This is a genomic window from Aliikangiella maris (genome assembly GCF_040719265.1).
Taxonomy (GTDB): Bacteria; Pseudomonadota; Gammaproteobacteria; order Enterobacterales; family Kangiellaceae; genus Aliikangiella; species Aliikangiella maris.
This window is the reverse complement of record NZ_JBFDAH010000004.1, coordinates 230,686-288,356: the sequence shown is the minus strand read 5'-3', so window position 1 is coordinate 288,356 and position 57,671 is coordinate 230,686. Positions and strand designations below refer to the sequence as shown.

General features: G+C 38.1%; 48 protein-coding genes (2 of these 48 only partly in view). 21 read left to right on the top strand and 27 right to left on the bottom strand.

Annotated features, from left to right (window positions below):
• Window positions 1-1,113 carry the 5' portion of a catalase/peroxidase HPI gene (gene katG / locus ABVT42_RS05570; protein ID WP_353873728.1) on the bottom strand. 993 nt of this gene lie to the left of the window's left edge, so the window shows 1,113 of its 2,106 coding nt (coding positions 1-1,113); the start codon lies at window positions 1,111-1,113; the stop codon falls past the left edge of the window.
• A 542-nt stretch (window positions 1,114-1,655) separates the two neighbouring features.
• Here katG and ABVT42_RS05565 point away from each other — a divergent pair.
• Complete coding sequence (locus ABVT42_RS05565; RefSeq protein WP_353873729.1) at window positions 1,656-2,504, top strand: 2OG-Fe(II) oxygenase; 849 nt, start codon at window positions 1,656-1,658, stop codon at window positions 2,502-2,504.
• Window positions 2,505-2,651: 147 nt separating this feature from the next.
• On the opposite strand, the gene ABVT42_RS05560 is transcribed toward ABVT42_RS05565, so the two are convergent.
• From ABVT42_RS05560 to ABVT42_RS05535, 6 genes are all read right to left on the bottom strand, one after another.
• Entirely contained in the window at window positions 2,652-4,031 is a 1,380-nt protein-coding gene (locus ABVT42_RS05560; RefSeq protein ID WP_353873730.1) for a flavohemoglobin expression-modulating QEGLA motif protein, read from the bottom strand.
• Window positions 4,032-4,125: 94 nt separating this feature from the next.
• Window positions 4,126-6,078 (bottom strand): acyltransferase family protein, encoded by a 1,953-nt coding sequence (locus tag ABVT42_RS05555; protein WP_353873731.1) that lies wholly within the window; start codon window positions 6,076-6,078, stop codon window positions 4,126-4,128.
• A 233-nt stretch (window positions 6,079-6,311) separates the two neighbouring features.
• A complete protein-coding gene (gene mtaB, locus ABVT42_RS05550) occupies window positions 6,312-7,661 on the bottom strand; it encodes a tRNA (N(6)-L-threonylcarbamoyladenosine(37)-C(2))-methylthiotransferase MtaB (RefSeq protein ID WP_353873732.1) in 1,350 nt (449 codons plus the stop codon).
• A 76-nt stretch (window positions 7,662-7,737) separates the two neighbouring features.
• A complete protein-coding gene (locus tag ABVT42_RS05545) occupies window positions 7,738-8,220 on the bottom strand; it encodes a DUF4442 domain-containing protein (RefSeq protein ID WP_353873733.1) in 483 nt (160 codons plus the stop codon).
• A 65-nt stretch (window positions 8,221-8,285) separates the two neighbouring features.
• Window positions 8,286-9,275 (bottom strand): YhdH/YhfP family quinone oxidoreductase, encoded by a 990-nt coding sequence (locus tag ABVT42_RS05540; RefSeq protein ID WP_353873734.1) that lies wholly within the window; start codon window positions 9,273-9,275, stop codon window positions 8,286-8,288.
• Between the two features lie 131 nt (window positions 9,276-9,406).
• Entirely contained in the window at window positions 9,407-11,443 is a 2,037-nt protein-coding gene (locus tag ABVT42_RS05535; protein ID WP_353873735.1) for a methyl-accepting chemotaxis protein, read from the bottom strand.
• 658 nt (window positions 11,444-12,101) lie between these two features.
• On the opposite strand from ABVT42_RS05535, the gene ABVT42_RS05530 reads away from it, so the two are divergent.
• Window positions 12,102-13,502 (top strand): peptide MFS transporter, encoded by a 1,401-nt coding sequence (locus ABVT42_RS05530; RefSeq protein WP_353873736.1) that lies wholly within the window; start codon window positions 12,102-12,104, stop codon window positions 13,500-13,502.
• Between the two features lie 94 nt (window positions 13,503-13,596).
• Entirely contained in the window at window positions 13,597-14,010 is a 414-nt protein-coding gene (locus ABVT42_RS05525) for a CBS domain-containing protein (protein WP_353873737.1), read from the top strand.
• Window positions 14,011-14,158: 148 nt separating this feature from the next.
• On the opposite strand, the gene queF is transcribed toward ABVT42_RS05525, so the two are convergent.
• Both queF and ABVT42_RS05515 read right to left on the bottom strand, forming a co-directional pair.
• Window positions 14,159-15,001 carry an NADPH-dependent 7-cyano-7-deazaguanine reductase QueF gene (gene queF / locus ABVT42_RS05520; RefSeq protein ID WP_353873738.1) on the bottom strand — a complete coding sequence of 281 codons (843 nt, stop codon included), beginning with the start codon at window positions 14,999-15,001 and terminating at the stop codon, window positions 14,159-14,161.
• 78 nt (window positions 15,002-15,079) lie between these two features.
• Window positions 15,080-15,406, bottom strand: coding sequence for a DUF1820 family protein (locus ABVT42_RS05515; protein WP_353873739.1), 327 nt, complete (start codon window positions 15,404-15,406; stop codon window positions 15,080-15,082).
• Between the two features lie 142 nt (window positions 15,407-15,548).
• Here ABVT42_RS05515 and ABVT42_RS05510 point away from each other — a divergent pair, with 142 nt between their 5' ends.
• On the top strand, window positions 15,549-16,145 hold the full coding sequence (locus ABVT42_RS05510; protein ID WP_353873741.1) for a class I SAM-dependent methyltransferase: 597 nt from the start codon (window positions 15,549-15,551) through the stop codon (window positions 16,143-16,145).
• 466 nt (window positions 16,146-16,611) lie between these two features.
• Here ABVT42_RS05510 and ABVT42_RS05505 read toward each other — a convergent pair whose 3' ends face one another.
• Window positions 16,612-17,727, bottom strand: a complete 1,116-nt coding sequence (locus tag ABVT42_RS05505) for a nucleoside recognition domain-containing protein (RefSeq protein WP_353873742.1) — start codon at window positions 17,725-17,727, stop codon at window positions 16,612-16,614.
• A 647-nt stretch (window positions 17,728-18,374) separates the two neighbouring features.
• Between ABVT42_RS05505 and ttcA the strand changes: the two genes are divergently transcribed.
• The gene (ttcA, locus tag ABVT42_RS05500; protein WP_353873743.1) at window positions 18,375-19,298 is read left to right on the top strand and encodes a tRNA 2-thiocytidine(32) synthetase TtcA; all 924 of its coding nucleotides are present in this window, start codon (window positions 18,375-18,377) and stop codon (window positions 19,296-19,298) included.
• A 41-nt stretch (window positions 19,299-19,339) separates the two neighbouring features.
• Here the strand turns inward: ttcA and ABVT42_RS05495 are convergent, their stop codons facing one another.
• Window positions 19,340-24,073 (bottom strand): PAS domain S-box protein, encoded by a 4,734-nt coding sequence (locus ABVT42_RS05495; protein ID WP_353873744.1) that lies wholly within the window; start codon window positions 24,071-24,073, stop codon window positions 19,340-19,342.
• A 278-nt stretch (window positions 24,074-24,351) separates the two neighbouring features.
• Here ABVT42_RS05495 and ABVT42_RS05490 point away from each other — a divergent pair, with 278 nt between their 5' ends.
• On the top strand, window positions 24,352-26,829 hold the full coding sequence (locus ABVT42_RS05490) for an EAL domain-containing protein (RefSeq protein ID WP_353873745.1): 2,478 nt from the start codon (window positions 24,352-24,354) through the stop codon (window positions 26,827-26,829).
• A 364-nt stretch (window positions 26,830-27,193) separates the two neighbouring features.
• Here the strand turns inward: ABVT42_RS05490 and ABVT42_RS05485 are convergent, their stop codons facing one another.
• The 11 genes from ABVT42_RS05485 to ABVT42_RS05435 all read right to left on the bottom strand — a co-directional run bounded on the left by ABVT42_RS05485 (window position 27,194) and on the right by ABVT42_RS05435 (window position 35,172).
• A complete protein-coding gene (locus tag ABVT42_RS05485) occupies window positions 27,194-27,397 on the bottom strand; it encodes a hypothetical protein (protein ID WP_353873746.1) in 204 nt (67 codons plus the stop codon).
• Between the two features lie 50 nt (window positions 27,398-27,447).
• Complete coding sequence (locus tag ABVT42_RS05480; RefSeq protein WP_353873747.1) at window positions 27,448-27,663, bottom strand: hypothetical protein; 216 nt, start codon at window positions 27,661-27,663, stop codon at window positions 27,448-27,450.
• A 120-nt stretch (window positions 27,664-27,783) separates the two neighbouring features.
• The gene (locus ABVT42_RS05475) at window positions 27,784-28,212 is read right to left on the bottom strand and encodes a response regulator (RefSeq protein ID WP_353873748.1); all 429 of its coding nucleotides are present in this window, start codon (window positions 28,210-28,212) and stop codon (window positions 27,784-27,786) included.
• The gene (locus tag ABVT42_RS05470; protein WP_353873749.1) at window positions 28,209-30,317 is read right to left on the bottom strand and encodes a CHASE domain-containing protein; all 2,109 of its coding nucleotides are present in this window, start codon (window positions 30,315-30,317) and stop codon (window positions 28,209-28,211) included. The genes ABVT42_RS05475 and ABVT42_RS05470 overlap by 4 nt, the downstream gene beginning before the upstream one ends.
• 33 nt (window positions 30,318-30,350) lie before the next feature.
• Window positions 30,351-32,042, bottom strand: coding sequence for a two-component system response regulator (locus ABVT42_RS05465; RefSeq protein WP_353873750.1), 1,692 nt, complete (start codon window positions 32,040-32,042; stop codon window positions 30,351-30,353).
• A gap of 285 nt (window positions 32,043-32,327) precedes the next feature.
• Window positions 32,328-32,819: a hypothetical protein gene (locus tag ABVT42_RS05460; protein ID WP_353873752.1), complete on the bottom strand. Its 492-nt coding sequence runs from the start codon at window positions 32,817-32,819 to the stop codon at window positions 32,328-32,330.
• Between the two features lie 4 nt (window positions 32,820-32,823).
• The gene (locus ABVT42_RS05455) at window positions 32,824-33,549 is read right to left on the bottom strand and encodes a hypothetical protein (RefSeq protein ID WP_353873753.1); all 726 of its coding nucleotides are present in this window, start codon (window positions 33,547-33,549) and stop codon (window positions 32,824-32,826) included.
• Between the two features lie 95 nt (window positions 33,550-33,644).
• Complete coding sequence (locus ABVT42_RS05450) at window positions 33,645-33,926, bottom strand: hypothetical protein (protein WP_353873754.1); 282 nt, start codon at window positions 33,924-33,926, stop codon at window positions 33,645-33,647.
• A gap of 19 nt (window positions 33,927-33,945) precedes the next feature.
• On the bottom strand, window positions 33,946-34,392 hold the full coding sequence (locus tag ABVT42_RS05445) for a phage protein GemA/Gp16 family protein (protein WP_353873755.1): 447 nt from the start codon (window positions 34,390-34,392) through the stop codon (window positions 33,946-33,948).
• Between the two features lie 60 nt (window positions 34,393-34,452).
• Complete coding sequence (locus ABVT42_RS05440) at window positions 34,453-34,731, bottom strand: hypothetical protein (RefSeq protein ID WP_353873756.1); 279 nt, start codon at window positions 34,729-34,731, stop codon at window positions 34,453-34,455.
• A gap of 24 nt (window positions 34,732-34,755) precedes the next feature.
• On the bottom strand, window positions 34,756-35,172 hold the full coding sequence (locus ABVT42_RS05435) for a hypothetical protein (RefSeq protein ID WP_353873757.1): 417 nt from the start codon (window positions 35,170-35,172) through the stop codon (window positions 34,756-34,758).
• A gap of 460 nt (window positions 35,173-35,632) precedes the next feature.
• On the opposite strand from ABVT42_RS05435, the gene ABVT42_RS05430 reads away from it, so the two are divergent.
• The 6 genes from ABVT42_RS05430 (at window position 35,633) to ABVT42_RS05405 (ending at window position 40,947) form a co-directional block, all read left to right on the top strand.
• Entirely contained in the window at window positions 35,633-36,085 is a 453-nt protein-coding gene (locus tag ABVT42_RS05430) for a helix-turn-helix domain-containing protein (RefSeq protein WP_353873758.1), read from the top strand.
• Window positions 36,086-36,099: 14 nt separating this feature from the next.
• Window positions 36,100-36,609 carry a hypothetical protein gene (locus ABVT42_RS05425; protein ID WP_353873759.1) on the top strand — a complete coding sequence of 170 codons (510 nt, stop codon included), beginning with the start codon at window positions 36,100-36,102 and terminating at the stop codon, window positions 36,607-36,609.
• 88 nt (window positions 36,610-36,697) lie between these two features.
• Complete coding sequence (locus ABVT42_RS05420; RefSeq protein WP_353873760.1) at window positions 36,698-39,400, top strand: ATP-binding protein; 2,703 nt, start codon at window positions 36,698-36,700, stop codon at window positions 39,398-39,400.
• 218 nt (window positions 39,401-39,618) lie between these two features.
• Window positions 39,619-40,008 carry a Rap1a/Tai family immunity protein gene (locus ABVT42_RS05415; RefSeq protein ID WP_353873761.1) on the top strand — a complete coding sequence of 130 codons (390 nt, stop codon included), beginning with the start codon at window positions 39,619-39,621 and terminating at the stop codon, window positions 40,006-40,008.
• A complete protein-coding gene (locus tag ABVT42_RS05410) occupies window positions 40,005-40,493 on the top strand; it encodes a T6SS effector amidase Tae4 family protein (protein ID WP_353873762.1) in 489 nt (162 codons plus the stop codon). The genes ABVT42_RS05415 and ABVT42_RS05410 overlap by 4 nt, the downstream gene beginning before the upstream one ends.
• A gap of 1 nt (window position 40,494) precedes the next feature.
• A complete protein-coding gene (locus tag ABVT42_RS05405; RefSeq protein ID WP_353873763.1) occupies window positions 40,495-40,947 on the top strand; it encodes an IS66 family transposase in 453 nt (150 codons plus the stop codon).
• A gap of 516 nt (window positions 40,948-41,463) precedes the next feature.
• Here the strand turns inward: ABVT42_RS05405 and ABVT42_RS05400 are convergent.
• The 4 genes from ABVT42_RS05400 to ABVT42_RS05385 all read right to left on the bottom strand — a co-directional run bounded on the left by ABVT42_RS05400 (window position 41,464) and on the right by ABVT42_RS05385 (window position 45,813).
• Window positions 41,464-43,815, bottom strand: coding sequence for a TonB-dependent receptor (locus tag ABVT42_RS05400; protein ID WP_353873765.1), 2,352 nt, complete (start codon window positions 43,813-43,815; stop codon window positions 41,464-41,466).
• 98 nt (window positions 43,816-43,913) lie between these two features.
• Window positions 43,914-44,201: a hypothetical protein gene (locus ABVT42_RS05395; RefSeq protein WP_353873766.1), complete on the bottom strand. Its 288-nt coding sequence runs from the start codon at window positions 44,199-44,201 to the stop codon at window positions 43,914-43,916.
• A gap of 569 nt (window positions 44,202-44,770) precedes the next feature.
• Window positions 44,771-45,031: a DUF5062 family protein gene (locus tag ABVT42_RS05390; RefSeq protein ID WP_353873767.1), complete on the bottom strand. Its 261-nt coding sequence runs from the start codon at window positions 45,029-45,031 to the stop codon at window positions 44,771-44,773.
• 470 nt (window positions 45,032-45,501) lie between these two features.
• A complete protein-coding gene (locus tag ABVT42_RS05385; protein ID WP_353873768.1) occupies window positions 45,502-45,813 on the bottom strand; it encodes a hexameric tyrosine-coordinated heme protein in 312 nt (103 codons plus the stop codon).
• Window positions 45,814-46,061: 248 nt separating this feature from the next.
• On the opposite strand from ABVT42_RS05385, the gene ABVT42_RS05380 reads away from it, so the two are divergent.
• The 9 genes from ABVT42_RS05380 (at window position 46,062) to ABVT42_RS05340 (ending at window position 57,090) form a co-directional block, all read left to right on the top strand.
• Complete coding sequence (locus ABVT42_RS05380; RefSeq protein ID WP_353873769.1) at window positions 46,062-46,490, top strand: MarR family winged helix-turn-helix transcriptional regulator; 429 nt, start codon at window positions 46,062-46,064, stop codon at window positions 46,488-46,490.
• A gap of 282 nt (window positions 46,491-46,772) precedes the next feature.
• Window positions 46,773-47,735: an AAA family ATPase gene (locus ABVT42_RS05375; RefSeq protein WP_353873770.1), complete on the top strand. Its 963-nt coding sequence runs from the start codon at window positions 46,773-46,775 to the stop codon at window positions 47,733-47,735.
• A gap of 81 nt (window positions 47,736-47,816) precedes the next feature.
• A complete protein-coding gene (locus ABVT42_RS05370; protein WP_353873771.1) occupies window positions 47,817-48,854 on the top strand; it encodes a DUF58 domain-containing protein in 1,038 nt (345 codons plus the stop codon).
• Window positions 48,851-49,366 (top strand): DUF4381 domain-containing protein, encoded by a 516-nt coding sequence (locus tag ABVT42_RS05365; protein ID WP_353873772.1) that lies wholly within the window; start codon window positions 48,851-48,853, stop codon window positions 49,364-49,366. Before ABVT42_RS05370 ends, ABVT42_RS05365 begins: the two co-directional genes overlap by 4 nt.
• Window positions 49,359-50,435 (top strand): vWA domain-containing protein, encoded by a 1,077-nt coding sequence (locus ABVT42_RS05360; protein ID WP_353873773.1) that lies wholly within the window; start codon window positions 49,359-49,361, stop codon window positions 50,433-50,435. Before ABVT42_RS05365 ends, ABVT42_RS05360 begins: the two co-directional genes overlap by 8 nt.
• Window positions 50,425-52,188, top strand: coding sequence for a VWA domain-containing protein (locus tag ABVT42_RS05355; RefSeq protein ID WP_353873774.1), 1,764 nt, complete (start codon window positions 50,425-50,427; stop codon window positions 52,186-52,188). Before ABVT42_RS05360 ends, ABVT42_RS05355 begins: the two co-directional genes overlap by 11 nt.
• A complete protein-coding gene (locus ABVT42_RS05350; protein WP_353873775.1) occupies window positions 52,188-53,891 on the top strand; it encodes a BatD family protein in 1,704 nt (567 codons plus the stop codon). The genes ABVT42_RS05355 and ABVT42_RS05350 overlap by 1 nt, the downstream gene beginning before the upstream one ends.
• 326 nt (window positions 53,892-54,217) lie before the next feature.
• Window positions 54,218-56,368 carry an adenosylcobalamin-dependent ribonucleoside-diphosphate reductase gene (locus ABVT42_RS05345; RefSeq protein ID WP_353873776.1) on the top strand — a complete coding sequence of 717 codons (2,151 nt, stop codon included), beginning with the start codon at window positions 54,218-54,220 and terminating at the stop codon, window positions 56,366-56,368.
• Between the two features lie 35 nt (window positions 56,369-56,403).
• Window positions 56,404-57,090, top strand: a complete 687-nt coding sequence (locus tag ABVT42_RS05340; protein WP_353873777.1) for a TSCPD domain-containing protein — start codon at window positions 56,404-56,406, stop codon at window positions 57,088-57,090.
• Between the two features lie 334 nt (window positions 57,091-57,424).
• On the opposite strand, the gene ABVT42_RS05335 is transcribed toward ABVT42_RS05340, so the two are convergent.
• Window positions 57,425-57,671: the 3' portion of a pyrimidine dimer DNA glycosylase/endonuclease V gene (locus tag ABVT42_RS05335; protein ID WP_353873778.1), read on the bottom strand. It continues 233 nt past the right edge of the window; 247 of the gene's 480 nt are visible here — the last part of the coding sequence; its start codon lies off the right edge, out of view; its stop codon occupies window positions 57,425-57,427.

Genomic DNA, 57,671 nt, shown 5'->3' with positions numbered 1-57,671 from the left:
TTTGGCAAATGCTAAGCGATAGGCTTCTGGATCATCTTTAAAGCGCTGAGCAATTTTTTGATAATCAGGATCCAAGCGCAATGCTAAATCGGTGGTAAACATAATCGGTGCATGACGTTTACATTTGTCATGTGCATCGGGTACTAAATCTTTCGCCTCACCATTTGCTGGAATCCATTGAGTCGCTCCCGATGGCGTTTTGGTTTGTTCCCATTCGTAGGTAAATAAATTATCTAGATATTGAGTGCTCCATTCGGTTGGTTTGGCAGACCACGCACCTTCCAATCCACTCGTAATAGTATCCCCTGCACGCCCACATCCATGACTGTTTTGCCAGCCAAATCCTTGTTGTTCAAGCGGTGCTTTAGCAGGCTCCATCGCTAAACATTTACCGGCATTCCCAGCACCATGCGCTTTACCAAAAGTATGTCCTCCGGCAATTAGTGCGACAGTTTCTTCATCATTCATTGCCATACGCGCAAAGGTTTCACGAATATCTTTTGCTGCCGCCAACGGATCTGGCTTTCCATTGGGTCCTTCAGGATTTACGTAAATTAACCCCATTTGAACAGCGGCCAATGGCTTTTCGAGCTCTCTATCGCCGGAATATCTCTCATCTGCCAAATATTCATTCTCGGGTCCCCAATAAACCAGATCAGCTTCCCAGTCATCAATACGTCCGCCTGCAAATCCGAAGGTTTCAAACCCCATTGATTCCAGTGCAACATTACCGGTCAGTACCAATAAGTCGGCCCAAGAAATTTTTCGTCCATACTTTTGTTTAATCGGCCAAAGTAAACGTCTGGCTTTGTCAAGGTTTACGTTATCGGGCCAACTATTGAGAGGTTCAAAGCGCTGTTGTCCACCACCAGCACCACCTCGCCCATCAGCAACACGGTAAGTCCCAGCGCTATGCCATGCCATCCGAATGAAAAAAGGACCATAATGCCCGTAGTCTGCTGGCCACCAGTCCTGAGATTGAGTCATCAAGTCACGAATATCTTGTTTAAGCGTTTGCAAATTTAACGAGTTGAAGGCTTCAGCATAATTAAAACCAGCCTCCATTGGGTTGGATTCTTTGCCGTGTTGACGCAATGCTTTTAGATCTAACATGTAGGATCACCATAGTTAATTATTAGTTCGACTTAATTTTTTTAAGCAGAATTTTGGGTTGCTCAATCGGGCAGAAAACCCGTTTATTACTTTATCCCGATCACCGAAATATTAATCTAATATATTAAAAGAGTTTATTCAAAAGTTTTTATCTATGATAAGAATTGAAAACTATTATAGATATAATTTATAGCTAGAAGATATTCAATAGTTAAACTTTGATAAAGTAGCAATTAGATGATAACTAACCTCAACTCTGGATAAGGGAAGTCAATTTAGCCATTTGATAACCTCTTGTTACAACTTGTTAAACCAATCATTTCGTTAACGGATTCATCTCAACAGGGTCAGTCCCAGTATTTTGGTGGCAATCAAGGCAAGGCTGTGAAGCAATAGCAAGCTATTGAGAACGGACTTAACGCCGAGAGTCGCCAAGATAATGCGGCTGATGATTTTCTTTATCCAGAATTGAGGTTAACTAAGTTTAGCTAAAAAAATTTATCTTTAAGAACAAAATAATTTGTTTTCTATTTGCGGAATGATTGCGTAACTTAGCGGGCTGTTTATTCGATACTAATCTGTTGTTGATGATTGCTGATTCAATTACTAATTCTGCTCATATATTACAAAAACCTTTTGCGGCTGACTGTATTCAAGCATCCGCGATCCAGTTAGATAATCTGCAAACCAATATGATTCAAAACAATTCAATTGAAAACAATATAATTCAAACTCATATTGAACCAATCGCAGCGGTGCAACCAGACATTCCCAGAACAACAAACGTTCAAATAGAAAATAATTTCGAGCTAATTGCAAGTGCTATTCAAACAAGTGGCTTTATCATACTTCCTGGCGCAATTCAGGGTAAATTATACCGCTCACTATTAAGACTCAAACAAATTATTCCAGCCCATGAATTTCATGCCGCTGGAATTGGTCAAGGTGAACAACAAAATATTAATCAGCAGATCCGTGGTGACGAAATATATTGGTTAAACGACAATCATATTCATTCACGGCGCTGGTTTATATGGTGTGAATCATTACGTGTTTATTTAAGCCGTCGCTTACTTTTGGGGTTAACCCGATTTGAAAGTCAGCTAGCTTTTTATTCAGCAGGCGCATTTTATAAAAAACACAGGGACTCTTTTCGAGGTAATAACAATCGCTTGTTAACAGTGGTGACTTATTTAAACGAAGACTGGCAAGCCGACGATGGCGGCGAATTGGTGCTTTATCCCAAAACACAGCCGCCCATTTATGTTCCCCCCCAAAGTGGCACGATAGCAATTTTTTTGAGTGAAGAAATGTTGCACGAAGTACGACCAACCTATCAGTCTCGATATTCAGTAACTTGCTGGTTTAGAACAGACTCGGCGGTGTTATAACAATTTGTGGCTACCGAGATTAATGTTACTGGCAAGCGTAATATTTTTCTTTTTTAATAATTCTTTCTGATTGAGCTAGTTAATTGTTGATGCGCCGCAATCACAAACGACGCGTTCAGTGCCTACCGACTAGATTACCGATTTGCGCTAAAGCTTAGTCAGCATATCTGAGTAATGTTGATTAACTTGTTGCATATTGACCGTGTTTAAAAAAGTAGAAAAAGACAGATAGCTAAAAAGAAAGCGTCTATCTTTGACCCAATCGGGTAAGTATTTTGCATTTTGACATAAGTCAATTGATTTTAATGCTACAACATCTGGTAAATCATCGATATCCATGCGACCAGCAAACAGTAGAGGAATCAAATAACTTTTCTCAGCCATGACCGTTGCTCTTAAAAAACTGTGCACTCTAAGCAATCCATCTAAATAGACAATATCTTTGGTAAACGCATGTCCGCCGGTTAAAGGTGCCCCTCTAAATACTCGACGCGTATTTTCGAAAGATTGATCAGCGCTTTGTGTAAGCTCATAAAAATATCGATAAACTTCGATAAAGTCAGCGCCATCTAATGCCATTTGAATCGCGCTCACCCGATAGGCTAAACGACTAAAGCGATCCAAATCCATACTGCCCGTAATTAATTCAGCAAAAATTGCGAGCCCTTCTTGAGTTTTTGTTGATCCAGCATGAGATAGTCCGAGCAACTTCGCATTCCCCGGCTGTTTTCCATTTAGCAAAGTCGCAACGTGAATATTAATCTCATGCTCAATTAACTGATGAACATCTCTATCGGTAAAACAAGCGTTACGCCGAATACTCACTTTTTCAGAGCCGGCTAGTGCGTTAGCCGATAAAGAATCGACAATTTGAATTCTAGGTGCCAGTTCACCAAACTGTGCGGTTGCCTTATGCATTTCTTCTGCCACTGTTGAAGCTAGTATGCAAGCTGGCGGCGGTTCACCAAGATCCATCTTTTTCATAGGCGTAATTAATTTAATCAACTGATTGGCTAAGGCAAGAGAGGTCGATTTTTCATCTTTTAAATACGCTTTTGGATAACCATACAACGCCTTTGAGTAATCGATAAACTGTGGCGTATTAATCGAACACAATAAATGCAGGGTATTTTCTATCGTGTCCATATGTCGTTTAAGCCAGCCATCAAACTGGCTGCCCGCCAACTGTTTTCGACAAGATTGTAGCTTATCAAATAAAGCGTCAGCCTTAAATTCAGGGTAAGTAACAACAGGCAATTTTTGACATTGATGTTTGAAAAAATTTTCTTTAACCGCGGGCTCCCAGGCAATTTGCGATAATATCGAATATTGGCTACCAATTTGGTAGAGCTGTTCGCTCATTGCTTTAATATATTGGATTTCTTGAGCATCAACCTTTGAAGTATCGATCGGCTCCTGGTCAAGAGTAGCAGGAGCATTCGGCTCGGTTGTAACTGATTTAGAATGGCTCTGCTGAATGTCATCTGGTTTGGCAGATGAATAAACCCCAGATGGAGATTTGGACATGTGTCTATGTTCCTATTATTTCAAACTTAACAAGTCTGGATGAAAGATTACGATATTAACTTATTGAACCATAGTCAATATAAATTAACGGCAATCATTCAATTAGTGCAACCAACTTGCGTGCCCCAATTACCGAAGGATGATCGTCATCGAAATAAAGCGCTTCACCATTTTTAACCGCATAACAAGTGGCTTTATCGCAAAAGGTATCTTGTGTATTAATCAGGTGAACATTCGTCGGAAAGTCTGCGTTTTTAAAATAGTCAATCATGAAGTGATTGCGTTTATGATACCAGTCTAAAGATGTTCCTGTGACATTATTGAGCGGGGCTCCTTGCAGCAGTTTATGTCCTATCAAATTTTGAATACTACGTGGTAGCTCTGGAATTGGGTAGTAAACATAGACATTTTGTTTAACGGCTGCAATCGTTTGAATTAGCTCAGTCAGCTGCGCCAGCATAAATTGAGTTTGCGCGTTTTGTGTTAATTCACCCACAACCGGATATCGATATGCACTGCCACCGAATAATGCCCGGGTAAACCGGTGGTTTAATACCACATGTTGGATATCTTTTTGTTGGATAATGTATTCAATTGCTTCGTTATACCACCGAGCGCATTTATCAAAATCATAACTCACGCCATACGAGGGTTTGCACTGGGTAAAGGTAAGGTGCTTAATTCCAATATTATCAGTCTTTAACTTTTCAGCTAGTGCATAAGCAATTTCAGTAGAATGGCTATCACCTAATACGGCCCATTGGATATTCCTACCAAAATATTCACAGGACTTGGCAGGCTCCTGATAATGAGTAAGATGACACTTTTCTCGATACGGGCTGGGTTTGGCATTATCTATTAATCGTTGATATTCGATAGGCGCCAGATTGATAAATCCGTTATTAATTATTACCGCCCCACTGATCAACAAGGTGACACTCAATAATAAGACCGTATTATAAAATGGATTCCATTTTACAAAGTTAAATTTATTCAATGTAGGTGAATGATTACAATCCGGCGAAGTTCTCTCCATGAATATTTTTTTGTTTGCGCGTTGATGAAATAATTGATTCTGTTCGATCAGATGATAGCTGATAAAGCCGAGTAATACCGAGAGTAAAATACCTGAAATGATAAACGATTTATCAAGAGAATAATAAAATCCCGCAACAACTAAAGGCCAGTGCCAAAGATAAATCGAATATGACCAGTTCCCCAGTTTTTGTAAAACGACATGCCCCATAACGCGACTATTTGGTCGATCTGATTGTATGACCATCCATGTTCCCAATACGGGTAATAAAGCCCAATACCCAGGCCAAAAACTATTTTCAGACACCAGAAAACAGGCCACTAGAATCAATATAAGTCCACTCCTCTGGCATAAAACTTTTTGTTTATTCGATAATTTTAAGGGATATAAATAGGCCAACGCACCAAATAGCATTTCCCATGCTCTGGCGGGTAATAAGTAGTAAGCGGCATCGGGCCAGAGGAAAGTCATAACAAGATTGATAACAAAGCCAATGATCAGGGTATATACAACTAGCTTTTTCAATTGTTCTATAGAAAATATTCGAGAAAATGCGGCCAATACTAAAGGATAGAGTAAATAAAACTGCCATTCGACAGATAGTGACCAACTGTGTAAAAGCCATTTATTTTGGGCCGCATCGGCAAAATAACCAGACTCATACCAATAGGTAAAGTTTGACCAAAAAGTAAGACTACTGACAATATGCAAACCTAGCTTCTTGTAATCCAGAGGCGAAATAAAAAACCAGCCGACAATCAGAACAGTAATACATAATATTGCTAGTGCAGGTATAATTCGATTGGCTCTAGCTCGATAAAATTGTAAAACGCTCAAGTGTCCAGTAGCTAAACCTCGAAAGACTATACCCGTCATCAAGAAACCCGAAATCACAAAAAAAACATCAACGCCGGCAAAACCACCCGGCATCCAAGCAGGGTTAAAATGAAATAGCACCACAGCAATTACTGCAACGGCTCTTAATGCGTTAATGTCTTTTCTAAATTGCAAAATTTCACTCCACTTCTCCCAAATAAGCGGCTAAGCATTCTAACGGAAAGACAAAATAAAACAATTAACAGTCTATGAATTGAACGGGAATTGAAAGAAATCACTCAAAATGTGAACTTGTTATTATTTTTACGCCGGATGAAAAAATTTTAGAATGAAGATTCATTAAATGAAAATTCATTCTTGCTATCTTATAAAATTTTTAGTTGCTTTATTATTTAATTACCCTGATATCAAACAATTTGCTTAATATTTAATTGTAAATTCGAGTCAGCATTCGCTTGCAGCGTTTCAATTGGTTTTGCGACTAGTGTTGCACCGCTCTCATCAACAGCAATAATTTCACACAAGGTGACTTGATTAGAAATATTCATGCTTTCGCCTAGCTCAATGTAAGCCTTATGATAATTCTCGGTATATCCAAAATACCGAAATTGTCCATCAGTGGTTTGTAGCGCATGACCTTCCCACAAAATACGTTGTTGTTTACCTAGCATTGTCGATAAAGTTTCTCTTTTATACTTTTCTGCAACCTGATGTAATTCACGACTTCTTTGCTTTTTCATTTCAGCAGCGACTTGTTCAGGTAGTCCGGCAGCTTTGGTACCTTCACGATTTGAATAAGAAAAAATATGTACATGTCCAAACTTTGCTTGCGCAATAATATCGATAGAAAGCTGAAAATCTTCATCATTTTCACCCGGAAATCCAACAATAATATCGGTTGTGATGTTAAAATCTGGAATGACACTTCGAGCTTTGTCAATTAGTGCCAAAAAGGTTTCGGTTTTACAACGGCGCGACATTTTTCGCAGTATTTTATTACTACCACTTTGAATTGGTAGATGCATATGCGGCATCAACCGGGGATCCTTAAACAGGTCGAAAAAATTGTCGTGCAAATCCCAAGGCTCTACTGATGCAAAACGAATTCGCGGTATACTCGTGCGCTGCAATATACTCACCACCAGATCATATAAAGACACGTCTAAATCTGAACCATATCCACCAACATGTACGCCGGTTAACACGATTTCCTTAATACCTTCTGCTTGTAGTTCTAAAATTTCATGAATTAACTCATCGATGGTTCGGCTGACCTCCTCACCTCGCGCAACAGTAACGATACAATAAGTACAACGATAACGACAACCATCCTGAATTTTTATAAATGCCCGCTCACGATTGCGTGTAAATAACGGCGCTTCTTCTGGCTCTGTAGCCGCATATGGCATTGATTGCCATTCGGTAACTTCTTTAGCTAATTGTGGCAACTGAGATTTTTGGGCATTACTGACGACTAAATCAACTCCCAGCAAAGTTTCTGCCTCTTCTTTTTCTAAAGATGCATAACATCCCGTTACAACCAGCTTTGCTGTTGGATTTTTTCGATGCAGTTTACGAATGGTTTGGCGTGATTTTCGGGCCGCCTCTTGCGTCACCGCACACGTATTGATCACCATTAAGCTGGCATTTTCTATTCGCTGAGTTAATAGCATTCCTTCACGCTGAAACTCGCCGGCCCACATTTGTAATTCAGCTTCGTTTAATCGACAACCTAAAGATGTTAAATATACTTGCATTAAAAGTCTCGATACTTCTATTTGTTCATTTATTATTTGTTCATTTCAACATACGTTTTACAGGCATAAAAAATCATTAATTTCTGGTTTTCCAGGCCCACGTTATCCAGCAGTTAGCAGGCATTTGTTCCTTTTCATCAATCAGTTCAACGCAAATTTCAATCACCCCTTGCTCATCACAAACAAGTTGCTCTGCTTGCGCTGCGGAAATCTTCGCTCGAGCAGTAACTTGATTTTTGGTTAACATTTCAAATGCCATTTTTACTTGTTTTAGCTGCGGCGTTTTATCGTCGGGGATATTCATCCCTATCAATAATTCACTCGCTGTCTGCGCTAGTAATGTAAGCGCTGCAGGATGAATCATACCTGCATGATTTCTGATTTTTTTATGATTTTTTAAATAGAAAATTGCGTGTTGTTGAGTTAAAGCTTCGCACTTTATTCTTGCGGTTCCCATAAAACGGATGGTCGAACCAAGTGCGATATTTAGTAATCGATGTCTTAACCATTTAGGTTTTGACTGTAGTTTTTCAACAATTTTGACTAATTGATTTTTCAAAATTTTATTTAATAACCTATTAAAAATGAATACTCAGTGTCTCTGTTTAACAGCATAAGATAACATCAGGCGCGGCAATCAATTAAAATGCGACCAAACCTTTTGCGGTTTAACAAGTCATCAAATAAAATCGATACATCTTTTAGTTTTGCTTCATGAGATAAAATAAGACTAAATCGATTTGGCTTTAGCTCTTTACCCATTTGTTGCCATATTTTAGTACGCAACGGCATTGGACAATTGGTTGAACTGACGCCCAGCAAACTGACACCACGTAAAATCAATGGGAAAACAGTTGTCGATAGTTGATGATTATCGGCTAACCCTATGCAGGCTACATTTCCCCAAAGCTGAGTATGCGCCATTAATTTTGCCAGAGTTTCACCACCAATATTATCAACTACGCCACCAAAACGTGCCCGCTCGAGTGGTTTTGTACCTAACTCAAGATCGTCAACCGAACTAACGTGTGTCGCACCCAGTTCTTTTAAATAATCATAATGCGCTTCTCGACCACTAATAGCGACAACCTCAAAACCAAGATTCGATAGCATGTTTACTGCAAAACTGCCAACCCCGCCAGATGCACCCGTAACGGCAACGGGACCTTTGTCGGGCGTTTGTCCATTATGTAACATACGGTGAAGCGCGAGCGCTGCGGTAAAACCGGCGGTGCCTAATATCATCGATTCACGCATGGTCATACCCTCAGGTAAAGGCATAACCCAATCGGCTGGCACTCTGGCTTTTTGTGCCAGTCCGCCATCATGAATTTCCCCTAATCCGCATCCATTAACTATAATTTTGTCACCGGGTTTAAAACGAGGGTCGCTCGACTCTTCAACCTCACCGGCTAAGTCAATTCCAGCATTTAATGGAAACTTTTTGAGAATTTGGCCACGACCTGTAGCCGCCAACGCATCTTTGTAGTTAATTCCTGAATAACAGACATTAACAATAACTTCACCTGGACTAAGATCTGTTACTGAAATCATTTCCAGTCGATGACTAACCTCATGGCCATCCCGATAAACGCGACACGCTAAAAAACTCATGATTCAAAGTTTCCTGACAGAAAAAATAGCGCGTATTGTAACTTATTTAAGTGTTTCGATATAAGCCATTTATCTGGCTAAAATACGAGGGATAAAATTATTGAATTGATTATTGAGAATATTAATTAAAGCTAGACTTTGATAGATTTTATATTTTCATAAAGTTTTTGAGAGATTCCCTTTAATTCTCGGCTATCTTTATCCAATATCGCACTATTGTTTGCTGTTCGATTCAGCAACTCAGTGACTAATAAAATATTTTGATTAATATCATCAGCCACCTGAATCTGCCTCGAAGTCATGCTGGCAATCAGGTTGCTCATATCCTGTACTTGAGAAATAGAATCGGTAATACCGTGAAACGAATCTCTGACTGAACGAGTTGTATTAACACTTTCCTCGGTTCGCTCCAACGCTTTGTTCATTTCTTCTTCCATTGATTTAGAACGCTTTTGCAATTTTTCAATCATTGCCTGAATATCATCGGTTGACTCTTGAGTACGGCTGGCAAGTGTTCGGACTTCATCTGCGACAACCGCAAACCCGCGCCCTTGATCACCAGCACGTGCGGCTTCAATCGCGGCATTTAATGCTAATAGATTGGTTTGGTCAGCAATGCTTTTAATGACATCGACAACAGCGCCAATATTATCGGCTTCTTCACCCAGTTCATTAACAGCTTCCGCAGTAACATTGACATTATCAGACAGATTATTAATTACGCTCATTGCAGCATCTACTAAACGACGCCCTTCTCTAGCCTGACTGTCTGCATTTTCAGCAACGGCTTTAGTTTGTTCGGCATTTTTTGAAATTTCATTCACGGCATCCATCATTGAAATAACAGATGATGAAATAGTGTCGATATTATGCTTTTCCTGGTCAACTTCTGAACTGGTCTCTTGAGACACCCTTTGTACCCGCTCTGCCGCATTAACTACTGCCAAGGTTGTATCGGATGTTCGCACAATTATACGTTGAAAATCACCGATAAACTGATTGAGTCCTGCGACCAGTTTACCAATTTCATTTTTGTCATTGGTTTCAAGACGAATTGTTAAATCGCCATCACCTTTTGACACTTTAGATAAGTCAGCTACTATCCGGTGCATGGGCGATACAATACTGTTTACACTAAAATAAGCGAATCCTGAGATGATCAAAATGATTACAGCAGTTTGTATCGCCGTGGTGATAGTCACGTTTTGAATAGGTTCTTCAATAAAAGCTAAAGGCACTAAGATGCCAAGTCGCCAATCCATTTGAATATCGTCTGACTGAATGGGCACATAGGTTAATTTATAATCTTTACCTCTCAATGTGACATCAACCAGCCCCGAATCACCGGACTGAAACAGTCGTGTTAAATGAGTAAACCCAGTCGTGTTTGCTACTTTGTCTAATTCGGTTATGTTTTGGTTAGTTGCCACTTCCTTAGCCAGGTGCTGCGGAAAATAAATAATGTTGCCATTGGCATTGGTTAAAAATGCATGTCCCTCATTTTTAAACTTCATTTTCTCAACCTTTTGAGCAATAGAAGTGACTAGAATATCAACACCACCAACACCGATAAGTTCACCATCACCCGCATACACGGTTGTTTGCAACGTTGTTGCGTAGCTACCATCAATTAAATCCATCTCAACATCAGTTATAAACAAGTGATCGTTTTTAATTGCGGTATGCCACCAATCCCTTTTATTGGCATAGTAGTCTTTTTCGAGTACACCAATATCTCTATCATCTTCTGGTGCACCATGAATTTTTCCTGGCTCAAAATATTCGAACGTTTTGTTAACCGCAAAAAACACCGATTTTACATTGGGATCAGCTGCGGTAGTTCGCTTGAATAAGGTATCAATTTGTTGGTAAGTCTCATCATTTGACAAGTCGAGCCCACGCTGTCCCCGGTTAGCATGTGCCTTAAACCAGCTTTGCAGCATGGGATTAGAAAAAACATGAACCGGAATTTGCGCTCGTTGGTTAAAAAATGTAAAGATATCTTTTGCCTGCAAAGCGACTATCGCTTGCATTTCTTCTTCGACTTTTTCACGTGTTAATCGACTATTACTATCAACATGAAAAAACGCTGCAATTGAAAGCAAAACAGATATTGAACCACAAACCCAAACAAGTACTTTTTGACGTAATGACAAATTTAAATACACAGCCTTCTCTTTTAATGGTGTTTGATCGAACAACTGAAAATAAACACTGACACTTTTTAATTAAGGTAGTACAGAATAATCTTTAACGCCAAATACATAATTTTACGCATATTTCAATAAGCAAATTAATTTTATAAGAGATTTTTTTATTATTCGGAATTTATATAAAGCACGTTTATATCATTGAAATGGCTTTCGATTAAATGGAGATCAGTTGGCAAGTCGATACGGAAATGGGCAGCAAACCCTGTTATTAACGATAAAAATTCAACCACCAAACGACTGAGGAAAAACACTGCTTGATACTCATTTATTCCACTTTTAAACTAACCAAGACAGCGAAATCCGTAAGGGGTATTACTGTTTAAAATAAAAGCTCACTGCTCATCTTATCGACACCTCATATAACCCAAACTTATTACAATCTGTTCAGTCTTCATATTGTTATAACATATTTCTCTAACTAAGGCGGGATTTATTTTCCTTATTATTCAATAAGTTATACTTGTAAAGAGTAATTCTTCACTAAATCTTAACTTGTCATACATATAGAATTCAGGGTATAACAGCTGCTTTAAGGGCAATCACAATGCTGCTTAACAGTGATAAATACAACAATACAAGCAGTACATCATAAAAATTAGATAGGAGTTTTTTAATGTCAATCAATGTTCCAAAGGGAGAATTCCTCGGTCACCCGAAAGGTCTTTTCCTGTTATTTACCACCGAAATGTGGGAACGTTTCAGCTACTATGGTATGCGTGCGATCCTCGTTTTAACCATGGTCGCAGGTACTGAAGCGAATAATCCCGGTTTTGGATGGACAAACGCAGAAGCACTCAAACTTTATGGTTGGTATACGGGACTGGTTTATTTAACTCCACTTTTTGGTGGCTGGTTAGCCGATAATTATTTGGGGCAGCGTAAATCGATTATTATCGGTGGTATATTAATGGCGCTAGCACAGTTTACGCTGGCCGCGGCTGTTCCAGGTAACATCGATCTATTTTATGTTGGATTAGCCATCCTGATTGTCGGTAATGGCTTCTTTAAACCGAACATTTCAACCATGGTGGGTGACCTCTATAAAGAAGGCGATAATCGTCGTGATGGCGCATTTACAATCTTTTATATGGGAATCAACGTTGGCGCAATGATTGCACCATTAGTTTGTTCTACTTTAGGTGAAAGTCCTTCTTTCGGCTGGAAATTTGGTTACATTGCTGCCGGTGTTGGTATGGCGTTATCAGTGGTCATCCAAGTTTTCCTCGCACCTCGTTATTTAGGTAATCTGGGTATTGAGCCTGCGGCCAAAATATCTCTCCAACAATCTGCTGGTGAAAAGAAACCATTAAGCAAAGAAGAGCGCGACAGACTACGCGTAATCTGGGTACTGTTTGTTTTTGTAGTATTATTCTGGGCCTCATTTGAGCAAGCTGGCGGTTTGATGACAATTTACGCCAACGACAAAACTGATCGAATGATCGACTTTTTATCTTTTGAAGTCCCTACAGGTTGGTTCCAAGTACTTAATCCGCTTTACATTGTATTACTCGCCCCTATTTTTGCAGCCATGTGGGTAAAATTGGGCGCCAGAAATCCTAACACCCCCATCAAGATGATGTTTGGTCTTATTCTCACCTCAATTGGTTTTATGTTCATGGTTGCTGCGGTTTATGACCAACAAGCAAATGGCTTAGCTTCAATGTGGTGGTTAGTATTAGCTTATATGTTCCACACTATGGGTGAATTGTGTATTTCTCCTGTCGGCTTGTCATTGGTTACCAAACTTGCCCCGCTGCGTTTAGCCAGTTTAATGATGGGTGTTTGGTTCTTGATTAACTTCTTTGCTAACCTTATTGCCGGTTACATTGGTGCTTACGCATCGACTCTAGGTGAGTTGGCAATCTTCGGTGGTATCGCAGCAACTAACCTGGGCTTTGCCTTACTACTATGGCCACTTTCTGGTATTTTGGTTGACTGGATGCATGGTGCTGAGAGTTATAAAGAAAAACCTACAGTAAAAGAAGAGTTGGAAACCGCGTCTAACGTCGCTTAAAAAAGACTTTTCAGAAATTATAAAAAACCGGCACTTGCCGGTTTTTTTGTTGATATTGACTATACTTAAGTAAAATAATCAAGGCCGTATTGAAATGCCAGAAATTCGTGAAATAATGACAAAAGCTCCATTCTTTTTGTCACAACAAGCCAATGTCAATCGCGCCAGAATGCTCATGGCCGAAAAGAAAATACGCCACATTCCAATAAAAGATGCCGAAACCGGTAAACTCATTGGAATTTTAGGACAGAAGGCAGTACTGGCTAATGCCATCAGTATTGTCAGTCAACATGGTTTTGAGCAATTAGTACACCGAGAAAAATCAATCGATATTGCCTCAATTATGAATACCCAACCTGATATCGCCCAAGCTGACACGCCGGTATATCAGGTTGCAGATCTGCTGTTACACCAAAGAAATGGCTGTGTTGCAATTTTAGAAAATGAAAAACTGGTTGGTATTGTGACTTCACGAGATTTTGTCAAACTGGCGGCAAATAATATATAAACCTCCAATATAACAATCTAATAGGCAACAAGTCTTTTATTAACTTGGTGGCTTAAAAGACAGTCTGTCACTCAGTAACTGTTTGCCTGACAATTTATACTCATGTCGATTTCAACTATTACCGGATGGCTGTCATTTAGCTGCTTATCTACTGGCGTATCAATCGAATATTTGGCATTTGGTTTTCAAAGTTACTGCGCCAGGGATTAATATCTAAACCACCACGTCGTGTATAGCGCGCATACACCGTTAATTTTTGTGGCCTACAAAATTGCATAATGTCACTAAATATTCGCTCAACGCACTGCTCATGAAACTCATTGTGGTGACGAAAAGAAACCAAATAAGCCAACAAAGCTTGATGACAAATTGGCTGACCTGTGTATGAGATTTGAATTGATGCCCAGTCAGGCTGGTTAGTGATCAAACAGTTACTTCGCAGCAAATGACTAACTAACGTTTCTTTAATCAGAGAGAGGGGGTCATCTTTGTCGGCAGACGATAATTGTAAAAGTTGTGGTGAATATTGGTAACTATCAATCGAAACTTGTTGATCATCTAATAGCACACCTTCCATTTGGTTCACCTGAAGATCGGATGTATTCAGTGATTTAATAATAACCTTAACTTTCACTTGCGTGACACTCTGTAAATCCTGCTCGATCAGTTGTGCCAACGCTTCGACAGTCGGAAAGTGCATTTGATTCAGCGAATTTAAGTACAACTTTAAGGACTTTGACTCAACAATAATCGGGCTATTAGCTGCAAATCTGAACTCTGCAACTGCCACTTGCGGTAAACCTTGCGGATTGAGCCAGCTTATTTCATAAGCATTCCAAATATCTTCACCCCAGATTTCACCTTTAATATAAGGCATTTCACCGTGTGGTAACTCCATTCTTTTGGGAGATCGCTCAATTGCATAGAGTAACTCTTTCGAATAGGGTGATTGATAATCGGTGAATTTACCCAGTGGAATTTCTGAACTCATAATTAGACTCGTTTAACAAGATTTGCTAATTTTTAGACGATTATTTTACCAACACTTTTATGTCGTTCATTGAATAACTCAACTTTTTGAATTATCCGGCTTAGGTAGCGGAAACGGTGTAACAACATTGCCTTTAGCATCCCCTATTTTCGCCACGCCTCGCTTTTCAACCTGATCAATCCTGATAATTGCATGTACTGGCACATGAGTTGCCATAACGCCTTCAAATTCCGCTTTGAGCTTTTCTTCTCCGGGATCAACTACCAGACTGGTTCGCTCATCAAACAACATGCCGCGAATCTCAACAAAACCATAAAGTGCACCTTGACTGACATTTGATGCATATATCTCATAGGTTTTACCATTATTTATAAATACAACCCTATAAACAGGTGCTTTGCTCATTCATACCTCAGCAACAATTCGGCTTTAATTCATTACTTAAACACGATTGACATAATGTTTAAGCAAAATGTGACTTTGAATCGGCGCATTTTATCATATAATAGCGGGCTAATTTAAAGCATCATTAAACAAGCTAACAAATATGTGTCCTTCTCAACATCCAGAAGCAGTAAAAATACGCCAACCCTTAACCGTTCAAGCCGAGTTAGATGGTCAAAATCTAAAGTTTGAAACCAGTTTTGGCGTTTTTTCTCCTAAAGAAATTGATGAAGGGACACGTTTATTAATTCATCATTTATCATTAGAACCTCACTTTGATTGCCTTGATCTGGGGTGCGGATATGGACCAATCGGCATTTGGATGGCTAAAAATGCACCGCAAGGTCGAACGATACTACTCGACAAAGATTTCGTTGCTGTTGAACATGCACAACGCAATATTACACTGAATCAACTCACCAATGCAGAAGCCAAATTAAGCAATGGTCTGTCAACGTTAAAGGATGAAAAATTCGATTTAATTGTCTCTAATATCCCAGCTAAAGTTGGTAATGAGATGTTATATCTCTTTTTATATGACAGTTTGCATCACCTTAAGCCAGGCGGAAAATTTGTTGTAGTCACCATTAATGGACTCCGTCAATTTTGTAAAAGAACCTTCAATGAAATTTTTGGTAACTATGAAAAGATCAAGCAAGGTAAGTCATATACCATTTCGGCTGCAACAAAATTGTCATAATCCATTTAATGGACCATAAATTTGCTTTTTTATACGAGATTTTTGTCATTTTATAATCAATCGAGATTGCTTTTTCACCAATTTGAGTATTCCACAATTTCTGTGGATAACTTTGGGGAAAAGAATTTCAAAAGTCCTTCCAAGCCGCATTATTACTAACGGTTTAACAAATTGGTCACATTTTGCACACGACCTATATATTCTATATAAATCAATAGGTTACACATATTTTTAAGTAGATTGCTGAGATATCGACGGTCAAATCTTTTGTGCAGGGCGAAACTAAAAGCAAAATTTTTTTTCTGTGGATTTTTATTGACAAAACACCGTTACATAGATACGCATGACAACTATATGACAGGAAATATGTCACAATCTTTATTTTTAAGGGATGCAATGTCTAGTGCCTACTTACATTAGCAATTACTGCTAAATCAAACCTTAAAAATGATAATTTATCGGCCCTTTAAAAATTAAAAAACCAATAGCTAACAACTATTGCTGCAACGACACCAGTTAAATCAGCTATCAATCCACAACCAATTGCGTGTCGAACTCGGCTCACACCGACAGCACCAAAATAGACAGTCAATACATAAAATGTCGTCTCAGTACTACCTTGCATAACTGCCGCAACCTTTGCAGCAAATGAGTCGACACCATGTGTTGTCATCGTCTCTACCATCATGGCTCTGGCCCCGCTTCCGCTAAACGGTTTAATCATTGCAGTCGGCAATGCGGCAACAAAAGCGACATCAAATCCTAACCAACTTATTACCCACTCAATTAAAGATACAATTTGGTTTAAAACACCAGAAGCGCGCATCACACCAATAGCAACGAGCATGGCCACCAAATACGGAATAATTTTAACCGCCAACTCAAACCCTTCTTTCGCTCCCGCAACAAACTGTTCGTAAATCGCAATTTTTTTATAAAAAGCGATACTCAAAATCGTAAAAATAGTGGTGAATAAAAGTCCATTACCCAAGGTTGAAGAAGCTATTGCCATTTGTTCATCGGGAATACTCAACATCCACAAAACTAATGCACCAACCAACCCTCCTATACCCAGTAAATAAGCCATTACAGTACGATGAAACAGATTGATTTTCTGGATTAAAGCAACACTGATAAGCCCCGCTAAGGTTGACCCCAAAGTAGCCAACAAAATTGGTAAGAACACTTCACCAGGATGCAGTGCACCTTGTTGTAAACGATACATAATGATTGTTATAGGAAATATAGTGACGGATGAAGTATTTAATACCAAAAAGAGAATTTGTGGATTCGTCGCGGTTTCTTTAACTGGATTGAGCAACTGGAGACTCTGCATGGCTTTAATACCCATAGGCGTTGCCGCATTATCGAGCCCCAACATATTTGACGCCATATTCATACTGACATAGCCCAGAGCGGGATGGCCGCGCGGCACATCTGGCATCAAATGCGTAAATAAAGGCGCAAGCCCTCTTGCCAGCCAGTTGGCTATGCCTGACTGCTCAGCCAGCTTTAAAATACCACACCAAAATGCCAAAACACCGATTAAACCGATAGCGATTTCGGCACTTAGCTTAGCCATGTTAAAGATGCTTTCAATTATCCTGTCAAATACCGAATAATCAGCTAATACAAGAAAAGAAAACAACGCGGAGATAAACGCTATAAAGAAAAATCCAAACCAGAGCTTGTTGAGCATATTGTATTTTTATCTTATTATTCAATCGATTAGTTTTATCATGTTGCTTTGTCAGAGACAAGCGATACGCCAGCAATTACCCGTTGTCATTTATTCTCAATCGACACTAAAGCCAACAAACCAATTTGTCAGAGAGTTCAATTGATCATTGGCTGATCATTTACTGTTCACTTACTGATCATAGGGCAATATTAATAAACCTAGTGGTAAACCGCCCCTAACGCTGTGAAATTAACTTTTTATCGTTATTTTGTATTCATGCAAAAATCTTATTTTCTGGCAACCTCGCGCTCCCTGCACTTTCATTTTGAGCCAAATCCCTTTGCTTTAATCACGGTTTTTTCTGATTATTTTACTTTATGGCTAAACTCTGAAAAGCCTGGTCAAGCACCTACAATCTACCTTGAGTTAAATCACTCGGTAACTTACTGGGTAATGTCTGATACAAATTGAACAAAGGGTTTACCCCATTGATTTGTGTTCTGTATAATTGCCCGCCAATAAACAAATGTGAACTTTAACCAGCCGCCATGCATACAGACCAGTCATTAGCCAACGAGCAACTCGACCCAAAACTAAAGATCGAACTAAACAAGCTGCAAAAACGTTTACGCCGTAATGTCGGCAAAGCCATTGATGATTTCAAAATGATCGAAGACGGCGATAAAATAATGGTTTGTTTATCTGGTGGTAAAGACAGCTACACCATGTTAGAGATATTGCGTAACTTGCAACAAAGTGCGCCAATTCAATTTGAGCTAATCGCAGTCAATCTGGATCAAAAACAACCAGGATTTCCCGAAGAAGTTTTGCCCACTTATTTATCAGGCATCGATATTCCCTTTCATATTATCGAAGAAGATACCTATAGCATTGTTAAAGAAAAAATCCCTGAGGGTAAAACCACCTGCTCACTATGCTCCAGATTGCGTAGAGGTATTATTTATTCATGGGCACACAATAATGGCATTACTAAAATAGCATTAGGGCATCACCGCGATGATATTATCGAAACATTATTTTTAAATATGTTTTTTGGCGGCAAAATGAAATCCATGCCCCCAAAACTACTTAGTGATGATGGCCGAAATGTTGTCATTCGACCATTGGCTTATTGTAAAGAAGCCGATATTGCCAAATTTTCTAAGTTAAAGCAGTTTCCAATCATTCCTTGTAATCTCTGTGGTTCACAAGAAAATCTGCAACGTAAACAAATCAAACAGATGTTACAAGCCTGGGGAAACCAATTTCCGGGACGTCTTGAAAATATATTCAGAGCAATTAACCATGTCACCCCATCTCACTTACTTGATAGTAGTTTATTTCCATTTAAAGAGCTGGATAAAAACTCCACAATTAAGCACGAAGCCGATACCTTGTTTGACGAGCCCAACTTCAATGTTCAAAAAAAACTGGAAATCAATACGGATATTTTGATCAAAGAAGTAAAATAATTTTACCGAGTTTAATTACAGTACAGGATCACAATCCCAGTTTAATTATCTCGCGCTAACAAAGGCTCCAATTCTTTTGCCGCTAATTCAAAGTCCAGAGCGCTGACTTTTAGCTCAATATCTTCTAATACCTGGCGAATATTTGCATTATGACAATGCTTAATTCGCCGATAGACATTAATCGCTTCCATATTGGAAGCTTTTAACAGTTCGTACAAATGCTGAATATCTTTTTGCAAAGCTTGCGGATCAATGTGGATGGTATCATCTTCCGCTTCCCTTTGCTCTAACTGTCGACGCTCTTTATGCAACATACTCAGTGAATCTGCATAAATCAGTTTCATATTTTGTACTTTATCAACATAATCTGCTTTAAGTTTTTCATCAGGAACCATTTGACCCATTAAAGGTACAGCCGAAGCATCAGATTGCACATTGTGCTGCGGTTGATTGGTAGAAGCAGAGTATTGCACTTCACTATTATTCATATTCAATAATTGCTCTATTTCAAAGCAATGTGACGATAACTTATAAGCCCCTAATGTGGCAGATAATCCTTTTAATGAATGAACAGCGATTGTCGCATCTTCAAGATCTGCTGGCCACTTATCAGTCACCTTTTGAATCAGTTCAGGTGAGTCAACAAAAAACATATCCAGCGCACTCAAGTATACTTTTTTATTATTATCTATTCTTTCCAAAGCAGAATGCACATCAACCAGTACATCATTGAGCTTATCGTTATTCAAGGTTTTTTCGGATTGTTTGAGCGTATGATCATCATTAGGTATTTCGGTTAATTCACTTATATTTTTATCATCAGCTTCGAGCTTATGTTCGCCTTCACTATTGCCTTCACCGTTGCCTTCATCTAATTCATCATTAACCACGTGACGATTAAAAGTTTGACGACAAATACTACCAACTAGCTCATCCAAATGAAAAGGTTTCGAAATATGCGCGTTCATTCCCGATTCAATTGCAGCCAATTTATCTGAAGGTAATACATTTGCAGTCATTGCCAGAATGGGTAGCTCAGTTAAATTTAATTCGTCACGGATTCGCTTAGTTGTTTGATAGCCATCGATACCCGGCATTTGAATATCCATCAATACCACGTCAAAATCTATGGGGGGATGACGCAATATTGATATCGCTTTGTAGCCATCTTCAGCTTCAAAAATATTAGCACCCTCATCTTTCAAAATCTCGCGCGCAACCAATCGGTTGGTCGCGTTATCTTCGACCAATAAAATATTAATGCCATTTAAACGCTTAATCGTCGATTTAACCGGCGCTTTTGGCATTTTTTCACTATCATTCGAACCATCACGCGAGAATATTTCAGAAGCCCTGTTCAACAATACCGAGGGTGTAATCGGTTTTTCAATGATTCCTTCAATAACTTTTGCGCCATTATGATAATCAGGCAAGTCTAAATCTTTACCATAAGCAGTAACGATCAAAATGCGATTGGGCGCATTAACATCTTCAATATCTTTTATTTTAAGACTGGTATCCCAACCATTTAGCACCGGCATATCCCAATCCATTAAAATTAAATCAAACGGCTTGGTTGTGGCACTTAACTTTACGCAGTCAAGTGCTTTACTACCATCCCCTGCTTTTGTGACACTCCACCCAAGTGTTTCTACAACATGACTATTGGCTTCAAGTGCTTCCTCACGATCATCAACAACCAAAACATTTAAGGTTTTGAGTGCTTCTGCAACTTTTGCGTTATTGCTCAAGCTGGCAACTTTAAAAGGTACTTTAAAAGAAAAAGTACTTCCTTTATTCAACTCACTCACTACCGATATTTCGCCCCCCATCAAACTAATTAACTTTCTCGATATGGCAAGACCTAATCCTGTGCCACCATATTGTCTTTCAGTCGAGGTTTCGGCTTGGCTAAATTCTTCAAATATCTTTTCTATTTTTTCTTTATCAATCCCAATTCCAGTATCTCTTACATCGCAGCACAACCAGTGGGTATTACGAATTTTTTTATAAAACAGCTTAACTTCGACAAAACCCACCTTAGTAAATTTAATGGCATTACTTGCCAGGTTAATAATCACCTGTTGTAAACGCAGTGAGTCAAGTGTGATATAATCAGGAAAGTTTGGATCAAGATTAATAATCAACTCTATCTCGCTGTCACCTATATTTGAGGTGAGTACTGAACAAACATTATCAATCAAATCACTAACACAAAAAGGATGAGGGTCCAACTCAAGCTTGCCAGCTTCAACTTTTGAAAAATCTAAAATATCATTTAAAATTCTCAATAATGATTGCGCAGCAGCATTTGATTTGACCACAAAATCCATTTGTCTAGCATCAAGTTCAGTCGAGCGTAATAATTGTAATAAACCAATTATTGCATTCATCGGCGTACGAATTTCATGACTCATATTGGCTACAAATTCGGACTTGGTTTTACTGGCTAAATCAGCCGCTTTTTTTGATGCTTGCAGATTTTCTTCATAATTAACCTGGTCAGTAATATCCCAATTGACGCCAATTGCCAATAACGCTTTACCTTGTAAATTACGCTCAATAATTGCTGAAGCTTGAATATGTCGTACGCTACCGTCCGGCTTTTGAATTCGAAAAACTTGTTCAAAAGGCGTATCATTTTCAACCGCCTGTTTTAACTCTGCCACCATTTTTTCCTTTTGCTCTTCAACTAGTGCATTATACCAATGCTCATAGCGTAATGAATCACCTATTTCTTTTTCATCCAACCCGTAAATTTCAAACATCTGCTTGTTCCAAACTAGCGTGTTTGTTTCTATATTCCAGCTCCAAATTCCAAGCTGAGCGACTTCGGCAGCCTTGGTTAACTGGTCTTTCAGCGTTTCTAGAGCTAGTCTATTTTCGACAATTTCAGAAATATCCTTAGCCAGAAAAATATAGCCGGTAATATTTTCATTATCATCCATTAAGGCGGTAACAGACTGATACACCGGTACAGGCATATCTTTGGCATTTATAAAATTCCATTCAAATTCATTCTTTAACTTGAGTTTTGATTTAATCACACACGCATCGAAATCTGGCTCTACCACCATTGCTAACTCATTTGAAAGCGACTTGGCTCGATTAATTAATTCGCTTTGTTGATGCCATAAAGTAGGATTGACTTTGCCCACTATTTGCTCGGCCTCATAACCCAACATTTTTTCAGCAGCTGGATTAAAGTGAGTCACAATTCCAAGATTGTCAGTGACAATCATGGCATGATCGGTATTATCAAAAATTGCCGACTGCATTGCCAAATATTCAGTTATTTTTTCCGCTCTATCTTCAACTTGTTTTTCAAGCGATCGATTAAGCTCTTGAATTTCAGACTGAATTTTCTTTTGTTCACTAATATCTCTAATTATTTTCGAAATACCAACAATTTTGCCCGTGTCATCTTTAATAGGCGATGCAGAAATTGAAACGGTTAACTTCTCTCCTCTTTTAGTTACTCGCTCAGTCTCAAATGGTTTAACCAGACTACCCGTTAATAATTGCTGCCTGACAACACTGTCTTCATATTCATGGTCGCCTTGTATTACATCACGGGTAAATTGATCGAGCACTTCATCTTTGGCAAAACCAAATAATAAAGCTGCCCCCGTATTCCAGTCAGTAATACGGCCTTCTACCGATTCTCCAATGATTGCATCTTGACTGCTATCAACAATTGAGTGATTACGCGCCTTTTCAAGATTTAGTAGTTCTCGCTGACTAATCGTGTGGCGATAAATTAAATAAAAGACAGCCAATAAAATAAAACTGCCCGATACAATTAATGAAGCATAAATAGCGGCATTTTTTGCATTAGCTAATATTCGTTGTTGAGGTAGCATAACAACAGTTTGAATACTATTGCTACCCAAGGTAAGTGTTATATCATCAACAAATGCAAGAAACTCTTCTGTTTGGTATTGATAGTTATTTAACAGACCTTCACGGTTAGTTGTTATAACGCTAAAATCTTCTGACCAGCTTTTAACTTGATCTAGGTTTAATTCGAAAGCAAAGGATTTCTGTGGATCAGGATGATAGAGATAGTGATCACTATCATTTAAAATAAAAAACAAAGCTTCATTAGGTATATTTGTCGCAGCGATTTTAAATAGATTCTCCACATTATAATTAATGATGACAAACCCAAAAGCTTCACCTTGTTCATCAAATACTTTTAAAGCCACACGCAGTGTCGGATTATAGGGAACTTGAATTTGGCCGTATTCACGATTTAAAGTAATATCAGAAAAATAAATTCCTTGAACATAACTTTCAACAATCTGTTTAAAATAATCTCGACTTGACTTCTTTTGCAAACGAGATTCCGGCGTAATGACAATACCTGTATCTAACTTATCAACTCGTACCAACTCTTTACCATCATTGGCAATGCCGACAAAACGAACTTGGTAAGCATCTGAATGGGCTTTTAAGTAACTGGTAAAAATACTTTGTAAGCGCTTTTTCCAGATTTGCCCGGTGCTACCATCAAGCGGATCAACCCCTTGATTATTGCTGGCTCGTATAATTCCCTGAATTGGAGGAACACTCTGTAAAAATAAGATATTACTGCGAAGTTCTCGCAGCTTTGCTTCAATAATGCGGCTGCGGAAGCGCGTCTCAAACGTCAGAGAGTTTTGCGCTTCAAGCAGTGCACTATTCAGGGTGGCATTATATGAAGTATAAATTCCAATACTTAATAAAATAAGCAGCACCAAAACCCAATAATAATAGCGTCCGGAGACATTCATATTTTGTCCATATCGTCATTTTGGCTGTTGTCATTGACAGATAGTTTCAATTAACAATGCAATTGTTTTCTTAGGAATTTTAAAAGTTTAGACAATATTTAAAGTGACTGTAGGGATAGCAAACAAGATTCACTCATTATATTATAAAGCGAGATATAACGAACAAAAAATACACATAAAAACCTATAAGCACACTCGAAACCAACTCTATTCAGCTATAGTTATTATATGTTCACAATAATTCAAGATGTTTATTGATTGAAATGTTGAGTGGACCAATGATAAATCAACCGGCAGCGAAATCTGTTATTCTGATCGTCGATGATTTACCTTCAAATATTCGTATACTTAATGAAGCCGTGAAGGATTTAGGCAATATTTACTTCGCGACAGAGGGCCAGTCTGCCATCCAAAAAGCGCAGGAATATCATCCTGATATTATTCTGCTCGATATTGAAATGCCTGGTATGAATGGTTATGAAGTGGTTGCCAGAATCAAATCAATACCAGAACTTGCTGACACTGCCGTCATTTTTGTAACCAGTCATCAACAAAATACCCATGAGGTAAAAGCACTAGAATCAGGTGGTGTTGATTTTATTCAAAAGCCTATCAACTTATCGGTAACTCGAGCAAGGGTCAAAACACAACTCACGCTGCAAACACAGAAAAAAGCAATTTTACAATCAGCTAACGACTTATCACTATTGGTAAATACCCTACCTGCTTTCATTGCCTATTGGGATAAATCAGAAACGAATATTTTTTGTAATGATCAGCATGGCGCGTGGTTTGGCTTAAAGTCGAGTGAGATGCAAGGCAAAGATTTACAACATATCGTCCCTAATAGTGTTTACCACAGTTTGCGCCCGCTGATTAATCTGGTACTCAGAGGCAAGCATTCAACAATAGACATTCCCTGCTCTGGTCACGAAGCTAACACCATTTATGGACAAGTAACGATGGTCCCTCGAATTGCCAGTTCGCCCGAAGAAGGTTTCTTAATGTTAATTACCGATATTACCCGCCGAAAAATTGCGGAACAATCGCTAGTTGACGAAAAAGAAAGAATTAGAATCACACTAAACTCCATTGGTGATGCGGTAATAGCCACTGATACTGAAGGTTTAATTACCTTTTTAAATCCTATTGCAGAAGATATGACTGGCTGGACTTCTGATAATGCACAAGGACAACCCATTGAAATCGTCATGCCACTATTCGACAGTGAGAACGGCCACGAATTGCGCAATCCGATTCGCGTTGCCCTCGAAGAAAAACGCATCATTGGGATGGATGTCAATTGTGTTTTAGGTCGCAGCAAAAATAACCAAATTGCACTGGAAGATTCTGCCGCACCGATTATCAATCACTTAAACGAAGTAACAGGCGCTATCATCGTGTTTCATGATGTGAGTGAAGCGCGTGCAATGGCATTAAAAATGACCCATCTTGCGCAACATGATGTGATTACAAATTTACCTAATCGACTGCTACTCAGAGACAGAGCACTACAAGCTTTACAAAAAGGTAAGCGTACTGGTCATAAAGTTGCGCTGTTAATGTTTGACATTGATGATTTTAAAAATATTAATGATCTCGTCGATCACGACGGCGGTGACCTGCTACTCAGAAAAATTGCCGAAGTTATCACGCAAGAATTACGCCAGGAAGATACACTTTGCCGGCGCGGCGGAGATGAATTTATAATTCTATTATCCGATATTGAAAACAACATAGAAATTACCCAATTTACCAGCAGACTATTTAAGGTTTTTACGAGAAAATGGGAGATCAAAAATCATCAGTTTCAGCTGACCATTAGCTTGGGCGCAGCAGTTTCTCCCGATGATAGTCTAGACTTAGATGAACTTTATCGACATGCCGATGCTGCCATGTTTACTGCCAAACGTAATGGACGCAACCGTTATCAGTTTTATTCAAAAGAAATTGAAGCACGCTTACTGATTAAAAAACATCTTGAAAATGCGGTAGCTAACCAGGGTGAAAATCATGGATTTGAAGTCCACTATCAGCCGAAAATCGATGTTATTCACAATCGAATTATAGGCGTAGAAGCGCTGGTACGCTGGCGTAATCAAGATAACAAAATAATCAACCCGATTCAGTTTATTCCATTGGCAGAAGAAACGGGATTAATTATTCCTCTTGGTGAGTTAATATTAAAACAGGCCTGTGAACAAGCTTATCAATGGGAAACCAGTGGTCATGGTATTGGCGTTGCTGTCAACATTTCATTAGTACAGTTTGAACACAAGGACTTTTTTAATACAGTTACCCAAATTATTGAACAAAGTAAAATATCACCACATTTAATCGAGCTGGAAATTACCGAAAGTGTATTGGCCAAAGACACTGAAAAAGCTCGAAAGTTAATTTTAAAACTACAAGAATTTGGCGTTAAAGTTGCGTTGGATGATTTTGGTACAGGTTATTCCAGCTTGGCGTATATCAAAGACTTTACCTTCGATGTATTAAAGATCGACCAAAGTTTTGTTAAAAATACTCTAGAAAATAAAAAGGACCAGGCGATTATTTTTGCCATTATTCAAATGGCCAAAGGTCTCGATCTTAAACTGGTAGCAGAGGGTGTAGAAACCAAAGAACACTCAGACTTTTTACTTAATTTGGGGTGCAATGTCATGCAGGGTTACTATTACAGCAAGCCGGTAATTGCCAAAGAAATTGATAAACTACTACAAGAATTTTCTGCCGTTGCGCCTGCAAAAAATTAATTAAAAACTTTATTGATAAATTGAGAATTTCATAAAGTAATTTAACGTTGACTTTTGCTTAAAACAAAAGATAAATCGTGTGCGTCCGGTCAACCACGCCTAGCTAAATTATTTGAATGCTATTAGCGTCTTTTCAACAAGTTAAAAAGGCGAACCAATCATTCGTACTGAAAGACCAAACTAAGAAATAGTTTTGTTATTAAGAGTGAGCTAGCTGGAAACGATTTTCTTAGTTATAGAAGTTAGGAAAATATTTTCCTATCATCAGATTTTTAGTAATCCGCTTGATTCAAATTATTTTAGTTAAAGTGGCGATGCTATTACTAACAAATCCATTAAGCTGCTTGCGTATTAGCTTAAGCACTTATTTAGTTGTTTTTAATATTTCTCCAACCCAACTTGATGCCTCTACTTGATGATCATTAAGCTTCACTTGTTGATAAACCTCTTTTATATCAAGTGTTCCAAATTCTATTTTTTCCGCAATATCTAGAATATTTCCCATTGGACCAGAGTGATTTAAGATTGCATCATTAATCTCTTTAGAAAGCCCGATCTGTTCTAGCAACCAATGCTTGTCTGCTCGAAGTACAAGATCTATCCCAGAAAAGAGGCCGACTACAAAGTTAGTAGCTCTGGATCAACATCAATATCTTCAAGGATCTCAATGACAATTCTATCTGGTTGTAAGGGGATAAATATATCAGACATAATGAGAGCTCTTGTTAGATTAACAAATATCTTTACATAAGGCTGGTTCACACCGTTTACAATTCCACAACAATAGTTAGAAAGTAGCTCTAAAGTTGCATTGTCTCCATCGACAATATCCACAACATTCTGGTCACTATTGCGATAAAGAATTTCATAGCCATACAAAGCATTAACATCAAAAATGGGTTGTTTTGCAAATAAAACGTCTTTTTTATCATGTTCTAACTGTTCCGAGCAAGGTTACTTGAGAGGTAGTTCAACAATTCGCCAATAGTGATCTAGCAGCTGGGTGAGCGCATCAAAACCAGTGTCTAGATTTTCTTTTACAATATAGCCAGCAATATGTTGCTTATATGCTAAATATTTATCTTCATCAGATTTGCTGGTGGTCAGTACAAAAATAACACTAGTGGATAAAGACGAGCGTTTTCTGACATACTCTAAAAATTCAATGCCATTCATTCTGGGCATATTTAGGTCTAGCAAAATTATATAGGGCTTTTCTACTACCTTATCCTCTAAGAGTTCGAGTGCTTCTATCCCGTCCCGCGCCCGGATTAATGGATTTGCTATCTTGAGTTTTCGTAAAGCTCTCTCGATGCCTTTGGCATCAACATCATCATCTTCTACAAGTAAAATACTCGCGGTTTGATAGTTTTGCGTATTCATAGGTCATCCTTAGGCTTGATATCTTTAGGCCAAGTAAAAATAAATGTTGTTCCCTTTCCTATATCAGATTTTAATTCAATCATTTGATTAAGGGATTCGAGAGTTTTCTTGACAATGCTCAGTCCCATACCGCTGCCTTCAACTTCGTCACGAGGTTTTAATGTCTTAAACAATTCAAAGATCTGAGCATGATGTTTGGGAGAAATGCCAGGGCCATTATCTGAGACTTCAAATGCGTATTTATCTGGCAATTCTTTATAGTCCACTGTAATTACGCTATCCTCTTTATCGTTATGCTTAATCGCATTTCCAATTAGGTTTCTAAAAATGGTTTCAAGGGGCGTGACTAGCGTAGTCAAAGTTGGTAACGTAGAGTTAATAGCGAGCTTGATTTCACCTTCTGGGTTCATGAGTTCAAAAATTTGGTCGAGCAATAGGTTTAGATCGACGGAACAAATTTCACCTTGTTTTCTACCGATTCTCGAATAAATAAGTAAATCATCCAATAACTTTTCTAATCGCTTTGTTCTACTTTTCAGAAGCGATAAATTTTCTTTAGTATCTTCGCTCGCGCTTTCTTGAATATCCTCTTCTATCCAAGACGACAACTGAATTATTCCTCTTAATGGTGCTTTAAGATCATGAGATGCAACATATGCGAAGTCATCTAAATCTTTATTACTACGCCTTAATTCATTTGTTATCACGATATACGCAGAGATATTGGTTATTGTTGCGATAATTTTGGTTCTGTCTTGAATTTTAAAATTGGCAAGGCCAATTTCAGCAGGAAATGTTGAACCATCTTTTTTTAAGCAAAATATCTCTTTACCATGTCCCATTTGTTTGTCTTTTGGTTTTTTCATAAATTCTGTTCGATATTTTCCATGAGAATTTCTAAATTCTTGCGGAACAAGCATATCTACATTCATCTCAGTCAGCTCTTCCTCGCTATACCCAAACAACTCAGACATTTGTTGGTTCACTTCTGTGAGTTGGCCGAATTGATCAACAATAGCAATACCGCAAGGCGCAGAGTCGATAACATTCTTATAGAACTCTTCACTTATTGCATGTTTTTCAGTCATTAAATTGGCTAAGTTTAACGCGCGTTTATGAGATTTTGAGAGCATAATAAAGAACGCCAATAGCATTGAGTCAATAGATAGTCCGGCTATCAAAATTACTACAGGTTGATTGGTCGATGTCTCTTTCCTAAATGACGCCGCGGTTTGGATAGTAAATGTCCAAGGTCTACCGTACATGCTTAAAGAGACTACTTTTGAGAACTGTGGCTTTTCTTCGAAGCCATTAACGTTAGCTTTAAGTTCGTTATAGAGCTCTACATTTTCATCAAAGACACTAAAAAGTAACCGCCTGTTCTTTTGCTCCAGAGTGCCTGCAATTAATTTGTACATAATGAATGGCGCATATACGTGGCCAACAAAATTACTCCTTCTTTCTTCAAGAGAACTGGCAGGATCACCCCGATAAATTGGCACATATTGCAAAAAGCCTGGTGTTTTCTGTGAATCTTGGACAAGTATTATTGGCGCGGTTATTTGGGTTTCTCCGGTATCACGCGCAAGCTTAGCTGCTGTCCATCGGTTAGTTTCAAATGCCATATCAAGGCCGACGGCTTGCTTATTGATTTCGACAGGTTCTACATAAGTTATTGGCCAAAATTCGTTATTCTCGTGATTGGGTTTTATCTTAAAGTCTGGCCGAAGCCTTCGCTCGTTTTTTAGGAAAGCATCGAGTTTGTTTGGCGGTACATAGTAGATTATGCCAATTCCATTAATTCCAGGATAAGTAGTTTCTAGTTGCAGTATGTTAGCAAAACGCCTCCATTCGATTACGTCTATACCTTGAGATTGTGAGTGATACGCGGCGGCACCGGCCCTAAGAGCGTCTTCATATCTCGACATTCGTTCAGAAATAAGCGCTAGAAGTTGCTCTGATTGAAATTCAAATTGTAATTTAACTTTTTCCTGAACTTGCGAATGTGAGATATACCAAGCAATGAATGTAAGAACGAGTGAGCTAAAAACGATTACCCAGTGATACCAATGCAACCCTTTTAAGTTTTCTTTAGTTTCAGTCATTTTTGTGGTCCATTTAAATGCTAATGAAGGAGATTACAGGAAAAGCTTTTCTGCTTCTGAGGAAGGAATTGGTTTCGAGATAAAATATCCTTGCACAAAATCGATACCTAGCTCTTCGCAAAGTTGCATGTTTGACTCTTCTTCAACACCTTCTGCAACAATCTCTAGTTTAAGTATTTTTGCCATAGATGTGACACCTTCAACGATGTTTTTGTTCTTTGTGTCTTCAATTGATTTTGGCATCAAACTTCTATCAATTTTTAATGTTGAGATAGGGTAATGACGAAGATGCGATAGTGACGAAAAACCAGTACCAAAATCATCAAGTGATATGCGACACCCTAGTTCTGTAAGTTTTATAATTACTTCTTTAACAACTTTGGTATTTTCAAGAAGAACCGTTTCAGTTAACTCAATGTCAATTAAACTTAAATCAACTGAATAACGCGAGCCAAATTCCTTTAATTTATCGACCAACTCAAAGTCATAAAGCTGCGATGAGGAAATATTTATCGCCGCTCTTAGCGGCTTTTCTCTGTTTGTGTTCCATAGGCTTAACTGGTGAATGACACTTTCCATGATCCAAACTCCTATATCACTAATTTGGTTGGACTCTTCCGCAATCTGAATAAATTGATCTGGCGCTCTAATCTTTCCATCAATATTCCAGCGAATAAGGGCTTCGAATCCCTTTAACTCTCCATTTTTAGGTCTTACTATTGGCTGGTAATAAACTTCGAGCTCGTTATTCGTTATTGCCGTTCTCAACTCCGACTCAATTCTTAATCGATTTTGGAATTTATACTGCATTTCAGTTTCGAAGAAACAAACCTGATTCCGACCAAGTTTCTTCGCTTTATACATAGCAATATCGGCGCACTTAAAGAGCTCTTCACTGGTAACGCCATTGTCGGGATGCAGGGAGATCCCGATACTACATGTTGCATTGATTGGGGTAGAAACAATTTCCACTGGTTTTTGCATCAGAGTAATGATTCTTCTGGCCACTAGATTTGCGTGTTCGGCATATTCCAAACTACTAAGCGTAATGGCAAATTCGTCACCGCCCAATCGGGCAAACAACTCGCTTCCTCTTAAACACCCTTTAATTCGAGATACGATTTTTTTAAGCAGAAGATCTCCGACGTCATGCCCAAAGGAGTCGTTAACCAATTTAAAGTTGTCGAGGTCGATTAAAAGTAACGCTAACTTATGGTTGTTACGTTGATTATTTGCTATCGCTTGTTTTAATGTTTCATCGAAGTAATAACGATTAGGAAGATTAGTCAGGGTATCCGTTTCAGCTAACGCTTTAACTTTTTGATAGGTTTTAAATAATTGCTGCTCAAGCTCAAATCGAGTAGTGGCATGTTGGATCGCTCTTCGAAGTCGAGATTCAGTGATTTCAGATTTGATCAAAAAGTCTTGAGCTCCCGCTTTGATACAGTTTATCGCTAGCTCTTCATCTTCCGAAGAACTCATCATAACGATTGCGGTGCTGGATTCTTTGGGTTCGTTTCGAATTTCGACAATCATCTCGATACCATCTCTTTGTGGCATCCGATAATCTAATAGAACCACATCAAAGTTTCCCTCTGAATATGCAGCCAGTCCCTCATCGACAGTTAATGCTTCCGTGATGTTTACTTCTAAGTTACTGCTGGAAAGCGTCCTTTTTATCTGCATTCTGTCCAGTTTGTCATCATCTACAACCAATACATTCATAATTTTATAAACAACCCTTTAGTAAAGTCTGTTTAACTCAGTGTTTTGTTATAAAGTTTACTTAGAATATTGCTACGAATCTGATCTAGATGTTTAGATTGGTAGCACTCCACCCAAAAACAACTCAAAACAAGATTAAGCAAGTTATTAATGTAAGCACATTTACGCCAAAAAACTGTTTATTATTCAAAACCTAAGTATAGAACATTATTATGCAATGTATGGAAATGTTCGTGTTACTGTGCCCCCATTACTTTTGTCCAAAGATAACTAATAACAAAACAACTATCCTTTTCCAATTTGGCGTTCAATTTTTATTAGCGTTTCTAAAATATCAGCCATAATTTCATGAAACACAAAGTCATTATTTTCATCATCTCCAACAATTCTACTAGGTTTATTTAAATAACCTGTCATTTCAATTAATCGACTATTAAGATATTTTCTAGCCTCTTGATGGGTAATATAACGATAGTCTTGGCGTTTTTCCTTTATAACAGGAAAAAGTTTTTCAACTTGCTCTAATGGTAAGTCTCTATATACAACAACCTTAATATCATAACTGACAGGCTGGTGATTTTGTGGATCGGGCCATTGCCAATACCTAACGCCTAGCGGTGAATCATTCTCAGAAGGTCCAAAATCAGAGTAATTAAGTACAATATAATTTTTGGATGATAATGATTGTTCTTTTGCGTTTTTATTAGCAGTAGAAGTACAAGCACCCAATAAGATAATAAATGTACAATATAAAAAATATTTTGTTAAATTATTCATTTTGTTATTTACATTCAGTCAAATTTTTAAGTGTTAGAGAGGCTATTGAATCTGGAGGTACAATTAACATATTTGAATTCCAAATAAACTTACTTATTGGGTGTTTACTATATACATTACTACCAATCGCGTTCCAATGAGCTTCATAAACATAGCCATTTGAATATAACCAAGTGTGATCACCCTGTCTACTAAGACCGTAAGCAAATTTAATTTTTTTTAACTCCGCTAAACCTATAACATTTAACTTTCTAGGGCCTTTGTAATCATATAAGGCTTGAAATTTCGGGTGTTTCTTGGGAGTAGGGTTATAGTCAAGGACTAAGTATGAAAGAGGAACACCAACATATGCGCAATTTTCTATAGCCTTCGCTGTAGCAAAGGTATGCTCTTTACTTCCGTCATTAGGGTGAAACCGATCGGGCGTTAGGTATATTGCCTTCCAAGATAGCTGATTAACTAAGTACTTAGCCAGCATATCACCGTAGAATAATGGTTTTTTATTATTTCCCCTCTTTGCTAAACCTTTAGATGCTAGATTACTTGCAACATCAGTTCTTCCCATTTGAATATATGTGTCTCGGAGTACATTTAATACAAATGTAACACAATCCGTTATTGTGTATTTACTATAGTCACCCGGATTATTCTTTACATAGGTACTCCCAACTTTCATACTTCTATCGTTAAATCGAACAAGCATATTATTACGTGCAATAGTTGAGTTCATTAAAATTCATCCTTATTAAAATGATGAAAAAAATAATATCTATTCATCAACATTACCATAGTCTCATAAACCACTTTCCATTAGATGAAAAAATCTCAAAAAGAGCTGTTATTCTCATTGTCAATCCGCCGCTTTATCGCAATTCTCTTGAGTGTAAAATACTGCTCATCATCAATATCTAAAGCAATCATAGTTTCTCTAGGCTTACCATCTTCAATCGCTTTAAATAAATCATCTTCGGTAATTTTTAATTTTAAGCATCGGATCCACAGCTCCAAATCAGCAATACGCTTATCAATCTTTTTTGCAAAAACCAAAAAATCTAATGACTGAGATTTTTTATTAAGCAATATCTCCATTTTCTTTTCATAGTTCATTCATGTTCCTCCTGTTATTTTAAATAATATCTTGATAACCTTTATGCCAATTTTCTAATTCTTCTAACAACCCATTGAGCATCCACTCAGGAAACCACTCAAGCCGACAAATTTGAATATTTTGGTCATAAGCCTTAATTCTTTGTGTTGACCATTGATATAACCCTTTATCAGAGCCATCACTGATATAACCCTCAAGTGACATTAAAAACCAAAGTTGACGCAACCTATCTAATTGATAAATAGAAACTTGGTTTAATTCACTTTTGATACTTTTTTTCTTTGGCTCAAAGCCAAGCCATTGCATCTTATTGAGCACCTGCATTAGCTCTGAAATATTCATCTCTTCACAATAAATTTTTCCAGTTAATGAATGTAACAAACGGGTGTAAGCAAAGGAGTCTAAATTCAAACTCGCTTTACCGACATCTATCATTTTGATGTAATAATGTTTAGATAAATACACGCTATTGACCTCTGTATAAAAAAGAGAGGGCATCCCCTGCCCTCCAAATATTACTACAGGCTAATTGAATGTTCGTTTTTTATTTCGAAAATGGATAACACCTTTTGAGCAACTATTGTTTTTATCTTCGAGTTCAGAAATACAATCACCACACAACATTTCAAATAACACATCACAAGTTTCTACTTCTCTCCACCCCATATGATGAACCGCACGTAAAAACTCTGTAGGCGTTAAATTTAGTACCACAGGTTTATGCTCAACGCTACAAAGACTACACTTGACACTTGGTGGATCTCCAATCGCAGTTAACTTAATCGTTCTCTTTTTTAAAGCCACTTTAATTTCCTTGTTGTTTTAAAGTTAAGAAATTTCAGATGTCATTAACTTATCTGCTTTTTCTGTTAGCTCTTTGGCTAACTTCAAATGTTGTGCAGCAAGCTGTAAGTTTTGCCCCTTTGGATCAGTTGCTCTAAACTGAATGGGTTTTAATAAAGCATTAACAAACTCAGTACTTTTTAAAGCCCAACATAATGCGGGTAAGTAAGTCATTGGAAAATCTCGATCACTACCAGGGGCAAGCCATTTATTCAGTTTACTTTCTGTAATATTAGATTTACCGCCTAACGATTTATTCATACGGCTAACAACTCGCTTTCGCGTTAAACCGGCTTCAGTGATTGCATGGTTAATTGCATTAAGAAAAATTGCATTCACTTCACAATTCGGTGGTGTTTCACTTTCTAATAAACTGCTTATTAATTCTGGTTGCTTTTTCATTATCTCTTTCCGTAATTTAGGTGGTAAAAAATATTGAAATTATTTCCTTTTAATTAAGCGAAATACGTCATAGAATTGCGGTCGAATTTTGAGCTTGTTTATTTGAGATCCAATAACCTTAAAACATTTATGGCAGCCACTTGGGCAGTGGAATTTAAGTAAATATTTTGTGGGTATTGTTAAATGAAAAACGCTCGAATTTTGTTTTAACCATTTTTCCAATACCAAAGGAGAAATATTACAATTAGTAGATAATTGAAAAAGAGACTTTAGCCAATTTTTAATTGGGATCGATTTATTGATGAAATTTTTCATGTAAACTGTCACTCCCAGAATTGAGTTGTCTACCTATAAGGATTCTAATACATTTCGCGAAAAAATATTAGAATACTAATAGGTATTGTGTCAAGTCTATTAGTGATATTATTATTTTTAAAAATTAGCTAAAGTTTGGATACTCATGAAAAATGCGGTAACTATTGAGTTTGATGAAGTAATTCAAAGACTGAAAGAAGAGCTTGGTGAGGAAAGTGATGCGGCTTTATCTCGCGCTTTAGGCATGTCCAATTCTGGGATCGCTGTTGCGCGTAAAAGTAAATCATTACCTATAATTCCCATAGTCAATACCTGTTGTGAACTGGGTATTTCACTTGATGAGATATTTTTAGGTAAAACAAAAAGCAAAAGCTCTGCCCAAGCTGCTAACACTTTTACTCTTGACGATATTATTCGTGCAAGTAAATTAGTTGTTCGGACGTTGGAAAGAGTTTCAACCAATAACTCACTACCAACTGAACGACAGCTCGATGCTTATAAAAAGTTACACACGGTTTTCATCAAAGCAGTTATTGAAAATGATTTTGATGAATCGATTGTAACTGCCATTGCGGAGGCTTCTATAGAGTTGGTATAAAAGGAGTCTCTACCATGTTATTAAAAGTTAAAGTTTTATTCTCAGTTTTTGTTTTTACCATTTTATTTAGCACTTTAGTTTCAGCCCTTGAACCATTAAAAGAAAATCGAGCCAGAATTTTTGCATTAAAAGCCACACTTTTACTGCCGGAATATGAGTTTTTAGATGTGGATATGAGTTTTGATTGTGGAAGTAAATATGAGAGCACGGCAATGATCATTACTAGTTTTGCAGGTGCCCAATTACTTGCCGCTTCTTATACCCATTTATATGGTAAGGAAGCAGGCGAAATGGTGATGCAAACATGGCAAAATAAAGTGAATAAAGATGATCCTCGCTTGCCAACTTTTATTTTTGTATCACCAGCAACTGGAACTCATTTTGATTGGAGACAGTCGGTTAAAGTTACAACGAATAAAAACTTATCGCAAACTGGCTTTAGCTTAACAACAAGAAATAATAGCGCAGACGGTATGCCAAACTTATATGCGGGGTGTGGTTCTCGTACTCATCATCGAAATTGAATATGAATAAATAGATTGGATAGTCTGCAAGGCTTCTTGGCTTATAACGATAAACTTTACAATACACTTTCAAAAAACAGGGAAGGTAATGAAAACAAAAAAAGCATTAATTCTAATATTGTTTTTTCCTTTAAGCTGGGTTATTTTTGCAAAAAATGCAATGTACTTTATGTCGATAGTAGAAGACTCTGCTGGCTATATTTATTTTATTACAGATACTGGTATCAAGCGATTTGATGGATACCAGTACGTTGATTTATCAGACATTTCCAATTTGCCCTCAACATGGAGTGACTCTGCTGTTTATCGGGAAAGCAATGACTCGTTATATGCTGCTTTTTTTAAGGAAGGTATATGGAAGCTTGATCTAAGTAGTAACCAAGCAAAAAAGATAAGTGACTTAAAGGCTTCAAAAATAGTACTTTCAAGTAAATACCTTATGGCGAAAGTAGAGAAGGAAGTATATTTAATCAATTTGTCTAACCTGAATACTCGTAAATATGACTTACAAGAAGTTATTGATATTGCTGCGATAGAGGACCAACACTTCGCGATTACTCATAAAGGATTATTTAAAGTCAATAGTGAACATTCAGAGTTAATAGAGTCGTTTCAAACAACTAAAGCACATTTAGCATTATTTAATCATAAACTAGCTTATAGCACAGACTATAAATTAACTTTGCTATCACTGAAAAATAACACACCATTAGCTGTCAGAACATTTGAAAATGAAATTACTGCGATAACTTCTTATAATACAAACTCCTTTGCTATTGCTCATGGTAGTAATATAGATATTTTAAGCAGTGATAATCTAGACATCGTAAAGACTTCTATCAATCGTCTTAATCAAGTAAGCCGAATTCTATATGAAGACAAACAAAGTAACTTGTGGTCGACTGATACCACTCAATTTGAAGTGATTGATCCACACTTAACACTGTTAAGACTTCCAATACCTTCTCGTTACAATGTCGTTGAGTTGGTAGAAGAGAAATTATGGATAGGCACAGATCATGGATTATATTATTCAGATAAAGGGCTTTTTAAGCCGATTACTGAAATTAATGACCAGCTACCACTACTAGAGCGTAGTATTACAGATATTCTCTATACCAAGAATAAGCCCATTATCATTGCAACAACAGCAGGTGCATATAAACTAGAAAACAATATTCTGGCTAAAATATACGATGGGTATGTCTTATCACTCAGTTATATTAACTCAGAATTTATTTTAGCAACATCAAATAAGCTTGTTGGATTTGATGAAAATTTTAATCCTGTTAACTTTGATTTACTCAATGACAAATTGCCTCATAAGGAAGTATTGAATGTAAAAAAAATTAATAATACATTATATATTATGACCGCAGATGGACTTGTTCAAAAGACACAGAATATAATTACAACTCATGATATTTCCCCTCATAATTTAACAGATGTATTTGCCAGCTTAGGTAACATCTATGTAACTACATGGGGAGATGGATTATTTAAAAAAGAGGGAAATAAATGGGTAAGCATGGGCGGTCCTAAAAAGATTTCCTCTACTATTGCTTATTATGATGAAACGCTTCTTTCTACATCAAATGGACTATATCAATTTAAAGATGAACAAATAAGCCTTGTACCTAATTCTGCTGGACAAATGTTTATTGCTAACAGTTTAGCCGTTAAAGATAATCTGGCTTATGCGTCAAGTAACAAAGAATTGATAACAGTTGATTACTTTAAAGCTCCTAGTTTAAATCCACCTAAGTTTACTCAATTTCCAACCAGTGATACACCTTATGATCAAACCTTCACGATTGCTGCGAACAGCTTTGATTATATTCATGGAGAACTGATTCGCTATGAGTATAAATTGAATAATGGTGATTGGGTAGATGTGAAGAATGGAAAAGTAAAACTTTCTTATTTAGACACTGGTTACCATAATATTCAGATGAGAGCATCTTATAATGCTACTCAATGGAAATATAGTGAGATGAGATCTTTTAATATTACTGGTCCCTGGTATCGCTCGAAAACCTTTATATTTTTAACGGCTCTAATTTTTAGTGTTGTTGCTATTTTACGATTACTCTATATTTTTAGGCTGAACAAACAAAAAAATAAAGTTTTTAAAATAATTAGCAAGCAACAAGAAAAACAAGGGTTAGTAAAAACCTATGCTGAATTAACAAAGGCAAAAAACGCGCTAAGTAAAAATAACCCAATCATCACCAAACATACACTCAATATTATTGAAAATGCCATTAGTCAATTTGAAGAGCTTTTAGATAACTATAGTGCAATAAAAGCTTTAGGAAACACCAGTTTAGAGGATAGCTTTACTGGCTTAGATGCATTGGCCTGTATGCAAATTAAATCACATGAGTTTCAAATATCACTTTGTGAAAGATGCACAATAGAAACTCGCAACATCATATTTTTTATTGCCCACACTTTAGTACATAATAGTCTACAACATGCAAAAGCTGATTTTATGCAATTGACCGTTACCTGCGATGCAGAAAACGTAAAAATCTTTGTTCAAGATGATGGAATAGGTATCAAATACTCTGATTACACCTTTAACTTTGGTGTTGGTATTGCAATAATTAAAAACATTGTTTACGAGCGAAAAGGAAAACTAAAATTTAAAAACTGGCGAAAAAGCAAAAGCTGGCGAAGTGATAAAAACTGTCGAAGAAGAAAAGGGACCTTTGTATCTGTAGTTATTCCGCTTTTGCCGTCTGAGGTAAGCCGACATGCGCGCCAACTAAAGGAAGCTGAGTCTTAATTAATTTGAGTTAACTTTCCTTCAAACCGCTCCTCACAGACTGGCCCTTGCCATTTGCTAGTAGTTATCGTCTAATAACCTCACAGTGTTCGACGGTGACTTTCCTACAGAGGACTTTCACCTCATTAGTTAATGCCCATGCCGGGAGTATACAAAGCGTTGCACCAGACAAGCCGAAGAACGCGGCGTTAAAAGAGAATTTACTAAAGGAGACTATTTTGAAAATTATTTTTTTGAACGTATTGTTAGTATTAACAATTGGCGTAACGGGATGTGCTCAAGCTGGAGGTGGTGGTATTAAAATGACCGTTTCAGATCAGCAGAGTCTTGCGATTGAAAATTTGAGCCTAATTGCCAAGGATTTCTGGCAGGCATACCGAAGCGATGATGTTAGTAAACGACGTCTAGCCGAGATGTATCTGATAGGTGTTCTTGATAGCACTGAAGGTGAAAAATGGTGTGGCTATAAAATTGCTCTTCCACATTCAGTTTTAGATCAAATTCATATTGGCTTTAAAAACGCTTCAAAAGAGATGATGGACGATAGAGCTTCTAACACCATTAATAAAATAATGTCAAACATACTTCCATGTAAGGAAACAAAATGAAACCAACATTCAAAGCATTGAGCGATAATTACTACTCATCAAATATCAATTCTACAAAGTATGTAGACGGTGAAGATTTATATGCGGAAATAGGATATAAACAGGCAGATTTGATAAAGCAGAATTCTGGTTACGTGAATACATGCGCTACACGGGTAAGTCTTGCGCTACTAAAAACAGGTATATCATTTACTGGCCGCCTCCCGGTTAAAATAGGACCATATAAAGGAAGGAAAGTAGAGACAGGGGCAAAGCTTTTAGCCGATCAACTTATGAGGCGGGATGTCTTTGGCCGTCCTGAGTTGTTCAAACCTTCAGAGTTTTTATCTAAGGTAGGAAGCAGAAAAGGCGTTGTTCTTTTCTGGAAAATTATCGGCTATGGCGGCGGCCATATAGACCTAATAGATATCCAGAATAAGGTAGCAGTGTGTAATTCTGCTTGTTATTTTCAGAGCAAAGAAATATGGTTTTGGGAATTAATGTGAGGTGGTCGGGATCAGCAGCAAAACCTATCAACGCTGGGGGCAACCAGACAACCATGGCGATGGTCGTCTGGAGTACAGCCGAGAGCCTCATAACAAACTGTCGGAGCTAGAGCGGCAGCGTCACTCAGGTGAAGATATTGCGATACTGGCACAGCGCAAACAGGTTTATCTGAAAGCAAAAGAGAAACATCCCGAGCGTTGGAGTAAAGAAATTAAGGATTGGGATGTTACAGGTGACGTTTATCTGAACTCTAAAAAAGGCAAACGATTAAACAGGATAAATTGGCGGCATAATTTATACCTAATGAAAACCACTTTACTTAAATGTTTGGTGAATCCTTCAATTCCTCTTCATAATAACTTGAGCGAGTCGGATATTCGTGAGTTTGTTAAGCGTCGAAAAATTAGTGGATGCACAAAAAGCGATAATGGTCGAGATTCTACGTTATTATAACCCTGTTAGACCACATACTTTTAATAACGGCTTAACACCAAACATAGCGGAAGATATTTATTGGAAAAACTCTAAATCTGTGGCCAAAGTTACTTGACCACTACATTTTTCAAGTTCTCGGCCCCAGTAGTTTGCTGAACCACAAGCTTCCTNTCTAAATCTGTGGCCAAAGTTACTTGACCACTACATTTTTCAAGTTCTCGGCCCCAGTAGTTTGCTGAACCACAAGCTTCCTTCGCAATCACCGCTCCTTCTGGTACTTTTTTTACAATTGCTGCTAACCATTTATTCCGAGAATACTTTCCCTTCCATTGAACTTCACTGAATCGGTCAACAGCATGTATGTGAAAAATAGATTTAGCAATATCAACACCTACTCGAGTTATGCTACCCATGAAATTCTCCTCAATTGTTTATAATGACTATTCAAATACCATTGTCGCTTAAAATAGCCAATTGGTCAGCTTGAGGAGGAGTCCATCCCATTGCTTACGTTTATCTAATAGCTATTTTGCATCAAAAAGTATATCGCGCACCAAGCAACCAATTTTTACCGGTTCGCGGCGCTAAATCTTTTAAGAATGAAGTATGATCTCGCGCCTCTTCATCAAGTAGATTTTTACCCTTCAAGAAAATCAATAATTCTTCATCAGCAAAATGTAGTCGATAAGCCATTTCCAAATCGAGCATCGAAAAACCTTCTGTTGGCAATTCATTTGCCGCGACATCTTTTTGTTTTTGGTGTTCAACCAAACTAAGGTTTGAACTGAAGTCGGCGTAGTCATAGCTGAAATTTACACCATATTTTAATGCAGGAATTCGCGGGATATTTTCACCGTTACTAAACTCTGCTTTGACCGAATCAGCCATTACGCCTATTTTAAATTGATGATTTCCCTGATTGAATAATAAATAAGATAGCTGTAGCTCAATACCTTTGAACTCAGCGTCTCGCTGCTTATAACAAACCAGTTGTAATTCATCATGCTCAGCTTCTTCGATAGCTTCATCAGTTAAACAAGGATCGGTAATTGCCGCATTAGCAGCATAAATAAAATCATTAAATTGATTCCAGTAAAGATTAATTTCTCCGTTCAGTCTTTCATTTTCAAATCGATAAGAAAAATCCAGGTTTTGCGAAACTTCTTTATCTAAATCAGGATTACCAATCTCAAATGATCGAGTGGTAATGTGTGGTCCAAAAGAAAGGACTTCTTCAGCACTGGCAAATCGAGTGGCATGTGAAAAATTTGCCGCAATTATATTGTGTTTGCTCAAGGTATACACTGAACCAATGGAACCACTAAATCCATTATTACTATGCTTAAACCCGGCGGTTGATATCTCTTGTGACTCGAAACGGCCACCTAACTCCCACTTAAAATTACCGTAATCTTTTTCTTCAACTAAAAAGATCGCGCGATTTTTTGTTACCGACTCAGGAACAAATGCTTCTTCTCCAATGGCCGAAAAATCTCGTTGAGTCAGTTGTACACCAACAATGCCACTCCAACCATTGACTGTTTGGTGTTGTAAATATGAACGCAATTCCCAGGCTTCATTTTTAAACTGAGTACCAATTTCATCTTCTTCAATTTCAGCGTGTTTGTAATCGGTTAATGCTGTACCAATAAACCATTGTTGAATACCAGCAAACGGTTCATTTAATTGGGCTTGCAAATCATAGCGTCTTTGCTGCATATCAACCATCACGCCTTCTTCATGCATTTCAGCGGTGTGTTCTTCTTCATTAGTGGTCTCTTCTTCAGCATGTTCTTCTTCATGATGCGCATGGCCCGGTACACCATACTCCTTATTCACCTGGCTAAACGCAACGCCAACATGTCCCCAATCGCCTAACCAGGTTGAACCAATACTCCCGCCTCGTGATTCCGAGCGGGTATTTGCCAGCAGGCCAAACCCTTCTTCTTCAGCATGTTCTTCTTCGGTGTGTTCTTCTTCAGCATGGCCTTCTTCAAGCAGCTCTTGCTCATGCAAAATATGAGACTCGGCCTGCCCAGGAATTTTGATATCATCGGTTTCACTGGTATACCCATCAAGATGCCAGTTCCAGTGATCTTCACCACCATCAAGGGTGACAACCCCCGAGCGCTCACCGGTTGCCGAATCAGCAAGACGCATTTCAACTCCACCGGTAAAACCCTCCATAGGTTCTGAATTAATTTTTCGATCAGAAACATTCACAATCCCACCAATTGCACCGCTACCATATAACAAGGTTGCAGGACCTTTAACCACTTCAATTTGATCAGCAAGCAATGGCTCAATACCGGCATCGTGATCTGCGCTGGTTGTTGACGCATCTTGTACAATCATTTGATTATTCGTAATTTTTACTCGTGAACCGCTAAGTCCCCGAATAACGGGCCGGGCAACAGCAGGACCAAAAGAAGACAGGCTAATGCCAGGCTCAAACTGTAAAATGTCGCCTAACGTACCAGCTTTACGCATAGTCAGTTCATCGCCAGCCATAACAATGGTTGGTGTTGCCATATTCAAAGCGGTATGCTCAAGCGGGTTAATCCGCACCACAATTTTATGTTCAGCTTCATCACTCAACGACACTTGAATAAGATCTTGTTCTCCTTCAATCACTTGAATGTTTTGGTGGAAGTGATTATCCCGTCCTCCTTTGACATCGATAGTGTATTCACCAACCGGTAAATCCAATATGAAAAATCCCTCATCATCTGTTCGCACCTGAATATCGGTTCCGCGAACTTTAACCAAGGCATTAGTTAATGGCACGCCGTCTGTGTCAGCCACTAAACCCTTAACTTCTTTTGCGTTTACTCCACCAGCAAACAATACCGCACTGACAGCGGCGGCAAGCATACATTTTTTCACAATAAAAACTCCGGAAATACATCATTATCAATGTCTAGACCAACCTTAAACGGATGGATATAAAGACCTGCAAACTTATTAATTATTATGGTAAGACTTTAGTGAGTGGGTGGACCGCGCGGAGAAATAGCAAAGCAGTTTTCCTTTTTGAGGTTTCGCTGTAAATTTTGCTCTAAATGCTGATATTCAAACTGCAAAACAGTCAATTCAAACTGATTAAATTCAATTAAAGTATCATCATTGCCATAGACTTGAGAAAGACACTTATGATTAACTGACAATAAATGCTCTGCACTGAATTCGTGCTCAACTGAAGCAAGTTGCACAAACAACCAACCCAGTAACACAAAAACAATTGCAAAATGATGTTTTTTAAGTGCGAACATTACAACAGAAACCTAAAACAGCGTTATCACTAAATGAAACGCCAAATGCTAATTTAATACTTTTAATCAAATATTTTTAATTCAACATTCATTAACTTAACTTTTGCTGATTTAATATTTGCCAATTCAATATTTAAATAAACCAATGTTACATCATCAGTGAGCGCCATTTTTTGTACTCGTAATGATATAACGTATCAATGACAAATAGTTTGCCACAAAGCTTTCATTAAAAACAAGTAAAAAATCACCCTACTAGATAGTGAGGATTAACACGGCTGTTGAAATGCCACCGACTTCCCCATTACAAATCTCCTACCTGGCATCATATTGCCCCTTTAAATAGTGAATAATTGTATTTAGTAAAGAATATTACTGGTGTTTGAACTTTGTGAGTGTGACTGAATTTTATGAATTTATGTTAGTGGATTGTTTTATTGAAATCATTTTAGTCAGTTTATAATTGTAAACCGACTCTTTAATGCTTGCCGATGTAGATAGTCCGCAATCGGGCTATCTTATCAGGCAGGGTAAAAACGCATCGGGCAATTTACTCGGACGAATTTAATCTATTTTAGTAATTCATGATCTTTAGGTAACTGTTTTGAAATCCAAATCGCTAATTTATGCTTCATATTTACCTGAGTTTCCTGATCTTTAGCTAAAGGCTGGACCAATTTATCATGGACCAGCAAACGGTACAAACTCTCAACCTTTTGTTTAGCGGCATTAGTTTGAGAAAACCCTTTGTATCCCCGATTCATCGCATATTTTTCACCAACTTCAATGGCTTTTTTCAATAACGCCGCTTCATTTTTAATCTTTTTCATTATCCTTATTTCACCTGACTATTCATTTTGTACAAAAAGAAACCTATGCATTTAACTGAATTAACTGATTTAAATCACATAACGACTCTTTTAAAAAATCCTGTTTATGAAAGATGCCCATAATTGCATAATCCAGCACAATTGCAAATGACAAACCTGGTAACACGAAATCAGTTATAAAACAGTTAGTGCTTAATCAAGTGGACAGTTTTGCGTCATATTAAATAAAAGTTAGTAAATTCATATAATTACATAAAGCTCTTAATCAAATGGTGGTTTATCAATTGACCAATGATTCAGCAAAATAAAAGCGAACAGCCAATGGCTAATTCGCTTTTGTGCCAGACTTATTTGGTTCTAACTTATTTGTAACTGACTTATTTGTAACTGACTTATTTGTAACTGACTTTATGACTCGGAGGCAATTCATTATGGAATGCCCCCCTGGGCCGTCACTAAATCTTGATAGTTTAGTTTCGCCAGTAATTATTTGCTTCAGCGATTATTGCAAATTCTTTATTTACTAATTCTGCAGCCTGCATCAATAATTGGGGATTTTCGGCATACATATTACGCACTTTCATTTTCGCTGCTGGATCTCGCTGAATTGTACCAATAGTTTTTCTAACAATTTTAATCGCCAATTGACGACCTTCCAGCGGTGTTTTGGTAATCAAACTTGGCATATAGTCTTTCTCAGCCTCTGCGCTGACCGGTGAGATGCCACAGATCGACAAGCTTAGAATGCTGACAACGAAGGTTTGCTTAAGTAGTTTATTCACGTTTATTCCCCAGTAATTGAATGTTTATATGAAATAACAAATATCAAAAACAGTACGTATACATATTTTATTTATACGTATTATGCCTACACATATCATATTTGCACAGACTAACTTTAAACAGACTATCTTTAAACAGACTATCAGTTTAAAGATTTTTTGTTATCATAATATGAGTGAACAAATATTTATCAATTATTTATAATCAGTCAATTGCATTGAACCACTTAGACACCGGTGATTAATTTATGGGCCCAGTACTTAACGATCAAATTTGCTTTGCACTGTATTCAACTTCAAATTCAATAACTCAGGCTTATCGCGAACTTTTGCATCCGTTACGTCTCACTTATCCACAATTTGTTGTAATGATGGCGCTATGGGAGCAAGACAACGTGTCAATCAGCACCTTGGCAAACCGCATTGGGCTAAGCAAATCAACGATGACACCATTACTTAAAAGGCTTCAATCATCGGGGTATATCAATCGAGGCTATAAAGAAGATGATGAACGAGAGAAACAAATTCAACTGACCGAATCGGGTGTTGCGATAGCTCAAACGGCAAAAAATATTACCCAACAAGCATTTTGCGCAACTGGTCTTACCTGTAACGAAGCAGAGCAATTAATTGCAATGTGTCAAAAACTGAAAAGTAATCTGACACATATTGAGTAAAAGTCATCCAGCTTTGTTATTGTGCATGGCAGACTTTTTATCGCTTAACAAGTAGTCGCTAATATCCCAAGTGGTAGTCTGTTTTATTTTACTACAGCGCTTTTATGTGAAAAATTACCTAATATTTTGTTTTATTGGCAAAAAATAAGGTGTTATTTAATAAATTGTTGCATTTAAGTTAAAACTTTTAAAACAAAAACTCTCCTACCACTGGAAATAACCGTTATGATCAGTTAAAAATGCTTCCCAAATTACAAATTCAGTAAACAGGCGAATACCTATATGTCTTTGAATGAAAAGTTTGCCCAACTAAAAAGCACACTTAGTCAACAAATAATCGGCCAAGAGCGGTTAATTGACCGATTACTCATCGCTCTACTTGCCGATGGACATCTGATTGTTGAAGGTGCTCCCGGATTAGCAAAAACTCGGGCAATTAACGCATTATCTAAAGATATCGAAGGTGATTTTCATCGTATTCAGTTCACGCCAGACCTGCTTCCAGCCGACTTAACCGGAACAGAAATATACCGTCCGCAAGACGGCAGCTTTCGATTCGAAAAAGGCCCTATTTTTCATAACCTGATTTTAGCCGACGAAATTAACCGTGCACCGGCTAAAGTTCAATCAGCCTTACTCGAAGCAATGGCTGAGCGTCAGGTCACCGTTGGCAGTAAAACCTATCCTCTTGCGCCATTATTTTTAGTCATGGCCACGCAAAACCCAATTGAACAAGAAGGAACTTATCCACTGCCTGAAGCGCAATTAGACCGTTTTTTAATGCATGTGAAAGTTGAATACCCTAATGCAGAAGCTGAAGCCTTAATTTTAAAGTTAACACGTGAAGAAGCACATAAATCCTATCGTGAAGTACAGACTAATGAATTAAGACAAGAAGATTTATTTAGTGCCCGCGATCAGGTACTCGACATTCATATGTCTGATGAACTGGAAAAATATATTATTCAGCTGATTGTCAATACACGCGATACAGCTGCTATTGATAGTGATTTAAACCGTTGGCTAGATTACGGTGCTAGTCCACGGGCAACAATTTCCCTTGACCGTTGTGCAAGGGCAAGTGCCTGGTTAGCTGGCCGAGACTATGTCACTCCGGAAGATGTCCAGGATATTGCCAGCGATGTATTGCGCCATCGTTTAATCTTGACTTACGAGGCGGAAGCAGAAGGCATCAATACCGATCATGTTATTGAGCGGCTAATTCAAATAACGCCAATTGTCTAAATGCGGTCAACTAATTTATTCATAGGCCATCATGATCAATGTATAACGACACTAATTTACCAGGTTAAATGACAACCGTTTATGAGCGAATGGGCTAAATCACCACATCATATTATTGCCAGTCATCACGAAGAACTCGCTGACGATTTTAAGCTGGGTATTGATTTAACCTTGGGGCAATTAATTGAAGCCAGACACAGCCCCATCATTCAATGGCTGTCCCCCAATGCAAAAGTCAAAACTAATCGAGTCGGAGGTTTTCGGTCGCGTTTTAAAGGGAGAGGCATGGATTTCGATGAGTCGCGTATTTATCAAATTGGCGATGATATTCGTAACATTGATTGGCGCGTTACTGCAAGAACGGGCACAACTCATACTAAATTATTTAAAGAAGAGCGCGAACGTCCTGTATTTGTTATTCTAGATCAAATGCCCAGTATGTTTTTTGGTACAGCGCAAGTATTTAAATCAATATTAGCCAGTCGTATTACTGCACAGTTAATGTGGCATACTTTGACTAATGGTGATCGCTTTGGCGCATTATTATTTGGTGAAAAGCATCACCTTGAAATGAAGCCATCAAACAATCGACGTAATTGTATGCGGTTGTTAAATCGTATTGTAGAAAGCCACCAACAAACTTTACTTGATGTATTTCAATCAAATAAACAACCCGAGGCAAAACCAGATTTTGCATTTGCCGATACGCTCAAACGGTTAAAGTATTTAGCAAAACCAGGTACTTTAATCCACATTATCAGTGACTTTAATCATTTTGATGAACAAAGCCGTGCGCATTTAAGTAAATTATCACAACACACCGATGTTCATTGCATTTTAATTAATGATCCGATTGAAAAAAACTTACCACCAGCCGGTTTTTACGGTATTTCAAATGGCTCGCAAGTTGGACTGTTAAATACCACCAACAATCAGATTCGCCAACAATACCAAAATGCTTATCAAGCCAAGGTTGAAAAAATAAAAGCGTTTGCGCTAAGTCATAAAGGAATATTTACTCAGGTTGATACCAACTTTCAACAAAACTCATTAGGTCATCAACCTACAGTTGCTCAGCCAATGACCCAACAGGAAAATCCGTCAAGGGGAGTAAAATGAGCCAACAAGCCAACCCACTTGATCAACTACGCGATATTCATTTACCAGCAGCCGTAGATCCCTGGCAACTTGCACCGGGTTGGTGGATCATTATCAGCTTAATCATCATTGGGCTTATCATGGCAATCACCAAATTGATCCGCAAGCGGCGCCAGTTAAACCGATATTTAAAACCGGCGGCAATCGAACTTGAGCAGCTTGCAGCCTTACCTGCTGAGAATCTTTCTGTCATTAAGGTTTCAGAATTAATTAAACGGGTTTGTCTGGTATTTTATCCTGCTGAAAAAATTGCCTTATTAAATGGTAAAGACTGGGTAACGTTTATTAATCAGCAAACTGGTAGTGCTGTATTTGATGAACAAATTGAGCGTTTATTCAGCCAAGTGATTTATCAGCCGCAGCAGCCTATTGATGGAAAATTATGGCAAAAAACAATTCAGCAAAGTCGCCAAGTAATTGAGCATATTATTTACCAATCACTGCGCCGGAAAAAAGGACAGCAACATGCTTGAAATTGCTTATCCTTTAACGTTTTTATTATTACCATTACCGTTAATTATCTGGTTTTTTAAACGAACTAAAAAACCCGAACTGGCAGCGATACGAACACCACTGTTTGATAGCTGGCAATCTCTACAAACCCAGACACAATCTAGTCGTACTGATTTGCTCAATAAACTATTCGTGTTGTTAGCTTGGTGCGCTTTAGTCACAGCTGCGGCGCGTATTCAATGGATTGACGACCCCATCACCTTACCTAACAGTGGTCGAGATTTACTGTTAAGTATTGATATTTCTGGCAGTATGGAAGAAGAAGACTTAACTCTAAATGATAAACCCGCTAATCGGTTAATGGTGGTTAAATCGATCATTTCTGACTTTATTACACGGCGCGAAGGTGACCGTATAGGACTGGTTTTATTTGGCGAAAATGCCTATTTACAAACTCCACTGACTTTTGATTTAAAAACCGTCCGTTATATGCTCGATGAAACAGAGATTGGTTTAGCTGGTGCATCACGCACAGCTATTGGTGATGGGATTGGGCTATCCGTCAAACGTTTGCGTGAGCGAGCTGAGCAAAATAGAGTGTTAATTTTGTTAACCGATGGGCGTAGCAACTCAGGAGAACTCGAGCCAATTGAAGCGGCTAAATTAGCAAAACATGCCGGTATAAAAATTTATACTATTGGTGTTGGTGCAGATGAAGTCATCCGACGTTCATTGCTTTTTGGTACGACCAAATTTAATCCTTCAGCCGAGCTTGATGAAAAAACCTTAATTGAAGTGGCAACCTTGACAGGTGGAAAATATTTCAGAGCACGCTCAACTAAAGAGCTTGCCGAAATATACGCACTCCTCGATGAATTAGAGCCTGTTGAAGATGAACCCGAAGTTTATCGTCCGATCCAAGAATTATATTATTGGCCTGCCCTACTCGGCTTACTATGTTTTTTTATGCCCATGTTAATCAATAGTCTGCACACATTGTTTCGGCGAATGACCAACTCACCCAATGCTCCTACGACAGTTAGGATAGACAGTCAGCAGGAAAGCAAGCGAGGAAGTTATGCAGATTGATTTAACCCAATTTCATTTTATACGCCCGGAATGGCTGTATTTGCTGATACCCGCGATCATTTTAATTGTCAGTGCCAGACATTTATCGAAACAGCGTTCGAACTGGCAAAAAATCATTTCGCCGCACCTACTTCAATATCTAGCAGTTGGTTCACATCAACAAAAGCTGCGCCATCATTTTTGGCTAACCAGCCTGATTGCTATTGTAACAATTATTGCAATTAGCGGTCCGAGCTTTCGACAAGTACCTGTTCCCATTTTTCAGAATGAATTAGCGCGCGTAATTTTACTCGATTTATCTTTATCGATGGATGCAACAGACATTAAGCCTTCAAGACTAGAGAGAGCCAAATTTAAATTAATGGACTTACTGGAAAAATCAGATGAAGGTACTGTCGGCCTGATTGTTTATGCGGGTGATGCTTTTGTTATTAGTCCATTAACTTCTGATGCAAAAACTATCGCCAATATGGTACCCACTTTATCAACAGGAATTATGCCTGTGCTTGGTAGCCGTCCAGATTTAGCGATTGAAAAGTCAATTGAACTGCTGCAAAACGCCAAACATAATCGCGGTCAAATAATCTGGCTTACTGATGGCGTCGAAAGCTCACAGGTTAATCCCATCATTAAGCTGGTGAATCAGTCAGATTACTCGTTATCAATTTTAGCCATAGGTACCGATCAGGGAGCTCCCATTCCATTACCCGATAAAAGCGGATTTTTAAAAGATGCCAGCGGCAAAATTGTGGTACCGATGTTACAGCTTGGTGAACTCAATGAAATTGCCCAAAACACTCAAGCAGGAATTATCAAAATGACGGCTGATGAGCAGGATATAGCCTATTTAAACAAAGCACACGAATGGCATACGCAGGCTAACGAAGCAGAACAAGACAATGAACAATTGATCAATCGCTGGGTCGATGATGGTTATTGGCTTATCTGGCTAGTCATTATAGGATTTATTTTTAAGCTGTTACGCCAGCCTGTCAATCAAGGCAGCGCTTTAATGCCCTTATTCGCGGCAGTATTATTGAGCAGCGTGTTTGCAAAACCAGCTCATGCACTCGAATGGCGTGACCTTTGGAAAACCAAAGATCAACAAGCACAGCAAGCCTATCGCGAAGGCGACTATGGACAAGCTGCACAACTTTTTAAAAATAAGCAATGGCAAGCGACATCACAGTATAAAAATGGTGATTACTCAAATGCTGCCGGAAATTTCGATCCAGCACTTTCCAATGAGTCACTTTATAATCATGCCACCAGCCTGGCTAAAGCTAACCGACTGCAAGAAGCGCTCGATGCATACGACCAGCTACTTGCGAATAATCCTGATCATGAGGATGGAAAATATAATCGCGATATTGTTGAACAGTTACTCAAGCAACAACAAAATGAACAGCAAAGTAATCAGAATTCTGATCAGGAAGATCAAGATCAAAATCAGCAGCAAGATGAGCAGGACGCAGAGTCAAATTCAAACAGTGATCAGCAGGAAAATAATGCTGAGCAGCAAGATCAACAACAAGGCGAACAACAAGAACAAGAATCCGCCGAAGATGAACAATCACAGGCGCAACAACAAGCCGAAGTCAGTCAAGATGAACGAAGTAAGTCAGAAAAAGATCAAGCACTTGAACATTGGCTCGAAAAAATTCCTGACGATCCCGGCGGTCTGCTCCGTCGCAAAATGTATCGGGAATATCAAAAACGTGGTCGCCAACAAAAAGAAGAGAAATTGTGGTAATGCATCAGTTAAAACTTATCTTTTTTATATTATTTATTAACACACTGTTAATTGCCAACAGTGAGGCTAATGAGGCAGTTGCTACGCTTGATCGAACTGACATTGCAGCGGGTGAAACCTTTGTTTTAGATATACGAATCGACTATGAGACAGATGAGCAGCCGGATCTATCATTAATTCCGCAAGACATTACGATACTTTCAAATAGCCAATATCAAAATATACAAATCGTGAACAATGCACGTTCCGTTGTTAAAGGTTGGAAATTAAAACTAAAAACGCTCAAACCTGGAAAACTGACCATTCCTTCAATTACTGTCGGTAATCAGGCAACTCAACCGATTGAATTAAATATTAGAGATGCCAGCGATGAGTTAACTTTAGGTGGCCAGAAAAAAACCATTTTTTTAGAAGCAGAAATCGACCAATATGAGCCTTATGTACAGCAACAAATTATTTATACCGTCTCATTGTACCGCGCAGTTAATACGCACTATGCCAGCCTGAGCGATCCCACTGCCAATAACAGTATTGTTGAAAAATTAGGAGACGATAGCCAATTTGAAAAAGTTATCAATAATCGCCGCTACAGCGTGGTAAAACGCCAATATGCAATTTTTCCGCAACAAAGTGGTGAGTTGACCATTAGTGGCGTTAATTTTAATGCCGATGTGAACGATAATAGTCGACGCAACTATGGCACATTTTTCAATACAACTCGTCCAGTCAGTATTTCAACAAAACCAATCAAAGTGAATGTACGCCCACAACCAACGAGCGCACCTAACCCTTGGATTCCAGCGCAAGACGTTATTTTATCTGACAAGTGGACGCCTAATACCAACTCGTTAACAGTTGGAGAGCCGATCACTTGGACACTGTTGCTAAGCGTTCAAGGTTTATCAGAATCGCAACTACCTGAAATTGCAGTCCCCAAAGTTGATGGCTTACAGTGGTATCATGATACGCCGCAAAAAGATCGACAAATCAATGGTAAAGGCATTGTAGGTCAACGCGTCGAAAAGATCGCAGTCATACCGGCGACACCTGGCAGCATCACCATTCCAGAAATCAGTATACAGTGGTGGGATATTAAAACTGATTCACTGAAAACAGCAACTATTAAGAGCAGAACTTTTGAAGTATTGCCCGCTGAAAATAGCGCAACAAATACACCCAATCTTAATTTGCCTTTACCGGTTGAATCAATACCTCACCCCATACAACCTGCCAGTGATGAACAATTAACACTGTGGCAAAACATCGCAACTGGCTTTTTCACACTCTGGATAATCACCCTATTGGCCTATTTCAATAAAAGATCAACTACGCCAGCAAAACTGGTTAATGCCGAAGAACAACAGAATCAGCTTCGAGAATCTTTGAATAGCAAGCAACAATACCAAAAATTATGTGGTTCACTAAAGTCAGGTAATGCGCAGGCTATCGAAAAAGATTTACTGCGATGGTTAAACACCTGTGGATTTGATCAATTGCAATCCCTTGGTGCAGTAATCAAGCAAGTTAAAGTCGATACTATTCGAGATAAATTAGCCGCGCTACAAGCTCAACGTTATTCGGCAACATCACAAGAATCTGTTGCACCGCTAACAGAGAAAGAATTAGAACAGTTAATTTCTGATTTATCACCTCAACGAGAGATTGCGGCTTCCAGCAATATACCTCCGCTCTACCCCCGATAAGTTCGTCTGTTCAATTTTAGCCTATTAAAAAAACGCACTAAATTTTCTTGATTTAGTGCTTTACTTTACTAAAATACAACTATATATTGTGCCGGATGAGCGACTAGCACTACCAGATATAGTAATTATCTGATTTTGAACCGCTTTATTTTTACGCACACTTAAATAACACTTTATTGCACGCTTTTCACCAGTTTATCCAAAGAGTTATTCACAGCATGTGATTAGATTTTGAAACCTGGTCGAAAAACATACGGCCTTAAAAGCGTGTTATCAGGCTATTAATCTTCAAACTAAAATCAATTTGGAAGCGAGGAATTCCATTAATGACTGTATCTTTAAAAAGAAATCAGATCCCCGAAAATTTTCAAATCGACTTTCAGCATACTTCAACTGATATTTGGCAAACCAAGTATCAATTAAAAACGAAAGACGGTTTACCGGTTGATAAAACTATCGACGAAACTTATGATCGCGTTGCTCGAGCCTTGGCTGAAGTAGAAGAAAGCGATAAAAAAGAAACAGTCTATAAAGATTTTTTGTGGGCTCTTAGGCACGGCGCAATTCCTGCTGGCCGCATTATGTCAAATGCTGGTGCTCAAGAACACAAACCTGCCACATCAACTATTAACTGTACCGTATCGGGGACAATCCTCGACTCAATGGATGATATTTTAGGAAAAGTCCACGAAGCCGGACTGACCCTAAAAGCAGGTTGTGGTATTGGTTATGAATTCTCAACACTGCGTCCTAAAAATGCCTATGTTTCCGGTGCTGGAGCCTATACTTCGGGTCCACTGTCTTTTATGGATATCTATGACAAAATGTGTTTCACCGTTTCCTCGGCGGGTGGAAGACGTGGCGCACAGATGGCAACCTTTGATGTCAGCCATCCGGATGTTATGGAATTTATCAAAGCTAAACGCGAAAATGGTCGATTAAGACAATTCAACCTTTCGCTACTCATTACTGATGAGTTTATGCAAGCAGTGATTAATGATGATGACTGGAAACTCATCTTTCCTGTTTCAGAAAAAGAAGTGACGCTTGATAAGCTCGACTTGAATGATAAATCACAAATTGTTTGGCGAGAGTGGCCAACAACTGAAAGCTATATTACCAATGACTACGGGCAGGTAGCCTGTAAAATTCATAAGATCATTAAAGCCAAAAATCTGTGGAACCTGATTATGTCATCGACCTATGATTTTGCAGAGCCCGGATTTATTTTGATCGACCAGGTTAATGATAAAAACAACAATTGGTTTTGTGAAAATATTCGTGCAACCAATCCTTGTGGCGAACAACCTCTCCCCGCTTATGGTTCATGTTTATTAGGATCAATCAATTTAACCCGTTTTGTACAATATCCATTTACTGAAAACGCCAAATTTGATTGGGATAAATTTCGTAAAGTCGTAAAAATTTTTACACGGATGCTAGATAACGTTGTTGAAATTAATGGTTTGCCACTAATTGGACAGCGCGATGCAATTTTATCTAAACGCCGTCATGGTATGGGGTATCTTGGTTTAGGTTCAACCTTAACGATGCTACGCAAAAAATATGGCTCAGCCGAATCAATCGACTTTACCGAACAAGTTACTCGTGAATTAGCCATTGAAGGCTGGCGAACCGGACTTGAGCTAGCTCAAGAAAAAGGCCCAGCACCAATTATGGAACAAGAGTTTGAAGTAACCGGCGCTATGTTGCATAAACGTCCTGAAATGGTTAAAGATGGGTATAAGGTTGGGAATAAAATTAAAGGTAAAGTACTTCATGCAAAATATAGTCGCTACATGCAAAAAATTGCTGAAGTAGAACCGAAATTAGTAGAAAAGCTCGCCAAAGTTGGTGCGCGATTTACTCATCACTCGTCAATTGCACCAACCGGTACAATTTCTTTATCATTAGCAAACAATGCCAGTAATGGGATTGAGCCAAGTTTTGCTCATCACTATTCACGTAATGTCATTCGAGAAGGCAAAAAGAGTAAAGAAAAAGTTGATGTCTACTCATACGAGTTATTAGCTTATCGAACACTGGTCAATACCGATGCGATGCCTTACTCTGATAATCCAGAGCAAGCACTACCGGATTATTTTATTACCGCTGACGATATTACACCAACTCAGCATGTAGATATTCAGGCTGCTGCGCAAAAATGGATTGACTCATCCATCTCGAAAACAGCAAATATTCCGACTGATTTTGCTTATGACAAATTTAAGGATATTTATTTATATGCCTATAAAGAAGGCTTAAAAGGCTGTACAACCTTCCGGTTTAATCCAGAAGTTTTCCAAGGAGTGTTGGTTAAAGAGAATGACCTGGAAAATACAACTTACCAGTTTAATCTGGAAGATGGCACAACGATTGAACTGAAAGGTAATGAAGAAGTTGAATATGATGGAGAAATCCATACCGCAGCTAATTTGTTTGACGCATTAAAAGAAGGTTATTACGGTAAGCTTTAGGCTTTACCTTATTGAAGATAGGATACGAAAGTAAAATGCCAAAAATAATTTCACAACCCATCGTTGGATATAAAGTAAAAACCGAAGAAGAAGCCCCTGTAGTTGAAGAAAAAAAATCTTCTGCAGAAATTGTACAAATGCATGAGAGTGTTAAGCGTCCCGAAATGCTTTTGGGTTCGACTTATAAAGTAAAGACGCCATTATCGGATCATGCACTTTATGTCACCATTAACGATATTGTTCTTAACGCTGGGACTGAACATGAGTTACGCAGACCTTTTGAAATATTCATCAATTCAAAAAATATGGATCATTTTCAATGGGTCGTTGCTTTAACGCGTGTTATTTCAGCAGTATTCCGTAAAGGTGGCGATTGCACCTTTTTAGCAGAAGAATTAAAAGCGGTTTTTGATCCGAAAGGTGGTTATTTTAAAGCGGGCGGTAAGTTCATGCCTTCATTGGTTGCAGAAATCGGTGATGCCATCGAGTCTCACTTGAAAATGATCGGACTATTAGAAGATCCTGGTTTAGATGAACATCAACAAGCATTAGTCGATGCAAAACGCGCCGAATATGAGTCTTTACAACAAGGTGGCGCTGCTGACCATAAAGGCGACTATCCTGATGGTGCACAGATGTGTAACAAGTGTATGACCAAAGCAGCCGTATTAATGGATGGCTGTATGACTTGTCTAAGCTGTGGTGACTCTAAATGTGGGTAATATTCATTTAAATTAATTTAGTTTTACTAGAAAAAAGGCTCATTGATTGAGCCTTTTTTAATTTCATTACCTTTCAACAAATCATATTCAATATCAATATTAGCCAACTCAGTTAGCACTATCGCCTTATATGATAGCAGAAAGAACAAATAGCGAATAAGAATCAGTTTGTTAAAATTATTTAGGTCATTCATGATAGTGATGAATATAAAGTGATGGATATAAAGTGATGAACATAAAAAATATGATTCAATATACTCATGCTGTTCATATAAATATACAATGATTTTATCGGCGCTGCTGTAATAAGTATTGCTAAAATATTTAAACAGAATCAAAAATTATGCGAGATTTCGACCCACTCCGGCACAGCACGATTCGTCCAAGCGGCAAAATGCATTTTTTCACCTAAATAAAACTGACGATAAGCGCGAACCGCATCGCCATCAACTTTATACTTATCGGGCATAGCTTGCGCGAAAGGTGTTAGTCCATTTCGCTGATAATAAAGTTTTTCAATTTCAGGTAAAACCGCCATAGATTTATGGTCATGAGTTTTTGCAAAACGATAGCGGTATTCA

Coding starts and splice junctions, on each gene's coding strand:
- ABVT42_RS05345 (WP_353873776.1), top strand. CDS start 54,218: ATGACTGTATCTTTAAAAAGAAATCAGATCCCCGAAAATTTTCAAATC.
- ABVT42_RS05505 (WP_353873742.1), bottom strand. CDS start 17,727: ATGGCTAAGCTAAGTGCCGAAATCGCTATCGGTTTAATCGGTGTTTTG.
- ABVT42_RS05425 (WP_353873759.1), top strand. CDS start 36,100: ATGTTATTAAAAGTTAAAGTTTTATTCTCAGTTTTTGTTTTTACCATT.
- queF (WP_353873738.1), bottom strand. CDS start 15,001: ATGAGTTCAGAAATTCCACTGGGTAAATTCACCGATTATCAATCACCC.
- ABVT42_RS05510 (WP_353873741.1), top strand. CDS start 15,549: ATGTGTCCTTCTCAACATCCAGAAGCAGTAAAAATACGCCAACCCTTA.
- ABVT42_RS05360 (WP_353873773.1), top strand. CDS start 49,359: ATGCTTGAAATTGCTTATCCTTTAACGTTTTTATTATTACCATTACCG.
- ABVT42_RS05410 (WP_353873762.1), top strand. CDS start 40,005: ATGAAACCAACATTCAAAGCATTGAGCGATAATTACTACTCATCAAAT.
- ABVT42_RS05490 (WP_353873745.1), top strand. CDS start 24,352: ATGATAAATCAACCGGCAGCGAAATCTGTTATTCTGATCGTCGATGAT.
- ABVT42_RS05475 (WP_353873748.1), bottom strand. CDS start 28,212: ATGAATACGCAAAACTATCAAACCGCGAGTATTTTACTTGTAGAAGAT.
- ABVT42_RS05370 (WP_353873771.1), top strand. CDS start 47,817: ATGAGCGAATGGGCTAAATCACCACATCATATTATTGCCAGTCATCAC.
- ABVT42_RS05350 (WP_353873775.1), top strand. CDS start 52,188: ATGCATCAGTTAAAACTTATCTTTTTTATATTATTTATTAACACACTG.
- ABVT42_RS05390 (WP_353873767.1), bottom strand. CDS start 45,031: ATGAAAAAGATTAAAAATGAAGCGGCGTTATTGAAAAAAGCCATTGAA.
- ABVT42_RS05470 (WP_353873749.1), bottom strand. CDS start 30,317: ATGACTGAAACTAAAGAAAACTTAAAAGGGTTGCATTGGTATCACTGG.
- ABVT42_RS05420 (WP_353873760.1), top strand. CDS start 36,698: ATGAAAACAAAAAAAGCATTAATTCTAATATTGTTTTTTCCTTTAAGC.
- ABVT42_RS05465 (WP_353873750.1), bottom strand. CDS start 32,042: ATGAATGTATTGGTTGTAGATGATGACAAACTGGACAGAATGCAGATA.
- ABVT42_RS05540 (WP_353873734.1), bottom strand. CDS start 9,275: ATGAGTTTTTTAGCGTGTCGCGTTTATCGGGATGGCCATGAGGTTAGT.
- ABVT42_RS05530 (WP_353873736.1), top strand. CDS start 12,102: ATGTCAATCAATGTTCCAAAGGGAGAATTCCTCGGTCACCCGAAAGGT.
- ABVT42_RS05560 (WP_353873730.1), bottom strand. CDS start 4,031: ATGTCCAAATCTCCATCTGGGGTTTATTCATCTGCCAAACCAGATGAC.
- ABVT42_RS05340 (WP_353873777.1), top strand. CDS start 56,404: ATGCCAAAAATAATTTCACAACCCATCGTTGGATATAAAGTAAAAACC.
- ABVT42_RS05395 (WP_353873766.1), bottom strand. CDS start 44,201: ATGTTCGCACTTAAAAAACATCATTTTGCAATTGTTTTTGTGTTACTG.
- ABVT42_RS05460 (WP_353873752.1), bottom strand. CDS start 32,819: ATGAATAATTTAACAAAATATTTTTTATATTGTACATTTATTATCTTA.
- ABVT42_RS05355 (WP_353873774.1), top strand. CDS start 50,425: ATGCAGATTGATTTAACCCAATTTCATTTTATACGCCCGGAATGGCTG.
- ABVT42_RS05495 (WP_353873744.1), bottom strand. CDS start 24,073: ATGAATGTCTCCGGACGCTATTATTATTGGGTTTTGGTGCTGCTTATT.
- ABVT42_RS05450 (WP_353873754.1), bottom strand. CDS start 33,926: ATGAACTATGAAAAGAAAATGGAGATATTGCTTAATAAAAAATCTCAG.
- mtaB (WP_353873732.1), bottom strand. CDS start 7,661: ATGCAAGTATATTTAACATCTTTAGGTTGTCGATTAAACGAAGCTGAA.
- ABVT42_RS05430 (WP_353873758.1), top strand. CDS start 35,633: ATGAAAAATGCGGTAACTATTGAGTTTGATGAAGTAATTCAAAGACTG.
- ABVT42_RS05515 (WP_353873739.1), bottom strand. CDS start 15,406: ATGAGCAAAGCACCTGTTTATAGGGTTGTATTTATAAATAATGGTAAA.
- ABVT42_RS05380 (WP_353873769.1), top strand. CDS start 46,062: ATGGGCCCAGTACTTAACGATCAAATTTGCTTTGCACTGTATTCAACT.
- ABVT42_RS05525 (WP_353873737.1), top strand. CDS start 13,597: ATGCCAGAAATTCGTGAAATAATGACAAAAGCTCCATTCTTTTTGTCA.
- ABVT42_RS05365 (WP_353873772.1), top strand. CDS start 48,851: ATGAGCCAACAAGCCAACCCACTTGATCAACTACGCGATATTCATTTA.
- ttcA (WP_353873743.1), top strand. CDS start 18,375: ATGCATACAGACCAGTCATTAGCCAACGAGCAACTCGACCCAAAACTA.
- ABVT42_RS05375 (WP_353873770.1), top strand. CDS start 46,773: ATGTCTTTGAATGAAAAGTTTGCCCAACTAAAAAGCACACTTAGTCAA.
- ABVT42_RS05455 (WP_353873753.1), bottom strand. CDS start 33,549: ATGAACTCAACTATTGCACGTAATAATATGCTTGTTCGATTTAACGAT.
- ABVT42_RS05435 (WP_353873757.1), bottom strand. CDS start 35,172: ATGAAAAAGCAACCAGAATTAATAAGCAGTTTATTAGAAAGTGAAACA.